The sequence below is a fragment of the Streptomyces sp. SAS_270 genome (assembly GCF_052543295.1).
This window is the reverse complement of sequence record NZ_JBMNDS010000003.1, coordinates 1-57671: the sequence shown is the minus strand read 5'-3', so window position 1 is coordinate 57671 and position 57671 is coordinate 1. Positions and strand designations below refer to the sequence as shown.

At 68.0% G+C, this 57671-nt stretch carries 46 protein-coding genes and 1 pseudogene (1 of these 47 running past the window's edge); 34 read left to right on the top strand and 13 right to left on the bottom strand.

Annotated elements, in window-relative coordinates:
* Window positions 1-514, bottom strand: partial view of a serine/threonine protein kinase gene (locus ACN6LB_RS02930; RefSeq protein WP_445024414.1) — the 5' portion only. Its footprint begins 224 nt before the window's first position; only the first 514 of its 738 coding nucleotides appear in the window; its start codon is at window positions 512-514; the stop codon falls past the left edge of the window.
* Here ACN6LB_RS02930 and ACN6LB_RS02925 point away from each other — a divergent pair.
* Entirely contained in the window at window positions 513-935 is a 423-nt protein-coding gene (locus tag ACN6LB_RS02925; RefSeq protein ID WP_445024413.1) for a hypothetical protein, read from the top strand. The genes ACN6LB_RS02930 and ACN6LB_RS02925 overlap by 2 nt on opposite strands.
* Window positions 936-1417: 482 nt before the next feature.
* Here ACN6LB_RS02925 and ACN6LB_RS02920 read toward each other — a convergent pair whose 3' ends face one another.
* Entirely contained in the window at window positions 1418-1849 is a 432-nt protein-coding gene (locus ACN6LB_RS02920; protein ID WP_445024412.1) for a hypothetical protein, read from the bottom strand.
* Between the two features lie 500 nt (window positions 1850-2349).
* Between ACN6LB_RS02920 and ACN6LB_RS02915 the strand changes: the two genes are divergently transcribed.
* Window positions 2350-4359: a GDSL-type esterase/lipase family protein gene (locus ACN6LB_RS02915; protein WP_445024411.1), complete on the top strand. Its 2010-nt coding sequence runs from the start codon at window positions 2350-2352 to the stop codon at window positions 4357-4359.
* A 508-nt stretch (window positions 4360-4867) separates the two neighbouring features.
* Here the strand turns inward: ACN6LB_RS02915 and ACN6LB_RS02910 are convergent.
* Window positions 4868-6373 (bottom strand): molybdopterin-dependent oxidoreductase, encoded by a 1506-nt coding sequence (locus ACN6LB_RS02910; RefSeq protein WP_445024410.1) that lies wholly within the window; start codon window positions 6371-6373, stop codon window positions 4868-4870.
* 194 nt (window positions 6374-6567) lie between these two features.
* On the bottom strand, window positions 6568-6771 hold the full coding sequence (locus tag ACN6LB_RS02905) for a hypothetical protein (RefSeq protein ID WP_445024409.1): 204 nt from the start codon (window positions 6769-6771) through the stop codon (window positions 6568-6570).
* 217 nt (window positions 6772-6988) lie between these two features.
* Between ACN6LB_RS02905 and ACN6LB_RS02900 the strand changes: the two genes are divergently transcribed.
* Both ACN6LB_RS02900 and ACN6LB_RS02895 read left to right on the top strand, forming a co-directional pair.
* Entirely contained in the window at window positions 6989-8236 is a 1248-nt protein-coding gene (locus ACN6LB_RS02900) for a sensor histidine kinase (protein ID WP_445024408.1), read from the top strand.
* An 18-nt stretch (window positions 8237-8254) separates the two neighbouring features.
* Window positions 8255-8890: a response regulator transcription factor gene (locus ACN6LB_RS02895; protein ID WP_359385279.1), complete on the top strand. Its 636-nt coding sequence runs from the start codon at window positions 8255-8257 to the stop codon at window positions 8888-8890.
* A 373-nt stretch (window positions 8891-9263) separates the two neighbouring features.
* On the opposite strand, the gene ACN6LB_RS02890 is transcribed toward ACN6LB_RS02895, so the two are convergent.
* Together ACN6LB_RS02890 and ACN6LB_RS02885 are read right to left on the bottom strand one after the other, a co-directional pair.
* Window positions 9264-10469 carry a glycoside hydrolase family 5 protein gene (locus ACN6LB_RS02890; RefSeq protein ID WP_445024407.1) on the bottom strand — a complete coding sequence of 402 codons (1206 nt, stop codon included), beginning with the start codon at window positions 10467-10469 and terminating at the stop codon, window positions 9264-9266.
* A gap of 169 nt (window positions 10470-10638) precedes the next feature.
* The gene (locus ACN6LB_RS02885; protein WP_445024405.1) at window positions 10639-11361 is read right to left on the bottom strand and encodes a GH12 family glycosyl hydrolase domain-containing protein; all 723 of its coding nucleotides are present in this window, start codon (window positions 11359-11361) and stop codon (window positions 10639-10641) included.
* 22 nt (window positions 11362-11383) lie between these two features.
* Here ACN6LB_RS02885 and ACN6LB_RS02880 point away from each other — a divergent pair, with 22 nt between their 5' ends.
* A complete protein-coding gene (locus ACN6LB_RS02880) occupies window positions 11384-11617 on the top strand; it encodes a hypothetical protein (RefSeq protein ID WP_445024404.1) in 234 nt (77 codons plus the stop codon).
* A 63-nt stretch (window positions 11618-11680) separates the two neighbouring features.
* Complete coding sequence (locus ACN6LB_RS02875; protein WP_445024403.1) at window positions 11681-12751, top strand: LacI family DNA-binding transcriptional regulator; 1071 nt, start codon at window positions 11681-11683, stop codon at window positions 12749-12751.
* Between the two features lie 150 nt (window positions 12752-12901).
* Here the strand turns inward: ACN6LB_RS02875 and ACN6LB_RS02870 are convergent, their stop codons facing one another.
* A complete protein-coding gene (locus ACN6LB_RS02870; RefSeq protein ID WP_445024402.1) occupies window positions 12902-13837 on the bottom strand; it encodes a LysR family transcriptional regulator in 936 nt (311 codons plus the stop codon).
* 129 nt (window positions 13838-13966) lie between these two features.
* Here ACN6LB_RS02870 and ACN6LB_RS02865 point away from each other — a divergent pair, with 129 nt between their 5' ends.
* The 8 genes from ACN6LB_RS02865 to ACN6LB_RS02830 all read left to right on the top strand — a co-directional run bounded on the left by ACN6LB_RS02865 (window position 13967) and on the right by ACN6LB_RS02830 (window position 21986).
* The gene (locus tag ACN6LB_RS02865) at window positions 13967-14971 is read left to right on the top strand and encodes a fumarylacetoacetate hydrolase family protein (protein WP_445024401.1); all 1005 of its coding nucleotides are present in this window, start codon (window positions 13967-13969) and stop codon (window positions 14969-14971) included.
* Between the two features lie 5 nt (window positions 14972-14976).
* The gene (locus ACN6LB_RS02860) at window positions 14977-15948 is read left to right on the top strand and encodes a cyclase family protein (RefSeq protein WP_445024557.1); all 972 of its coding nucleotides are present in this window, start codon (window positions 14977-14979) and stop codon (window positions 15946-15948) included.
* Between the two features lie 114 nt (window positions 15949-16062).
* Window positions 16063-17202 (top strand): FAD-dependent oxidoreductase, encoded by a 1140-nt coding sequence (locus ACN6LB_RS02855; RefSeq protein WP_445024400.1) that lies wholly within the window; start codon window positions 16063-16065, stop codon window positions 17200-17202.
* The gene (locus tag ACN6LB_RS02850; protein WP_445024399.1) at window positions 17199-18227 is read left to right on the top strand and encodes an amidohydrolase family protein; all 1029 of its coding nucleotides are present in this window, start codon (window positions 17199-17201) and stop codon (window positions 18225-18227) included. Before ACN6LB_RS02855 ends, ACN6LB_RS02850 begins: the two co-directional genes overlap by 4 nt.
* A 33-nt stretch (window positions 18228-18260) precedes the next feature.
* Window positions 18261-19199 (top strand): VOC family protein, encoded by a 939-nt coding sequence (locus tag ACN6LB_RS02845; protein WP_445024398.1) that lies wholly within the window; start codon window positions 18261-18263, stop codon window positions 19197-19199.
* A gap of 92 nt (window positions 19200-19291) precedes the next feature.
* Complete coding sequence (locus ACN6LB_RS02840; protein ID WP_445024397.1) at window positions 19292-20257, top strand: fumarylacetoacetate hydrolase family protein; 966 nt, start codon at window positions 19292-19294, stop codon at window positions 20255-20257.
* 151 nt (window positions 20258-20408) lie between these two features.
* Window positions 20409-20690, top strand: a complete 282-nt coding sequence (locus ACN6LB_RS02835) for a CoA-transferase (RefSeq protein ID WP_445024396.1) — start codon at window positions 20409-20411, stop codon at window positions 20688-20690.
* A 36-nt stretch (window positions 20691-20726) separates the two neighbouring features.
* Window positions 20727-21986 (top strand): FAD-dependent oxidoreductase, encoded by a 1260-nt coding sequence (locus tag ACN6LB_RS02830; protein ID WP_445024395.1) that lies wholly within the window; start codon window positions 20727-20729, stop codon window positions 21984-21986.
* 400 nt (window positions 21987-22386) lie between these two features.
* Here the strand turns inward: ACN6LB_RS02830 and ACN6LB_RS02825 are convergent, their stop codons facing one another.
* A complete protein-coding gene (locus tag ACN6LB_RS02825) occupies window positions 22387-23010 on the bottom strand; it encodes a TetR/AcrR family transcriptional regulator (protein ID WP_445024394.1) in 624 nt (207 codons plus the stop codon).
* A 707-nt stretch (window positions 23011-23717) separates the two neighbouring features.
* Complete coding sequence (locus ACN6LB_RS02820; protein ID WP_445024393.1) at window positions 23718-24542, bottom strand: SDR family oxidoreductase; 825 nt, start codon at window positions 24540-24542, stop codon at window positions 23718-23720.
* A gap of 207 nt (window positions 24543-24749) precedes the next feature.
* On the opposite strand from ACN6LB_RS02820, the pseudogene ACN6LB_RS02815 reads away from it, so the two are divergent.
* Window positions 24750-25002, top strand: a pseudogene (locus ACN6LB_RS02815) (4-hydroxy-2-oxovalerate aldolase); the annotation flags it as partial.
* Window positions 25003-25240: 238 nt separating this feature from the next.
* On the opposite strand, the gene ACN6LB_RS02810 reads toward ACN6LB_RS02815, so the two are convergent.
* Complete coding sequence (locus ACN6LB_RS02810; RefSeq protein ID WP_445024392.1) at window positions 25241-26248, bottom strand: LacI family DNA-binding transcriptional regulator; 1008 nt, start codon at window positions 26246-26248, stop codon at window positions 25241-25243.
* A gap of 361 nt (window positions 26249-26609) precedes the next feature.
* On the opposite strand from ACN6LB_RS02810, the gene ACN6LB_RS02805 reads away from it, so the two are divergent.
* The 3 genes from ACN6LB_RS02805 (at window position 26610) to ACN6LB_RS02795 (ending at window position 33189) form a co-directional block, all read left to right on the top strand.
* Window positions 26610-27605: a LacI family DNA-binding transcriptional regulator gene (locus tag ACN6LB_RS02805; RefSeq protein ID WP_445024391.1), complete on the top strand. Its 996-nt coding sequence runs from the start codon at window positions 26610-26612 to the stop codon at window positions 27603-27605.
* A 267-nt stretch (window positions 27606-27872) separates the two neighbouring features.
* Window positions 27873-30353 carry an RICIN domain-containing protein gene (locus ACN6LB_RS02800; protein WP_445024390.1) on the top strand — a complete coding sequence of 827 codons (2481 nt, stop codon included), beginning with the start codon at window positions 27873-27875 and terminating at the stop codon, window positions 30351-30353.
* Between the two features lie 583 nt (window positions 30354-30936).
* Window positions 30937-33189: a right-handed parallel beta-helix repeat-containing protein gene (locus tag ACN6LB_RS02795; RefSeq protein WP_445024389.1), complete on the top strand. Its 2253-nt coding sequence runs from the start codon at window positions 30937-30939 to the stop codon at window positions 33187-33189.
* Window positions 33190-33347: 158 nt separating this feature from the next.
* On the opposite strand, the gene ACN6LB_RS02790 is transcribed toward ACN6LB_RS02795, so the two are convergent.
* Complete coding sequence (locus ACN6LB_RS02790; protein ID WP_445024388.1) at window positions 33348-33992, bottom strand: SGNH/GDSL hydrolase family protein; 645 nt, start codon at window positions 33990-33992, stop codon at window positions 33348-33350.
* Between the two features lie 129 nt (window positions 33993-34121).
* Between ACN6LB_RS02790 and ACN6LB_RS02785 the strand changes: the two genes are divergently transcribed.
* Window positions 34122-34832 (top strand): cupin domain-containing protein, encoded by a 711-nt coding sequence (locus tag ACN6LB_RS02785; RefSeq protein ID WP_445024387.1) that lies wholly within the window; start codon window positions 34122-34124, stop codon window positions 34830-34832.
* Between the two features lie 136 nt (window positions 34833-34968).
* Here ACN6LB_RS02785 and ACN6LB_RS02780 read toward each other — a convergent pair whose 3' ends face one another.
* Window positions 34969-35958 carry a LacI family DNA-binding transcriptional regulator gene (locus ACN6LB_RS02780; protein ID WP_445024386.1) on the bottom strand — a complete coding sequence of 330 codons (990 nt, stop codon included), beginning with the start codon at window positions 35956-35958 and terminating at the stop codon, window positions 34969-34971.
* 239 nt (window positions 35959-36197) lie between these two features.
* On the opposite strand from ACN6LB_RS02780, the gene ACN6LB_RS02775 reads away from it, so the two are divergent.
* The 10 genes from ACN6LB_RS02775 (at window position 36198) to ACN6LB_RS02730 (ending at window position 47656) form a co-directional block, all read left to right on the top strand.
* Complete coding sequence (locus ACN6LB_RS02775; protein WP_445024556.1) at window positions 36198-37109, top strand: carbohydrate ABC transporter permease; 912 nt, start codon at window positions 36198-36200, stop codon at window positions 37107-37109.
* Entirely contained in the window at window positions 37102-37998 is an 897-nt protein-coding gene (locus ACN6LB_RS02770) for a carbohydrate ABC transporter permease (protein ID WP_445024385.1), read from the top strand. Before ACN6LB_RS02775 ends, ACN6LB_RS02770 begins: the two co-directional genes overlap by 8 nt.
* 102 nt (window positions 37999-38100) lie before the next feature.
* The gene (locus tag ACN6LB_RS02765; protein WP_445024384.1) at window positions 38101-39408 is read left to right on the top strand and encodes an ABC transporter substrate-binding protein; all 1308 of its coding nucleotides are present in this window, start codon (window positions 38101-38103) and stop codon (window positions 39406-39408) included.
* 86 nt (window positions 39409-39494) lie between these two features.
* On the top strand, window positions 39495-40610 hold the full coding sequence (locus tag ACN6LB_RS02760) for a Gfo/Idh/MocA family protein (protein ID WP_445024383.1): 1116 nt from the start codon (window positions 39495-39497) through the stop codon (window positions 40608-40610).
* Complete coding sequence (locus ACN6LB_RS02755; protein WP_445024382.1) at window positions 40607-41578, top strand: PmoA family protein; 972 nt, start codon at window positions 40607-40609, stop codon at window positions 41576-41578. The genes ACN6LB_RS02760 and ACN6LB_RS02755 overlap by 4 nt, the downstream gene beginning before the upstream one ends.
* A gap of 463 nt (window positions 41579-42041) precedes the next feature.
* Window positions 42042-43250 carry a serine/threonine-protein kinase gene (locus ACN6LB_RS02750; protein ID WP_445024381.1) on the top strand — a complete coding sequence of 403 codons (1209 nt, stop codon included), beginning with the start codon at window positions 42042-42044 and terminating at the stop codon, window positions 43248-43250.
* A gap of 106 nt (window positions 43251-43356) precedes the next feature.
* On the top strand, window positions 43357-43596 hold the full coding sequence (locus ACN6LB_RS02745; protein WP_445024380.1) for a hypothetical protein: 240 nt from the start codon (window positions 43357-43359) through the stop codon (window positions 43594-43596).
* A gap of 232 nt (window positions 43597-43828) precedes the next feature.
* Window positions 43829-44797, top strand: a complete 969-nt coding sequence (locus ACN6LB_RS02740; protein WP_445024379.1) for a PaaX family transcriptional regulator — start codon at window positions 43829-43831, stop codon at window positions 44795-44797.
* Between the two features lie 426 nt (window positions 44798-45223).
* On the top strand, window positions 45224-46108 hold the full coding sequence (locus ACN6LB_RS02735) for an alpha/beta hydrolase family protein (protein WP_445024378.1): 885 nt from the start codon (window positions 45224-45226) through the stop codon (window positions 46106-46108).
* A gap of 309 nt (window positions 46109-46417) precedes the next feature.
* Window positions 46418-47656: a glycoside hydrolase family 5 protein gene (locus ACN6LB_RS02730; protein WP_445024377.1), complete on the top strand. Its 1239-nt coding sequence runs from the start codon at window positions 46418-46420 to the stop codon at window positions 47654-47656.
* 361 nt (window positions 47657-48017) lie between these two features.
* Here ACN6LB_RS02730 and ACN6LB_RS02725 read toward each other — a convergent pair whose 3' ends face one another.
* Window positions 48018-49922: a rhamnogalacturonan lyase gene (locus tag ACN6LB_RS02725; protein WP_445024376.1), complete on the bottom strand. Its 1905-nt coding sequence runs from the start codon at window positions 49920-49922 to the stop codon at window positions 48018-48020.
* Between the two features lie 729 nt (window positions 49923-50651).
* On the opposite strand from ACN6LB_RS02725, the gene ACN6LB_RS02720 reads away from it, so the two are divergent.
* The 5 genes from ACN6LB_RS02720 to ACN6LB_RS02700 form a co-directional block, all read left to right on the top strand.
* A complete protein-coding gene (locus ACN6LB_RS02720) occupies window positions 50652-51659 on the top strand; it encodes a glycosyl hydrolase 53 family protein (RefSeq protein WP_445024375.1) in 1008 nt (335 codons plus the stop codon).
* 69 nt (window positions 51660-51728) lie between these two features.
* On the top strand, window positions 51729-52799 hold the full coding sequence (locus ACN6LB_RS02715; RefSeq protein ID WP_445024374.1) for a rhamnogalacturonan acetylesterase: 1071 nt from the start codon (window positions 51729-51731) through the stop codon (window positions 52797-52799).
* 34 nt (window positions 52800-52833) lie between these two features.
* The gene (locus ACN6LB_RS02710; RefSeq protein WP_445024373.1) at window positions 52834-53709 is read left to right on the top strand and encodes an SGNH/GDSL hydrolase family protein; all 876 of its coding nucleotides are present in this window, start codon (window positions 52834-52836) and stop codon (window positions 53707-53709) included.
* Window positions 53710-54366: 657 nt separating this feature from the next.
* Window positions 54367-55716, top strand: a complete 1350-nt coding sequence (locus ACN6LB_RS02705; RefSeq protein ID WP_445024372.1) for a right-handed parallel beta-helix repeat-containing protein — start codon at window positions 54367-54369, stop codon at window positions 55714-55716.
* A gap of 4 nt (window positions 55717-55720) precedes the next feature.
* A partial coding sequence (locus tag ACN6LB_RS02700; RefSeq protein WP_445024371.1) for a family 43 glycosylhydrolase occupies window positions 55721-57671 on the top strand: 1951 nt, incomplete at its 3' end.

Here is a 57671-nt window from a genome sequence, read left to right as displayed (position 1 = left end):
CGTGGAGCGTCGCATCGGCGGAACTGAGCGCCGCCACCTCCGCCGGAACATCCTTGTGCGCGATCTCGCGAGCCACCAGATCGGCGTTGAAGAACTGCCTCTTGGCCGAGTCCAGCTCCACGTGGCCGGCCTCGGTCATCTGCCGAATGAACAAGGCGACGCCAAGGACGGCTGCCTTGTCGTCCTCGACTTCGAGTACCAGCCGAAGCTGCTCCACGGAGGCGCGGGCGGCCTGAGCGTACGTCTCGTAGAAGCCCCGACGCACGTCGTCGCCGCCGGGGCCAAGCAGCTTCTTCCGGAGGGCGGTCTCGTCCCAAAGCTGGATAACGAGGCTGTGTTCCTTCTCCCTCGCCTTCGTCCACGTGTCCCACCACGCTGTCATGGGGCCGTCCAGGCTGAAGGGGATGCACAGAATCCAGCTGGCGATGGTGTGGCCGTTCTTGACGGCCGCCTTCAGCACGTTGCCGAGCGAGTCTTCGACCTGCTGCACGTGCTTCTTGATGGTGACCGGCATGAAGTACGGACTGCCACACTGTGATCGCTCCGCCGAGGTTTCCGGCGAAAGCGTCGATACCCCAGTCGCCCGGGTTGGCAGCGACGGACCGTACGTTTGGGGCCGTCGCTGCGGCAAGCTGAGCGATCATCGTTTCGAAGTCGTCGCGGGCTCCGCCGGGGCTTCCCCCGCGGACTGCGTGCACGTCGAAGCTGATTGGCTGGACACCCGTCGCACGGCTATCGAATCAGGCACAACCCACCCCCCTGCGCCGGTGGCCGCACACAACATGTTCCCCAAGCGTCACACACCGTATCGGTGGAGCGTAACCAACGGCACCTCTTCTGATCAGGAAGTGGAACGCACCGACATCTCAAATACGGTCCACGAGGTCGGCATCGAGACGGCGTCGATCCGGAGGATGTCGACCTCGACGCGCTAGCCGACCTCCACAACCGCCTTCAGCACTTCGCAGCCAAGGACACGAGCATCGCCATGCAGGCTCGGACCGTCCCGGTTCTCGATCTGCTGCTCAAATACATCGAGCGACCGGGCCGCGAACTTCGCCTTGAGGGAGCCGGAGATGTGTCGGGACTGCCGGCGCGAAGGAGCTGACGGAGGCCCAGCTCCTGCCCTTCGAGCAGTACGTGGGCTTCATGGCGTACTACGGGGCCCGGCTCCATGAGCTGTCCCGGATGTATGACGATCAGGAGATGGCGTACCGCCACCTCCTGCAGTACTCGGACGGCTTCCTGGAGGACTTCCCGGTCAGGCGTGAGCCGGCCACCGATGACTTGACGGGATCAGCCTCGGCCAACTTCCGCGCCAGGCAGGATGATCACCATGGGATCGGGAATGTGGACGGGGCTGATCGGCCTCGCAGGAGCTGTGATCGGTGCTGGAGGAGCCATCCTGGGCGGCTGGCTACAGCAACGAAACCAAGCCATCCAGCGCCGCCGCGGCGGCCCGCCGGTCATCCTCCGTCCCGGTGAGGCCGTGCAGGTCGCGCAGGAAGCAGCCGAGGTTGTTCAGCCGCAGCGGACGGTTCGGGGACGCCGGGGGCGTCGCGTCGACCGCCACCCGCAACAGGGAGATTGCCTCGTCCAGGTCCTCCCGCCCGCCGCTCAGTCGCCAGCGGCGCCACAGCGCGCCCCCGGTGTTGGCAGCGATCCGGCCGCGTTCCGGCGCCGGCGCGGGCAGCAGGTCCAGGGCCTCGGCATGGGCGGCGAGACCCGTGTCGAGGTCGTCCGGGTTGGCGTCGCGTTCGTAGCGGTTCATGAGGGCGTTGCCGAGGTTGTCGAGGAACACCGGCCGGTCGGGGGTCGTGCGGCCGGCCGGTGTGACCGCCGTGTTCACTGCCGAGGATGAAGAGGAAACGGCGGGACAAAGGGGTCCCCTTGGGGGTGCGTGGGCGACTGCCAGCGTGAGCAGTCGCGCCAGGCGGTGTATTGGTCTGCCGTGTCCCAGCGGTGCCGGTCGGACCGACGTCACGTGACATAGTTCCCGCCGCGGCGGACGATGCGGATCATCAGCTCTGGAGGAGTGCGGCGGCCAGTTTGAGTACGATCGGTAGCCGCTCCACCAGGCCTTCGCTGCGGCACGGCATCCACTGTGCTTCACGCTGCGCGATACAACGAGTAGACAGTTTTGGGACGACTCCGATACGTACCACTGCTGTTGGTACGTCTGGCAGTAGCAAACAGGACTGACACCCTCCACCGCCGAGAACTCAGCCGAACGCCAGCTGCAGCGGTGAATTGTCTGCCTCACGCGAACCCTTGACGCTAAACCGTTTCATTGCTTCTCTCGAAAGGCTGCTTCTGGGAGCGCTCCCACCCCAGCCGAAAGGGACCCCTGTGCAGACCACCCCCCACGCCACCCCCCATGTCACCTCCTTATGCCACCTCGCCCGTACCCTCGCTGCGCTCATCACGGCCGTTCTCGTCGCCTGCCTGCTGTGCTGGACGGGGAGCTCCCCCGCCCAGGCCGCGCCGGGTGACGGCTCGGTCTCCGACCCCAACATCGCCTACGTCGGGCGCTGGGACACCAGCGCCGACACCGCGGCGGTGCCCTCCTGGACCGGTGCCTACCTGCAGACGGCCTTCACCGGCACCACGGTGAAGGTCAAGGCGAGAGATGCGGTCAACCTGTACGCCAGCATCGACGGCGGCCCCGACGTCTTCCACCCCGGCGTGCGCGGCACGGTGAACCTCACGCCCCGGCCGTTGTCCGCCGGCACGCACACCCTGCGCATTTCGTACCGCTCCGGCGACACTGTCTTCCAGGGCCTGGTGCTGGACCCCGGTGCGCGCACGGTCGCGCCGAACGCCCCGTCGCGGCTCGTCGAGTTCGTCGGCGACTCCATCACCGCCGGTGCGCTCACGGACCGGCTCGCACTGGACTCGTACGCCTGGAAGACCGGCGAGCAACTCGGGGCGCGCCACACCCAGATCGCCCGATCCGGCTACTGCCTCGTCGCCCAGTCCGGATGCACGGGCCTGAGCACGCAGTTCTTCAGGACGGCGAGCACGGGCGGCCAGAACTGGGACTTCTCCCGCTACCGGGCGGACGCCGTCGTCATCAACCTGGGTACCAACGACATCGGCCGCGGAGTGACCGGTGCCTCCTTCCAGTCGGCGTACACCAAGTTCCTCTCCGACCTGCGCGCCACCTACCCGAACTCGCAACTCTTCGCCGTGCAGACGCTCAAGAAGCGCTACGTCAACGAGACCAGGGCGGCCGTCACCGCCCGCACCAACGCCGGTGACAGCAGGGTGCACTACGTCGACACCACGGGCTGGCTGAACGACGGCACCGACTACGAGGACGGCAACGGGCATCCCAACGAGGCCGGCCACACCAAGTTCGCGAACCGCCTCACCCCCGTCATCGCCGCCCGACTCGGCAGCCCCACATCCACCCTGGCGGCCGCTCCCGGCCAACCCGGCGACCCCAACATCAAGTTCGTGGGCCGCTGGGACACCAGGACTTCCACCGCCTACACCCCGTACTGGGCGGGCGCCTACTACAGGGTCGGCTTCACCGGCCGGACCGTCCAGCTCAAGCAGCGCGGGACGATCGACTTCTGGGCGAGGATCGACAACGGCCCTGTGAAGTTCTACGACGACGTCAAGGGAACCGTGAACCTGACCCCCTCCCCGCTGTCCGTCGCCAACCACACCCTCCAGGTCAACTACCAAGTGGTCGCCGGTTCCTACCGGGGTGACGCCGTCTTTCAGGGACTGGTCCTCGACAGTGGCTCCACCACGTTCGCACCGCCGGCGCCCGGCAAGCTGATCGAGTTCGTCGGCGACTCGATCACGGTGGGGACTACGTCGTCGCAGAACGCCCGCACCGCGTACGGCTGGCTGATCGGGGAACGACTCGGCACCGAGCACACCCAGATCGCCCAGGGCGGCGCCTGTCTGGTCGCCGCGGCGGACGGATGCGTCGGCTTGGAGCGGCAGTTCACCAAGCTCAACCCGAACGCGGCCACCCCCGACTGGGACTTCTCCCGCTACCAGGCGAACGCGGTCGTCATCAACCTCGGCACCAACGACGTGGGCCACGGTGTCAGCTCCGCGCAGTTCCAGACGGCGTACACCAGCCTGTTGCGCAAGGTCCGCGCCGCGTACCCACAGGCGTGGATCTTCGCATTGGAGACCTTCCGCGGCCGGTACGTCCCGCAGACCCAGGCGGCGGTCAAGGCAGCCGTCGACGGTGGCGACTCCAGGGTCTCCTTCGTCGACACCACCGGCTGGCTGGGTTCGGGCGACCTGACGGACTCGGTCCACCCCAACGACCAGGGGCACCGCGTCATCGCGGACCGGCTGGCACCGGTCATCGCGGCGCGGATCGGTATGTGAAGGAGGGCCGGGGCCGCCGGACCGCGACGCGCAGGCGGGCGCCTCCGCTGCCCTGCGTGGGCGCCCGGCCCCGGCCCCGGCTCGACGGCGAGATCGCCGCACTTCCCTCCCTTCCTGTTGACCGCGTCGAGCACAAGGCTCGATTCGTCGTCCAACCACATCGCGGGTAGATGCCGATCGTCCTGCTCGACGGGTCACCGCGCTTGCCGGGAATGCTCGGGATCGCCTCGAACGTGAGGCACCAGCCAGCCTCCTGCCAGGTGTGCTCGCCTTGCGCCCGTACTCGGTGCCGACCAGGTCGGGGGCAGACTCGCGAGCCGTTGTGGATCTCCTACTCGTGCTGGTAGTGAGCGGTTGTCCGACCCCGAGATCATCCGCCGACGGGCCACCTCGGTGTTCGGTGAGTACGAGCGGCGCTATCAGCAACCCAGTCGCTCACCGCGGTGACAGCCGCAGCCCTTTGAAGATTCGAGCCTTCAGGCGGGAACCCCCGCCCGGCGGGAAATGCTCAGGCAACCGTGACCTTGATCGTGTGCCGGCCGGTCGCCCCGTCGGGCAACGGCTCGTGCACCTGTCCTGTCTGCACCTGGCCGGTGTTGTCGGTGGCGCGTACTTGCAGCCGATGCTCGCCGGGCGTCGCCTGCCACGGCCAGCTCCACTGCCGCCATGTGTCCACCGACGGCACCGCCGCGAGCTGTGCCCGCTGCCATGGCCCGTCATCCACGCGGACCTCCACCGCGGACACCCCACGATGTTGCGCCCACGCCACCCCGGCCACCATCACCAGACCTTGCTCCAGACGCCTGCCCGCAGCCGGTGTGTCGATCCGCGACTGTGTCTTCACCGGAGCCAGCGCCGCGTAATCCCGCCGTACCCAGTAGGCGCTGAAGTCCGAGAAGCGACTCAGCTCCAGCTCCGTCAGCCACTTCGTCGCCGATACGTATCCGTACAGCCCGGGCACCACCATCCGGACCGGAAATCCGTGCTCGACCGGCAGTGGCTCCCCGTTCATCCCGACCGCCAGCAACGCGTCCCGCCCGTCATGCAACGCCGCCGTCGGTGTGCCGGCCGTGTAGCCGTCCACGGAACGGCTCACCACCTGATCCGCGCTGTCATCCGGCTCGACTTCATCCAGCAGATCCTTGATCGGTACCCCCAACCACCGCGCGTTGCCGACCAACTCGCCGCCGACCTCGTTGGACACGCACGCCAGCGTGATGTAGCGCTCCACCATCGGCCGTGCCAGCAATTGCTCGTAGGTCAGCGTCAGCGGCCGTCTCACCCGGCCATGAATGCTCAGCCGCCAGTCCTTCGGTTCCATCTGCGGCACCGTCAAAGCGGTGTCGATCCGGTAGAAGTCCGCGGTACTGGTCACGAACGGCTCCACTCCAGGCACGCCGACGGAGACCTTGGCGGGCAAGGGTGCTGCCGGGCTCGACGGCGACGGGAGAACCACCGCGGCCCGGGCCGCGGCCACACGCTGTGCCCAGAGCCGGCGTCCGCCCGGTACGGCCACCGCGGCCGCACCGATCGCCCCGACCGCCAGCGCGAGAAACCTCCGTCGGCCCGGTGGCTGTCCCGCGCCGTCCAGCACCGAGTTGCCGGCATCCGACGAGGGCGAACCGGCTCCCCGCACGGGGGTGTGGGTTCCCTGTGCCGCCACGTCCGTATCCGGGCCGGAGTCGTCCCCCAGGTCCTGCGCCGATACCGGGGCACGGCGCGGCAGGGTGCGGCGCAGCAGCACCAGGAGGCCGGCAGCGGCCAGTGCGCCGGCCACTGTCGGCAGGGGGTACGCCCACGTGGCGCTGGGCCGGGTGGCTGACGCGATTACGCCGATCATCCCGAACACAGCGACGCCGGTCAGCCCGTACCAGAGCCGGCGCATGGCCAGTACACCGATGAACGCGGCGAACACCGCCAACACCAGCACGATTCCCGCCTGCAGTGCCAGCTTGTCGTACGTGTAGAACACCGCGACGGCGAACTCCTTGACCGGGGTCGGCGCAGCGTCCACGGCGACGCCACCCACCGCCACGAGGGGCGCTGACGGCCCACCCGTCGCGGCTGCCACCAACTCACCGAGGCCCAGGGCGAGTGCGGTGGCCGCGACGCCGGCAAGCTCGCCGTACCACTGCTTGGGCGGTCTTCCCGGTGCCGGCCGATCTGTCTTCTGCGTCTCCATGTCTATACCGGACATCTGATCGGCGCTTATCGGCTCACCCGGCGCAGCCTGGCGAAGCCGACACCCAGCACGACCAGACCGACGATCGCCACGACCGGCCCGACGACCGCCCACAGCGTCACGCCGCTCATCGCAGAGCCCTTCATGACGTCGAGTCCCTGCAAGGTCCAGCCCACGCCGACAAAGGCAAGCAGTGCGCCGAGGCCGAGGACCAACCAGTTCTTCTTCATGGGGTATCTCCAGGTGTGGAGCCGAAGTGCTCGACATCGAGCGTGACGGTTCTGCGGCCGCAGCGGCGACAACGTGTGGTTGGACCCCGTTGTCAACCGATCGACGTACGCAAGGCTCCACTGGTGCGTGGACGCTCCTCGACACCGAGTCGGGCACTGTGGATCTGGGCGCCCGTAAACTGGCGGCCAGATCTCGGTGGGCGAAAGTGGGCAGGTCGTGGCAGTGCGCAGCACCGTCGACTTCGGACACCGCTACCGCGTCGGATGGCATGTCCTTGTCGGCGCCGTCGCGATACCGCTTGCCGTCGCCATAGCGGCCGACGTCTCCGTGGCGCTCGGACAACGCCTGCTGGCCCTCGGTACGCTCGTTGTCATCGTTGCCTGCTACGCCCTGGTCGCTCCGCGGGCCATGGAAAACCGCGACGAGCGTTGGGGTGCGGCCTATTTCGCCGTCCTGGCGGTCGCGTTCCCGCTCCTGCTCGCCATCGCCCCGATCGCCGGCGCACTGCTGTTCGCGCTCTGCCCACAGCTGTTCATGATGGTCGCGAGGTGGCGGGTACGCCTACCGCTGTTGTTGATCCTCTACGCCGAACTCGCCTGGGCCATGGTGGCGCGGGCCGGATTCAGCCGCTACACGCTGGCGATGGTCGGCGTGACCGTTCTGGTACCCATGACCGTGACGATCCTCCTGGGCGCCTATCTGACCGGCATCCGCGAGCAGAACCGCAAGCGGGCCGCGCTGATCGAGGAACTGACCCGGACGCGGGCCGCACTGGAACGCGCGGGCCACGAGGCAGGCGTCCATGCCGAACGTGAACGCCTGGCTGCCGAGATCCACGACACCCTGGCACAGGGCTTCACCAGCATCCTCATGCTCGCCCAGGTCGCACGGACGACCCTGCTCCGTGATCCGACGGCCGCCGACGGCCAGCTCGACATCCTGGAGAAGACCGCCCGCGAGAACCTCGCGGAGGCACGCTCGCTGATCGCCGCATCGGCCCCGGTCGACCTGACCGGCCGAGGGCTCGCGGATGCGCTGGACCGGCTCGCCGCCCGGCATACTCGCGACACGGGTACGCGCGTCGAGGTCTCGATCGTCGGCGAGCGGTCCGGCACAACTACCGGCACCGACATCGCCCTGCTGCGCACCGCGCAGGAGGCCCTGGCCAACGTCGCCAAGCACGCCGCCGCGACGGCGGTGCGGATCGAGCTGCGCCAGGATCCCGACCTCATGGCGCTGGCGGTGACCGATGACGGCCAGGGCTTCGACCCGAGCACCGTCCGGGGTGGATACGGCCTGCTCGGCATGCGCACCCGCGCCTCCAGCCTCGGCGGAACCTGCACGGTGCGATCGGCTCCCGGCCAGGGCACCACGGTGCGGGTCGAGCTGCCGCCGCCACCGGCCGAGCAGGCGGCGCGTAGCCTGCAGCCTGTACTTGATCTCAGCTCCACACCCGACCACTGAGCGGGCGGAAACGTCTCGATGACTGTCCAGATCCTGATTGTCGACGACCATCCCGTCGTACGCTTCGGCCTCCGCGGCATGCTCGAGGCCTACGACGACCTGCGGGTCGTCGGCGAGGCCGGCTCCGGCGACGAGGCGATCGTCCTCGCCGCCGCGATGCGCCCGGACGTCGTCCTGATGGACCTGCGGATGCCGGGTACCGATGGCGCCACCGCGACGGCGCGCATCCGTCAGGAGCACCCCGGCATTCGCGTGCTCGTGCTCACCACCTACGAAGGTGACGCCGACATCCTGCCGGCGATCGAGGCCGGCGCCACCGGTTACCTGCTCAAGGACACCCCGATCGGTACCCTGACCGACGCGATCCGGGCGGCGGCCCGCGGTGAAACCGTCCTCGCCCCGCCGGTGGCCGCCCGGCTGGTGACTCACCTTCAGGCTCCGGCCGGGGAGCAGCTGACCCCACGCGAGGTTCAGGTACTCGGCCTCGTCGCGCGGGGTCTGTCCAACGGTGAGATCGGTCGGCAGCTGTACATCGGCGAGGCGACGGTGAAGACGCACCTGCTGCGAACCTTCGTCAAACTGGGTGTCAACGACCGCACCGCAGCCGTCACCGTCGCGCTGTCGCGCGGCGTCCTCACCTCGCCACAACGGTGATCTCCGCATGACGGACATCGCGTATGTCGGGCGACTCGCGCCCCTTGGATTCAACAGCGCGCGGTTGCCGGCTTGTCGGGTGGCCGTGAGGCCACGGCCCGGTGCGCGTCTGAAGGGTGTCGTCACTCACCGGCCGGTTCCCGTGGGGGCCGCGGCCGTGGAGGACCGGGATGCCCTGGCGTTCACCCGGTGCATGGGGAGATCGAGTACGACAGGATGGGCAACCAACAGGGCTCCCATGCCGACGAGTTGAGACTTCGAACACCTTCCTCAACGGCAGGGGAGCCTTGTGCGGTGCGGCATCCGATCTCGTCACCCGTTCAATGGCCGCGGTGTCGGCACCTGGTCATCCTGGTTCAGGCCCATGCCGTTGTCACTGCCCAACGCCGCTCATGACGGCGTCGACGATGCCCGGTTGGGTCACGGTGTTGGAACGTCGGTCGAACAGGCCGAACCCGTACTGTCCGTTCACACCGTTGTCCCAGTAGACGCTGACTTCCCCGTACTTCTTGGCTGTGGCCGCGAGGGTGTGCGCAAAGTCGGCACGGTATCCGTTGTTCGCCGAGTCGAACGACGACTTGTCGATCGCTCCGTACTCACCGATGACTACCGGGTATCCCTTCGTGACGAATCCGTCATGCATTTTCTTCAACTGCGCGTCCAGATAGTCCTCCTGCCCCCAGGTGGACGTCTTTGACGGGTTGGTCGCAGTCGGGCCCCACTGCGTGATGGCCCCGCTTTCCGTACCGGCGAAGTCCCACGGATCGTAGTAGTGCACGGAGATCATGATCCTCTGCTGGTTGCTGGGAACGGAGGAGGAGCGATAGCGATCGGTCGGAAGCGCGAAGCCGTAGTTGCCCGCGGTGTAGTCGATGTTTGTGTTCCAGCCGGGGATGAGCAACCATCGTGAACTGTTGTTGCCGCCGGCTTTCCGCACCGTGTCCACGAAGATCTGGTTATAGCTGTTGATGTTCGAGTAGCACGGTTGGGTCGGTTGGCCGAAGTCCCCGGTGAACTCTTCGTTCATGGACTCCAGGATCAGGTGCTGGTCGTAGCTCTGGAACTTCGACGCGATCTGTTGCCAGACCTTCTGGTACTTGGCCTTGATTTCCGTCTGGGAGGACGAGTCACAGATCAGCCAGGAGCCGTTGACCGACTTGTAGCCGTCGCCGTGCATGTTGATCACTACATACATGCCTCGACTGTAGGCGTAGTTGACGACTTCCCGGACTCTGTTCAGCCAAGACGAGTTGATCGTATAATTCGGGCCGGCTCCTATGTCACGCAGATAGGAGACAGGGATCCGGATCGTCTTGAATCCTGCAGCCCACACCTTGTCGATGAGAGCTTGCGTGACCGCCGGCTGACCCCACGCTGTCTCGCTGGGGTATCCGTTGGTGTTTGCTTCGAGCTGGTTCCCCAGATTCCAGCCCGCGCCCATATCGGCAACAATCTGCGATGCGTCCAACTGGGCCAGTGTGTCGGCAGACGCCTGATCCTCCGAGCCGCAAACAGATGCGGCCACTGCCATGATGACGGCAACGAGGACGGCTCTGATCTTCATCGTCTTCACGGCCATTGACGTTTCCTCTCTTCCGGTCCTGGGATGCCAAGACCACGTGGATGCACCTGACGCCGAGCCGTGGCGACCATGGCGGCTCGACACCCTGCTGGAGCGGGTGGCGCGGGGTGGGCTCCCGCACGTTTCCGTTGCGGGGCCGGCTCGGGCACCCGCGTCGGCTCAGTGCTCAGAATCCGACCGCGCCCCAGGAGGTGGCCGTGTAGGTGCCAGGGCCGTACTCCCAGCCGGCCATGACGCTGTTGAGGTACTGGCTGCTGCTGTAATAGCCGTTGCTGACACCCCAGTTGAGGAACGGGGAGAGGCTGCCGGACCACCATCCGGACCTTCCGGTGTCCAGGTAGCTGATGGTGTGTCCGCCACTTGGCCAGCTGTACGTGTAGATGTCCCAGGTGCGCCCGCCGAGGCTGACGTTCGTCCTGGTGGGCACGGCGCTCCCTGAGGCGTCGTAGCGGTCGGACAGCGGCTGCGCGTTCGACCAGTTGAGCCAGATCATCAACTCGTTCTGGGAATTGCGGTTCGTCGGTGCCGCGGTGGGGTCGATGAAGATGTCGTAGGTGGCGTCGTAGTACGCGCCCGGCCGCGGGGACGACGTCTGGGAGAACCACGAGTTGTTGCCGGGGTTGACCGCACTGAGCCGCTTGGGCAGCGTGGTCACCGGTGACCGGGTACCCCAGTCCTCGCCGTTGACCATGACAGTGAAACCGTTGGCGTCCGCGGAGTTCACACCCCAGGAATTGTCGTTGGTGTCCCAGCTGGTGTCACTGCCTCCGTTGGCGGTGAAATGCTTGAAGTAGTACGTGCCCGACGCCGCCGAGGCGACGTTCGGAACGGCGAAGACGAGCGCAAGAGCCGCAAACAGGGCGCCCCACTCCAGGCGATAGATTTTCATCGCACCTTCTGTGATCGGATCGATGATCGAGCGCGCGCCGACCGGAGCCGGGAACGGTGCGCGTGACGCGAAAACCAATCGAAATAAATTCGACGGCCGCGAGATGGTGGGCCATTCCGCACCCTCGGTGCAGGTATGGCGACCATGCTTGTCGAATTTCCAGTCGAAGCGCTTCGACGGAATATTCGACGATCTGGTTCCACTTCTTCCAGACGAGAAGATAAAGTCATGCCGCAGCCATGACAACAGGCGTTAGGATAAAAAATCAATGTCCCACCAGGGGCTTGCGGAGACCGGACGTTAACGTTAACGTTCCTCGATGCGCGACGCTCCTCGACCTGGTGCCGGTTCCGACGCGAACGGCATCACGTCGTCCTCCACGGCCAGTGACCGGCCCGTGGTGCTCGGCGATGTGGCACGGCGAGCGGGTGTCTCGGCGATGACCGTCTCCCGCGTACTGAACGAGCGGCCCGGGGTCGGTGACGACACTCGCGCCCGCGTGTTCGCTGTCGCAGCCGAACTCGGCTACCGACCCAACAGGCTTGCGCAGGCACTGGTGACCGGCAGGTCGCAGGTGCTGTCGGTGGTGAGTTTCGACACCGCCCAGTACGGTCCCGCGGCAACGGTCTTCGGCGTCGAACAGGCGGCTCGCCAGGCCGGCTACGCCGTGCAGATCACCACGTTGCGCTCCGGCGACCCATTGCCCGCCCGAGCCGTCGTGGAGGGGCTCGTCTCCCAAGCGGTCGCCGGCCTCATACTCGCGGCGCCGCACGACTGGACCGCGCAGGCATTGCGGCACCTTCCCGCCGACCGGCCCGCGGTCGCGCTCGACGTCGACATCGAGCAGGAGGGCGTCCCGGTGATCGGACTCGAACAGACGACAGGAGCACGCCAGGCCACGGAGCACCTGCTTGCTCTCGGCCATGACACCGTGTGGCACGTCGCAGGGCCGAGCGACCAGCCATCGGCCCGAGCCCGCGAACGCGCCTGGGGAGAAGCCCTGGTCGGCGCCGACAGAACGCCACCGCACCCGCTAAGGGGCGATTGGAGTGCACGGTCGGGCTACGAACAAGGGCGGCGACTGGCCGACATGCCCGGTGTCACCGCCGTCTTCGCCGCCAACGACCAGATGGCCCTCGGCGTGCTGCGCGCCCTGCGCGAGGCGGGCCGCGACGTGCCGGGCGACGTCAGCCTGGTCGGCTACGACGACATCCCCGAGGCCGAATACGTGTGGCCCCCGTTGACCACGGTGCGGCAGGACTTCGGCGAGGCCGGGCGTCGCGCGCTGGAACTCCTCGTCGCTCAGATCGAGGGCCGGCCGAGAACCGGAACCCTGGTCGCGCTGCTGCCCGAACTGGTCGTGCGGGGCAGCAGCGGCCCTCCTCCCTGACGGCGGAGCGGAACCTGCGGTACAGGATCGAACCGGCGAACCGGCCAGAGCCGCAGCAGTTGTTCACACCGGATCCACGCGGCGGCCGCCCGTCCGGCGTCGGCTGCGGCCTGGGAATGTCATCCGCCTCTGCAGGGCGTGGCCCCACCCTCATTCCAGCGGACGGGACATCACAGACCGACCGGCCTCCATCATCTCGGCGACCCGGGCCGACGTCTCCCGCAGCCACATGTGCGCCGCGTCGTGCATGTGGACCGGATGCCACCACAAGGCCTGCTGGATCGGCACGGCGTCATAGGGCGGTTCCATGATGCGGACGTGTGCGAGTCCGTCCAGCTCGTCGGCGAGACGCCTTTGAAGCAGAGCTACCCGGCGGGTGCCCGCGACCAGGAGTGGCATCAGCTGGAAACTGTCGACGGAGACCGCCACGCGCGGCTCGATGCCGAGCATGGCGATCTGGCGGGCGGCAGGGGCGTCGTAAGCCCGTTGGTACGTCACCCAGGGCATTCGGGCCAGGTCGTCGAGGGTGAGCCGCTCGCCGACCTCCGGGTTGTCGTCCGCAACGAGGAAGACCCAGCTGTCCTGGTAGAGCTCGACCATGGGAAAGCCACGAATGATGCCGTGGGGCAGCAGCAGCCCGTCCACGGTGCTGAGCAGCGACCCGGTGTCGTCGATGATTTCGTTCGGTACCTGTTTGAACCTGAGCCGGATGCCCGGTGCCTCGGCTTGGATGGTGCGGGCGAGCTCGGTGCCGTAGACGGCGACCGCGTAGTCCGAGGCGATCAGCGTGAACTCGTGTTCCCCGCGGGAGGGGTCGAATTCTGCCTGACTGGCGAAGACGCGCTCCAGCAGGTCGCACGCGGTGGTGGTCCGGTCGAGGAGGGCCCGCCCGAGGGCGGTCAGTTCGTACCCTCCGCCCACCCGGGCGAGCAGGTCGTCGTCGAAGTGGCGGCGCAGCCGGGCCAGAGCGGCGCTCATCGCGGGTTGACTGAGCCCGATGCGCTGGCCGGCCCTGGTGACGTTGCGCTCCTGCAGGAGGGCGCGCAGGGCAACGACGAGGTTGAGGTCCAGGCTGGCCAAGTTCACGAAGCATCCCAATTCCGGAGCCGGCCCCATCGGTATTCACCGGCTGGATTCACCTATACAGGAAATCGATTTCCCTGATTGCAATCTACCGGGCCAGATTAGTGGCACCGCAATCGGGAGGAAATCTCCGTGACATCCGCAGCCACGTCGGCACCCTTCACCCCCTTCTCCGGACCGTTCGCCATCGGTACCCTTTCGGCACCGGGCGGGACCAGGTTCCCGAGCCTCGTGACGCCGGACGGCCGAGCGCTCGACCTGCGCACGGCACTGGACGAACCCGCGTTGACCACGCTCACGCTCCTGGAGCGCTGGGACGAGGAGCTGCCACGGCTGCACACCCTCGCCGGGGACCCGACGCGCGACTGGCGGTCGCTGGCGGAGATGACGGTGCACACGCCCGTCGAGCCCCGGCAGATCTTCCAGTCCGGCGCCAACTACCGGCAGCACGTGATCGACCTGGCGGTCGCACACCGCGCCCCCGACGCCCCGGGCACCGTCGAGGAGGCCCGCGCCGAGGTCGCGGCGGTCATGGACAGGCGGGCCGCCGAGGACCTCCCGTACGTCTTCATCGGCCTGCCGACCACGATCAGCGGCCCCTATGACGACGTGGTGCTGCCCGCCTGGGCCGAGAAGCCCGACTGGGAGCTGGAGGTGGCCGCGGTGATCTCCCGTCCCGCCTACCGGGTCACCGTGGACGAGGCGCTGGAGTACGTCGCGGGCTACACCATCGCCAACGACCTGACCGACCGCGCGAGCGTCTTCCGCCGGGACATGCCCCCGATCGGCACCGACTGGCTGCGCAGCAAGAACGCCCCCGGCTTCACCCCGCTCGGCCCGTGGATCGTCCCGGCCGGCTCCATCGCCGACCCGTCCGACCTGCAGGTCACCCTGAAACTCAACGGCGAGACCATGCAGGACGAGTCCACCAAGGACATGATCTTCGGCGTCGCACGGTTGGTCTCGTACATCTCCCAGACCGCCCGACTGCTCCCCGGCGACCTGGTTCTGACCGGCAGCCCGGCCGGCAACGGCATCCGCTGGGGCCGGCTGCTGCGCGACGGCGACGTGATGGACGGGTCGGTCACCGGGCTCGGCGCCCAGCGCACGCGCTGTGTCGCGGAGGAGGCCCGATGAGCCAGATGAGCGGCGATCGTGTCGACCGTACGGATCCCGAGGCGGCGATCGCCGAGGCCGCGAAGGCGTACTCGAACTGGGGCCGCTGGGGCGAGGACGACGTGCTCGGCACGCTCAACTTCCTCGACGAGGCCAAGCGCCGCGAGGGCGCGGCCCTGATCCGCGACGGCGTCAGTTTCTCCTTGTCGCAGGCCTTCGACATGGACGGCCCGCAGAAGGGCTGGCGGCGGCGCACGAACCCGGTGCACACGATGCTCGCCACCGGCACCGACGCCGTTCTGGGCGGCCAGGGCTTTCCGCACGGTTTCGGTGGCGCCGACGACGTGATCGCCATGCCCCTGCAGTGCTCCACCCAATGGGACGGGCTCGGGCACATCTTCGACCACGGCACGGCATGGAACGGCCGCTCGGCCGAGAAGGTCGTCACCTCCGACGGCGACCTCGTCACCGGCATGGAGCACATGGCGCCGCACGTCGCCGGGCGAGGCGTCCTCCTCGACGTGGGCCTGGTCATCGGCCACGACGGCGAACTGCCCGACGGCTTCGCCATCACCGAGGAGCACCTGACCGCAACCGCCGAGGCGCACGGCGTGACCGTCGGTCGTGGCGACCTGGTCCTCGTGCGCACCGGGCGGCTGGCCCGCGCCCGTCACGAAGGCTGGGGCGACTACGCGGGCGGACCGGCGCCGGGACTGAGCTTCAGTACGGCCGGCTGGCTGCACCGCAGCGAGATCGCCGGGATCGCCACCGACACCTGGGGTTTCGAGGTGCGGCCCAACGAGTTCGACCACGCCTTCCAGCCGCTGCACCAGGTCGCCATCCCCCACATCGGTCTGCTCATCGGCGAGATGTGGGACCTCGACGCCCTCGCCACACATTGCGCCGCCGACGGCCGGTACGAGTTCTGGCTCACCGCCGCGCCCCTGCCCATCACCGGGTCCGTCGGCTCACCGGTGAATCCCGTCGCCGTCAAGTAACGCCCTGGGCTGCCGGGCGCACCGCGCCCGGACGGCTACGCCCCCCTCGCCCGCCCGGCCGGCAACACCCCCCTTGCCGTTCGAAGTCGCGCGGCACCACCTCAGGGAGAACCCATGAACGACCCCCGTGCCCGAACCGTCCTCGTCATAGGCGGCGGCGCGTCCGGCAACGCCGTGGCCGTGCTGCTGCGGCGGGCGGGCATCGCCGTGGAACTGATCGAGGCCAAACCCGACTGGAACGTGCTCGGCTCCGGCATCACCCTCCAGGGCAACGCACTACGCGTACTGCGCGAAGTCGGCGTATGGGACGAGGTCCGGGAGAGCGGTTACGCCGTCGACGCCGTCGGCATGGCCGCGCCCGACGGGACCGTGTTCCACGTCCAGCAGGACTTCCGCACCGGTGGGGACGACCTGCCCGCGATCTTCGGCATGCAGCGGCCCCGGCTCCAGGAGATTCTGTGTGAGGCCGTTCGCGAGAGCGGCGCGGCGGTACGCCTCGGCACCACCGCCGAGGAGCTGGTCCAGGACGCGTCCGGCGTCACCGCCCGGTTCAGCGACGGCACCGAGGGCCGCTACGACCTTGTCATCGCCGCCGACGGCGTCGGCTCCCGCACGCGCGCGATGATCGGCATCAGCGACAAGCCCGAACCGACGGGCATGGCCATCTGGCGCGTCCCCGTGCCCCGCCCCGAGAGCGTGGAGCGCATGACCCTGGCCTACGGCGGCCCGTGCTACATCGCCGGCTACTGCCCCACCAGCAAGAACACCATCTACGCCTACCTCGCCGAGGCCAACCGCGACCGCGCCTCCATCGACCCGGCCTCGTACGCGGACGAGATGCGGCGGCTGGCCGCGCCCTACGGGGGTGCGTGGCCGGAGATCGCCGCGAGCATCACCGACCCCGCCGAGGTCAACTACACCTGGTTCGAGCGGCTGCTCGTCGAGGGCTCCTGGCACCGCGGCCGGGTCGTCCTGATCGGTGACGCGGCCCACGTCTGTCCTCCCACCCTCGCCCAGGGCGCGGCCATGTCGTTGGAGGACGCCTCCGTACTGGCCGAGATGCTCACCGCGGAGCAGGACTGGAGTTCCCTGGACGCCCTCCTGACCGGCTTCTACGAACGCCGGATCGGCCGTGTCCGCATGGTGGTCGAGGCATCCGTGCAACTCGGTCAGTGGCAGCTGGACGGCGCCCGTGACGCCGACGCACCCGGCCTGATGGGCCGCACGATGGCAGTCCTGCAGGAGACGCCGTGAACGCCGTGAACCCCGTGAGTCCTCGGAACAGCGCACCCACGATCGACGTCCACGCGCACGTCCTGCTCCCTCAGGTCGAGGACGCCGTCGCCGGGCACCCCGGATTGGCCGCGGCCCGCGATCTCGACGCCCGCCGCAACGGCCCCGAGGCCATCGCCGTCAGCGGCCCGATGTTCCGCGACCGCTTCCCGAGGCTGACCGACGTCAAGGCCCGGCTCGCCGCGATGGACGCCTCCGGGATCGACGTCCAGCTGGTCTCGCCGTCGCCGTCGCACTACCACTACTGGGCCGACAAGGACCTGGCCCGCACGGTGTGGGGACTGGCCAACGAAGGCACCGCAGCGCACGTCGCCCAGGCCCCGCAGCGGCTGCACGGCCTCGGCCTCGTCCCGCTCCAGCACCCGGACCTCGCCGTCGAAGCCCTCGAACACGCCCTCGGCCTGGGCCTGCGCGGTGTCGAGATATCGAGCCACGCGCCGGGACGCGAACTGTCGGACCCCACGTACGAACCGTTCTGGACACGGGCCGAGGAATCCGGCGCGATCCTCTTCCTGCACCCCTTCGGCTGCACGCTCGACGAGCGCCTCAACCGGTGGTATTTGTCCAACACCGTCGGCCAGCCGACCGAGAACGCCGTCGCGCTGTCCCATCTGATCTTCTCCGGAGTCCTGGACCGGCACCCGGGGTTGCGCATCGTCGCCGCCCACGGCGGCGGCTATCTGCCCACCCACATCGGCCGCTCCGACCACGCCTGGCTCGCCCGCACCGACACCCGCGGCTGCGCGCACCCACCCAGCAGCTACCTCAGGCAGCTGTACTTCGACTCCCTCGTCCACGACCCGGACGTGCTGCGCGAACTGATCCGGGTGGCCGGCCCCGACCGGGTGCTGCTCGGCTCCGACTTCCCCTTCGACATGGGCACCGACGACCCGCTCGGCGCATTGCGCGACGTCACGGACCTGCCCGCCCCCCACTTCCACGCCGTACGCGGCGGCAACGCTGCAGCGCTGCTCCGCCTTGTCTGAACCATCTGAACCGCACAGAGGAGAACCCCCACCATGAGCACACGTCTGCTCACCCACCTGCGCCACGTCGACCTCGCCGTGCCGGACTACGACAAGCAACTCGACTTCTACGCCGGCGTCTGGGGCCTGACCAAGGTCGCCGAGGACTCCGGCATCTCCTTCCTCGCCGCCGAGGGCTCCCCCGAGCAGTACATCGTCCGGCTCCGCAAGGCCGAGGAGAAGCGCCTCGACCTCATCTCCTACGGCGCGGCGAACCCCGCCGACGTGGACACGCTCGCCGAACAACTCCTCGCGGGTGGAGTGCAGTTGATCTCCCAGCCGGGCAAGGTCGACACCCCCGGAGGCGGCTACGGCTTCCGCTTCTTCGACGTCGACGGCCGCACCATCGAGATCTCGGCCGACGTCGAGGCGCGCCGGCACCGTCGTATCGAGGAGAAGGAGTCCATCCCGGTCCGTCTCTCGCACGTCGTCCTGAACTCCCCCGACATCAACGCCACCCGCACCTGGTACGAGCAGCACCTCGACTTCCGGCTGTCCGACACGATGACCTTGCCGCACATGGGTGAGGTCATGCACTTCATGCGGATCAGCAACCAGCACCACTCCATGGCCATCGCCAGCGGTCCGCACGCCTCCCTGCAGCACCTCTCCTTCGAGATGCGCGGCATCGACGAGTACATGCGCGGCTCCGGCCGCGTGATGCGCTCCGGCGCCCGCAAGATCTGGGGCCCCGGGCGGCACATGGCGGGCGACAACACCTTCACGTACTTCCTCGACCCGCACGGCAACACCGTTGAGTACACCACCGAGCTGGAAAAGCTGGACGAGGACACCTGGCACCCGCACATCTACGACCTGACGAAGCCCGAGAACGCCGACCAGTGGGGCACGTCCAACCCGATGAACGAGATGGTCGCCAAGGAAATGCTCAACGACGTCGACCGCGGCGTCTTCGTCGCTCCGCCGGTCTGACCCCTTGACCCCGGGGGCTCGGCGTACTCCCCCGCCTGCCATGCCGCCGGGCCCCCGGCCTGTGTCAACCCTCCCAGCTCCCTAGGAATGCCATGCGTTTCGCCACGTACGAACAGCACGGCCGCAGCCGTCTCGCCACCATCGAGGATGACGGCGTCCTCTCCCCCTGCCCCGGCACGGGGACGCTTCTCGACCTGATCCAGGCCGGTCCCGAGGCACTGCGCCAGGCGGGCAACGCAAGTCTGGACGTGCCGCGCGGGCCGCACGTCTCCCAGGTGCGATTGCTGCCGCCGCTCCAACCGCCGTCCGTACGCGACTTCGTCACGTTCGAGGAGCACGTCGAAGGTGTACGGCGAAGCATCGACGGAGTTTCGGGCGCCCCGGACGCCTGGTACGACGCGCCCACCTTCTACTTCACCAACCCCTACGCGGTCATCGGCGCTCACGACGACATCCCCGTGCCGCCAGGAAGCCGGGCGCTGGACTTCGAACTCGAAGTCGCCGCGGTCATCGGACGCGAGGGCCGCGACCTCACCCCCGAGCAGGCCCGCGACCACATCATCGGCTACACCATCTACAACGACTGGTCCGCCCGCGACCTCCAGTCCCGCGAGATGCAGGTCAGCCTCGGCCCATGCAAGGGCAAGGACACCGCCACCACCCTCGGCCCCTCCCTCGTCACCGCGGACGAACTGGAGCCCTACCGCGACAGCGACGGATTCCTGCGCCTGGCGCTGACCGCCGAGATCAACGGCGAGGTCGTCGGCAAGGACCTGCTGTCCAACATGAGCTGGACCTTCGAGGAAATGACCGCCTACGCCTCCCGCGGCACCTGGGTACGCCCCGGCGACGTACTCGGCTCCGGCACCTGCGGCAACGGCGGCTGCCTCGCCGAACTCTGGGGCGTACGCGGCCGCCAGGACCCGCCGCCGCTGAAGCCCGGCGACACCGTCGCCCTCACGGTCGAGGGCATCGGCACCGTCTCCAACACGGTGGTACCCGGGGCCGAACCGGTGGCCGTCCCTCGCGCCCGTACGCGCCCGCGAACGCGACCGTGAACCGCGCGGCGGAGAGCAGGCCGGCGACAAGGTCGTCGTCAGCGGGGCCGCGCGGGCAGGGCACGGTCGAGGCGCCGGCCCGGGCGGGTGCGACTGTGACCGCCACCGATGCGACACAGGCACCCGGCCAAGTGGGTCATCCCCGAGGAAGATGATCAAGGGCATGGGCGGTGCCATGGACCTCTTCCACGGCGCCCGCCGCGTCATCGTCCTCATGCATCACACCGCCAAGGACGGCAGCCCCAAGATCCTCGACGAGTGCAACCTGCCCCTCACGGGCCAGGCCTGCGTCCACCGCGTCGTCACCGACCTGGGCGTCATCGACGTCACCGACAACGGCCTGGTCCTTGTCGAAACCGCCCCCGGCGTCGCCCACCACGACGTCACCGCCGCCACCGCCGCCACCGCCGCGAAACTGCACACCGCCGCTTGAGGCAGGTCAACGACGCCCAAGGCTGAGGAACCCACCATGAAGAAACTTCCCGCCAAACGCGGCCGCGTCGCCGTGATCGGTGCCGGACCCGGTGGCATGGCCGCCGCACTCTCCGTCCACCAGGCCGGCCACGAGGTCGTGCTGTTCGAGCGCTACCCGCACGCCAGACCCGCCGGCAACATCCTCAACCTGTGGCCGCCCCCCATCAAGGCACTCGGGCTGCTCGGAGTGAACACCGAGGACCTGGGTGCGCCCTGTACGTCCGAGTTCCGCAACGCCCGCGGCCGCCGCCGGGTCCGCGCGGCCCTTCCGGAGCAGGTTGTCCGCGACTACGGCGGCGGCTTCATCGGCCTGCTGCGCCCCGAGCTGTACGAGCGGCTGCTCGACGCGCTGCCCAAGGGAGTCCTGCGGGTCAACCACACGGTGGAGCGCGTCGAGCAGGACGAGAGCGGCGTTCGACTGCACCTCGCGGACGGACGAATCCACGAGGCGGACCTCGTGATCGGCGCGGACGGCATCGATTCCCTGGTCCGCCGCACTCTGTGGGGCGACAGCCCCAAGCGCGAGCACAACCTGCACATCTTCGGCGGCTACACCTTCGACGACAGCGTCGAGACCGAGCCCGGGATGTGCGTCCTCTCCCACACCCGCACCGTGCAGGGCAGCTGGACGGCCATCCGCGACAAGGGACGTGACGGCCACCAGTGGTGGCTACTCGAAGCGTTCGACGCGAGCCGGGAATTCACCGGGGACCTGCACTCGACCGCGACCAGCCTCGGCCAGGCCTTCGCCCGTCCGCTCCCCCAACTGATCGCCGCGACCGACCCCGCGCACGTTCAGCGCTGGGTGATCCGCGACCGCAAGCCGCTGAAGCAGTGGTCCAAGGGCCGCGCCACCCTCGTCGGCGACGCCGCTCATCCCACCTCCCCGTACGCCGGGTACGGCGCCGGTATGGCCACCGAGGACGGCTATTTCATCGGCCGCCGCCTGGCAGGGGTGGACCTGAGCGACTACGCCGCCGTCCGCCAGGCACTCGACGCCTTCGAGGCCACCCGCAAGCCGCACACCGCCCGGCAGTCCCAGCACGCCTACGTCCTCGGGCAGGTCTTCCATCACGCGCCGCGCGCTCTGCAACCGATCCGGGACGCGATCCTGGACCGCACCCCACTGATGCAGAAGGTGGTCGGTGACTCCACCCCCATATCGATCCTCACTCAGCTCGGTGAGATCGACCGGGCCGAGGCCCACTTCACCGCGCTCCTCGGCCTCGGCGAGACGCACGACACCGCTTCCTGACCACGTGGCTGGGGCCGCGCCCGCGCCTGGCGGGGCTGGCACTGTCCCAGAACAGCAGGCCGCCCGACGCACGCCCCGGCACAGAACGCCAAGCGTTCATCGGGCAGTCGAGAACAACCTCCCCTACGCTCCGCGACCGTCGGTCAACGCATCGCCGGGATCCGGTCGGAGGTGGCCGAGCACTGGGGTTCGCCACCGACAACTCGGCTACCGGCCGGGTCACGGGTACGCCGAGCACCACGGCGATCGAGAACAACGTGTCCACCATGGGATTTGCCCGCGCCCTGCTCCAGATTCGAGAGCGCCTGCTTCGCCAGCCTCGCCTGCCCGGCCAACTCCGCCAGGGACAAACCCCGTTGCCTACCCCCGTGGCTCCAGGAGGCAAGGGACCTTGGTGAAACTATTCCGTCAGCGTGCCCATCGCACGGTCGAGCAGTACGGCCAAGGGCACGGCGCCCCCACAGGCCACCCAGCCCGTCGCGGCCGCATCCAGACAGGCGAGCGCGGCCCCGGAAAGCGCGTTCGGCCCGACCTCCTCCGGCTGGTCGGCGCTGACGCCCAGCCGCCTGGCGATCTCCGACTCCAGCATCGCCTGCCAGCTCAGCTGCTTCTCGAAGTGCCGGGCGCGCAATGACGGAGTCTCCTGGAGCATGCGCAGATAGCTGAGTGTCTGCTCGGGCGCCTGCTCGTTCGCCTGCGTGAGGACGTCGAACGCCCTGCGCAGCGCCTCCCAGGGACCCTCGGTGTCAGGGCGGGCGGCGAGCGCCTCCGCGATCTGACCGCCGGTCTCCTCCAAGCCCTGCAGGACCATGTCTTCTTTGGTGCCGAAGTACCGGAACAGGCTGGCACGCGACAGCCCGACCTCACCGGCGATCTGGTCGACGGTCGTCCCGTCGAATCCCTGCTCGATGAAGAGCCGGAGCGCGACCTCGACGACTTCCTTCCGGACCGTCGCGCGCATACGCTCCCGCAGGCCGGGTGGTTTGGTTGCGGACTGGGCGGAGGTGCGGGCGGAGTCGGTCATGAGTAAAGAATACAACAGCGGATCAATCTGATACTGAGCATCAGAAACATGGGCTCCCGGCGGCCACACTGTCCACGCCGGCCGCTCAAGTCCCTCCCACGGAGCGCGTCAGCGAATGCGAGGTGAGGGTCCACTTGACCCGGAGGACCTGCCCGGCCGCACCCAGTGCGTCCTCAGGGACGGCAGCGCATACGACGAAACGCTGGGCCGCACGCAGGGAACGTGACGGTGAGCGCAGGCCCGCTGGGCGCTCCCGGCCGGGCGGACCGGCCGGCGCCGAGGTCGGCTGCGACTCCGGCACCTGCCCCGAAAAGTTGAACCCTCCCCGTACGCACGCACCCCCGTCATGCTTTCTGCGGTCCCACAAGGGCGCCGCTGCCCTCCGGGCCGGCATCACTCTCTGTCCCCCTGTCGAACGGATGACTCTGTACGCGGATGGGGTCGGGCCCGACTGGGGTTCCGGTCGGTGGTCCGGCGACTGGACGGCCACCGGTGACAGAAGGGGAGGATGACCGCCCCGCACCCGCCCGGCCCTTCCCGTCACCTCGCCGGGAAGGGCCTACAGTGCGCCGCGGGCCGCCCGGGACACTTCGGGAGCCGCGAGTGGCTCCCGACCACCGAGCCCGCCTTCATGTCTGCGGGCTGCCGCCCGAACCATCCACCTCGTCACGGATCGGCCCGCGGCGTCTCGCTGCCGCGCGGCGGCTTCAGGCCGCGGCACCCTCGGCCTCGGCGGAGACCGCCGCCCACTCCTCCCAGGTCTTCAGCCGCTCGGCGTAGACCTGGGGGACGAGGTGGAGGGGTGCGGTGCCGAAAAAGACACGCAGCGGAGGATTGTCGGCGTCGACGATCTTCAGCAGGGCGGGGCCGGTTGCGGCGGGGTCGCCGGACTTGACGTCGCCCCAGGCGGCGGCGACGGCGGCGCGCAGGTCGTCGTAGGCGGGCAACTGTTCGGCAAACGTGGCGGAGGAGCCGGCCCAGTCGGTTTCGAAGCCGCCGGGCTCGACGAGGGTGACGTTGATGCCGAATCCCGCGACCTCCTGGGCGAGGGCCTCGGTCAGGCCCTCCAGGGCCCACTTGGAGGCGTTGTAGCCGCCCAGGCTGGGGAAGGAGACGACGCCGCCGACCGTGGAGATCTGCACGATGTGGCCGCTGGCCTGGGCCCGCAGGAGGGGCAGGGCGGCCTGGGTGACCCACAGGGCGCCGTAGAAGTTGGTCTCCATCTGACCGCGGACGTGCTGTTCCGTCAGCTCCTCGACCGCGCCGAACAGGCCGTGTCCGGCGTTGTTGACGATCACGTCCAGGCGGCCGAAGTGCTCGTGCGCCTGCTTGACAGCCTTGAATGCGGCGGCCTTGTCGGTGACGTCCAGCTTCAGCGGCAGGACGGCCTCACCGTGGGCGGCCACCAGATCCGCCAGGGAGTCGGTGTCGCGGGCGGTGGCCGCGACCTTGTCACCACGCTCCAGGGCCGCCTGGACGAACTGACGACCGAAGCCACGCGAGGAACCGGTGACGAACCAGATCTTGCTCATAAGGACACTCCCGTTCGAAACGAACTTGCAATACGAGACTCTAGACTTCATCGATACTCAGTATCAAGTAGTTCCTCTGTAGATTCTTGAGCATGAGTAACTGCGCTTCGACACAGCTCCCAACCCAGCCATCGAGCCTGCGTGGCACATGCGAGCGATGTCTCAGGCGGAGGCGACCGAAGTAGCGATCCGGCTCTCGACCACCCGCTGCTGCCCTGCGTCGGCACCCTGCACGACCTGCAACGCGCTCACTCGCCGGGCATCCGCTCCGTGCGCGTGGCCACCCACTGGCCCGAGGCCGGCATCTCCGCCCAGCACATCGCCGCGGCCCGCGGGCTGGGCATGGATGTGGCGGGCTTCCTGATGATGTCCCACTGGCCGAACCGCCGAACTGGCCCGCCAGGCCAAGCTGATGGAGTCCTACGGCGCCCACTGCGTCCGCACCACTGGCCCCGTTGGCGGCTCGCTCCCGGCTATCACCGTGAGCCCGCTCCGGGCCTGGTCATGGTCCGCCGCCCGGCTCGGCTCGGCGTCTTGCCCTGATCTGAGCGGAGCTTCTCCCGAGGACGGCACCGCACTCATCGGCTACGGCGCGCTCGGCAGGCCGGAAGACCGTCGCCCGCCACGAGGGCGTCGGCCGGGCCGCGGAGCAGCTCAGGGCGGACAGTCGACGCTCACCACGCGATCAGCCGGGACGGTCATCGAGGGGGTGTGCTTGCCCGCAGAACGACGTTCGTGGCGACCGGTACGATCCGCGGGGCGTCATCGTCGGAGAGCGCGAGCTCCATCGCACGGAGCCCGACCTGCTGCAGAGGAACGTTCACGGACGTCAGCTCCGGGACGACGTCCACCGCCGGGCCGATGTCGTCGAAGCCGGCGACGGCGATGTCCCGGCCGGGGACAAGCCCGGCGTCGCGGAATGCGGTCATCACACCGATCGCCATGACGTCGCTGACCGCGAAGACGAGTTCCGTGCCGTCCAGTCCCTGCTGGAGGAGCTCCCGGGCCGCAGCACGCCCCCCTCGGCGACTGAACTCGGCTTCGACCACCAGCCGCTCGTCGACGTCGATGCCGAACTCGCGCAGGCCCTCCACGAAACCACTGCACCGGTCACGGGACGTCCTGAGGCCGGTCCCCGCCCGGACCACCGCGAGCCGCCGGTAGCCGAGCCCTACCAGCGCGCGGGCAAGCTGCCGCGCTCCACCGTAGTTGTCGATGCTGACGGTGTGGAACGGCAGGTCGTGCTGGCTGATCAGGACTACGCTGCCGCCCGCTTCCCGGTAGGCGTGGAGCTCCTCGACGAGTGCGTCACGGGCATCGGCGCCGTCGACGCGGCTGCCGGTCATGATGATGACGCGGGGGCGCATGCCGCGCAGCGTCCCGACGATCTGGAGTTCCCGTTCCGGGGAGCGGTCCGCAACCGCCATGGTCACGATGAGCCCGGCGGCCTCGGCTGCCTGCGTCACACCTGCCGCGATGGAGGAGAAGTACGGGTCGTCGACACCGCTGACGACCAGCGCGGCGATGTTCGTCGAACCCCGCGCGATCGCCTGGGCGGACAGGTGCGGTGCGTAGTCCAGTTCCGCGGCCGCGGTGAGCACACGGTCGACGTTCTCCTGCCGGACGTTGCGGACGCTGCCGTTGAGCACCCGCGACGCCGTCGCCTGTGAGACGCCCGCTGTCCGCGCCACATCATGCAGGGTCACCTGGCGCCCCTCGGATACGGCCTCCCCGCGACGCCGTACAGGCGCTGCCGCTCCATCTTCCATGCCGCACATTGTGCACCGAGCCGCCGAGCGCCTGGAAGTCGCGGGATCACTACCGACGGTCACTCCGTAGGCCGGTGCGCTTACTGCGCCGCACATGCCTTGCGGAATCCAACCGGGCCGACGCGACCACCTTCCAGCCGGGCGACCGTATCCCGAGTCGGTCACCGGCACGTCCGTTCACACCTCCGCGGCCTGGCCGGGGATATCCTCGGGTAGCGTCGACGGCGGCTCGTTTTCGTGGTGCGGGAGGGACGGCGCGATGCCTCATTCAGCCAGGCCGACCGTCACCCTGCGTGACGTGGCGGCGGCCGCCGGTGTGTCGGTTTCGACCGCGTCGCGAGTGCTGGGCGGCAGTTCCCGGACGGTCGCGGAGGAATACAGGCAGCGGGTCGTCTCCGCCGCGGCCACGTTGCGCTACACCGCGGACGCCGCAGCCCGGGCGATGCGGCGCGCGAACGACTCGATCGCGGTCGTCGGCGACGATCTAACGACCCCGTCGATGGGAATGGTCGCCGCGGCGATGGAACGGCGAGCGCGCGACGCAGGTGCGTTCGTGACCGTCTCGTCGACCCACGGCACAGCCGAGCGGCAGCTCGAAACCGTCCGGTTGCAGCGTGCTCTGCGGCCGCGTGCGCTCATTCTGACCTCGAGCCGCCTCGACACGAAGGCCCTCGGCGGGCGCCTGCTCGACGAGCTGCTCGGCTACGAACGCGAGGGCGGCCGGGTAGTGATCGTCGGTGACACCGACATGCCGTTCGACTCCATCAGCTTCGACAATCACGGCCCTGCGCAGGAATTGGCCGGCTACGTGGCCGGGGCGGGGCACCGGCACGTGACGATCCTCGCCGGCGTACGCGGCAAGGGGAACGTCTCGGCCCGTACCGCGGGCTTCATGGCCGGTCTCCGCGGCGGCGGCGTCGAGGAGCGGCACATCCGGATCTCGCACTGCCCGGTGAACCGCCAAGGAGGGTTCGACGCGGCGCGGCGGCTGGTCGCCGAGGGGCTGGAGCCGCCCCACGCGGTCCTCGCAGCCAACGACACCATCGCCATCGGCGCGATGTCCGCCTTCCGTACTGCGGGGGTGGCGGTGCCGGACGAAGTCTCGGTGACCGGTTTCGACGACATCGAGCTCGCGATCGACGTGACACCGCGGTTGACGACCGTGTCATTGCCGCTGGCGCAGGCAGGTGCCGAGGCGGTCCGCCTCGCGCTCGCGGACCGTACGGAAGCAGAGCATCTGATGATGCGCGGGCAGGTCGTGGTGCGCGACAGCACGGCGATCCGCGTCGTCTGAACCGGCCCTGAGCCGATCACTCCCGCCGACGTGCACAGCGCCTTCGGGCGACCAGAACCTGCCACATCAAAGCCGCACTTTTTACCCCCCGACCGATGCTTGACGCCTTCGATCACGGACAGGCACACTGCGCGGAATACGATTTCCCACTGAGGAAAGACTCCTCCACCGGGCGGGCCCCGCCTCTGCGATCCACGCGCCGGCCCCCGCACCGAGTCTCCGTACAACCCACACCCACACCCGCACTCCCTCCCAGGAGGACCTCCCGTGCACAACGCCACAGGGCTGCCTGACAGACACATCAGACGGTTGGCGGCCTTCGCCGCCCTGCTCATGGGACTGGCCCTGCTGACCGGCCGAGCGCTGTCGCCCGCGTACGCCGCCACCAACACGGCGATCACCGTCGACGGCACCAGCGCAGGACGCACCTTCGACGGCGTCGGCGCGATCAGCGGAGGCGGCGGCAACACCCGCCTCCTGGTCGATTACCCGGCCACCCAGCGCAACCAGATCCTGGACTACCTGTTCAAGCCTGGCTACGGCGCATCCCTGCAGATCCTCAAGGTCGAGATCGGCGGCGACACCAACTCCACCGACGGCTCCGAGGCCAGCTTCGAGCACGCGAAGGGCGACATCGACTGCGACGCCGGCTACGAGTGGTGGGTGATGGAGCAGGCCAAGGCCCGCAACCCCGGCATCAAGCTCTTCGCCCTGGCCTGGGGCGCACCCGGCTGGATAGGGAACGGCAACTTCTACTCGACGGACGGGATCAACTACCTGATCGACTGGATGGGCTGCGCCAAGCAGCACGGCCTGAGCATCGACTACCTCGGCGGCCAGAACGAGAAGACGTACAGCGCCTCCTTCTACGAGAACCTGAAGTCGGCCCTGGCCGCGAACGGCTACACCTCGACCAAGCTGGTCGGCAGCGATGAGACCAACTGGAACATCGCCACCGCCATGAAGACCGACAGCGCCCTGAACAACGCCGTGGACATCGTCGGCGCGCACTATCCCTGCACGTACGCGTCCGCGATGACCACCTGCTCCTCCTCCCCCGACGCCCAGTCGCTGGGCAAGCAGCTCTGGGCCAGCGAGAACGGCTCGGAGAACGCCGAGACCGGGGCGGCCCCGGTCGCCCGTGCCATCAACCGCGGCTACCTCGACGCCAAGATGAGCGCGTACATCAACTGGCCCATGCTGGCCGCCGACTACCAGAACCTCTACTTCCACGACCAGGGCCTGGTCACCGCGAACCAGCCGTGGTCCGGCGCCTACAGCGTCTCCCGCACCGCCTGGTCCATCGCCCAGACCACGCAGTTCACCTCACCCGGCTGGAAGTACCTCGACAGCGCCTCCGGCTACCTCGGCGGCGACCGCGCCAACGGCAGCTACGTCAGCTACACCGCGCCCGACAAGAGCGCCTGGAGCACCGTCTTCGAGACCATGGACGCCACCGCGTCCCAGACGGTCACCCTCGACATCGCCGGCGGCCTGCCCGGCGGCAGCCTGCACGTGTGGTCCACCGACCTGTCACAGCCCGGGGGCGCCACCCCGCACATGGTGCAGAACAGTGACCTGACCGCCGACAACGGCACGTACACCCTCACCCTGGACCCCGGTCACGTCTACACCGTGACCACCACCACCGGCCAGGCTGCCGGAACGGCCACCTCGCCCGCGCGCAACCGGCTCGTCATGCCCTACTCGGACTCCTTCGCCGGCTACAGCACCGGGCAGGAGGCGAAGTACTTCGCCTCCATGAACGGCGCGTTCCAGGCCGCCCCCTGCACCGGGGGCCGCACCGGCCAGTGCCTGCGACAGACCGCACCCCAGAAGTCGATCGTCTGGTGGTACCCGGCCACGAACGCCCTCCAGCCCTACACCCTCATGGGCGACATCGGCTGGAGCAACTACACGGTCAGCTCCGACGTACTGCTGGAGAAGAGCGGCAGCTCCGCAGAGCTGCTCGGCCGGGTCGGCACCCAGACGAAGTTCAGCGCCGGGGGGATGAACGCCTACCACCTGCGCCTGTCCGACACCGGATCCTGGTCGCTGCTCAAGACCGACACCGCCGGCAACAAAGCATGGAACTGGACCACCCTTGCCGGCGGTACCGTCACCGCTCCCGGCACGGGCACCTGGCACAACCTGTCGCTGTCCTTCCAGGCCAGCACGATCATCGCCAAGATCGACGGAAACACCGTCGGCACGGTCACCGACGCGAGCTACGGTGCGGGCCTGGCCGGCCTGGGCGCGACCGGCTACTACCCCGTCGAGTACTCCAACTTCTCCGTCACCCACGAGCCGGTCAGCGACCTGTCCGGCACCTACAAGATCATCAGCGCCGGCACCGGCAAGGTGCTCACCGCCTACAACGGTGGGATCAGCGACGGCACGCCCGTCGTTCAGAAGACCGACGCGAACAGCGGCAGCCAGCAGTGGAAACTGGCCTACGCCAGCGGCGGCTACCTCACCATCACGGGTGTCACCAGCGGCAAGTCCCTCGACATCAACGCGGCTTCCACCTGGCCCGGCACCCAGTTGCAGCTCAAGACCCCCAGCGGGAGCGTCAGCCAGCAGTGGCTGATCGCCCCTGGCGACAGCGGCGGCTACACCATCGAGTCCCGGTCGAACGGGTACAAGGTGGACGTGTACAAGGGTGGGACCACCGACAACACCCCCATCGACCAGTGGTACACCAACGGCGGGAGCAACCAGCGCTGGAAGCTGGTCAAGGTGGCATGACCGACTGAGCAACCGAGCCCTTGGGTGGGGCAGGCCCGACCCCCGGCCTGGCCCACCCGTGCGCCGGGGGCCATGAGATCCGTCTGCGCTGCTGGGCCCCCGCCGGGCAACGGGTTGAGCAGCCAGTGACAAGCGCCTTGCCGAAGCAGCCGGGCTGCCGCACGGCTCGCTGCCACATGGCGCCGTCGGCTTTCCGGCAGCGCCTCCGCAACGCTGACGTTCATCTGCTTGAAACCTTGACGCACTCGAGCACCGCTGGGCACACTGCGCGGAATACGTTTTCCCGACGCGCCCCGAGGGGCAGGCATGACGTTCTCGAAGGCCCGCTGCACATCCGGGAGGGCACTGTCACACCGGAAGCACGACTCTTGGAACCGCCACCGAGCTCAGCCCCCGATGGGGCGTGTCCGGCCGGACCAGTGCCCGTGTCGTCGCGCAGCCGTTGGTGCGTCCACCGTACGGTCCCGAGGCGCCGGCGCCCCGAGTCGTTACGCGACGTCTCGGCTGGAGGCGTCACGACAGGAGCCGGTACCTCACCACCACGGACGACAAGAAGAGGACAATGACCGTAAACCGAAGACTTGTGTCACGAGCGACAGCCGCCGCACTGTGTGCGCTGGCCGTCGTGCTCGCGTCGATCGTGCTCATCCCCGCGCAGCGGGCCTTCGCCGCGGGCACCACGTACTTCGTGAGCACGAGCGGCAGCGACAGCAACGCCGGAACCAGCAGCAGCGCGCCCTGGCGCTCGCTGAGCAAGGTGAACACAACGACGTTCCAGCCCGGCGACACCATTCGCCTCGAGGCCGGTGACAGCTGGACCGGGCAACTCTGGCCGAAGGGGTCCGGCGCTGACGGCTCTCCGATCACCATCGACAGCTACGGAACGGGCGCCAAGCCGAAGATCGCCGGCCAGGGCGCAGTCGGCGACGCGGTGCGGCTGAACAACCAGCAGTACTGGGAGATCCGCAACCTCGACGTGTCGAACGCGGTACCCACGGGGACGACCGACGGTTCGAAACTCGGCGACTTCCGCGGCATCGGCGTGCACGGTGACAACGGCCAGACCCTGCACCACTTCGTGATCGACTCGGTGGACGTGCACGACGTCACCGGCGAGGTCAAGTGGGTCGGCGGCAGCACCGCCGACAACAAGCCGGGCATCACCTTCCAGCAGGGCTGGGACCGCTCGAAGGACACCGGCGGCATCGCCTTCCTCACCGGCGTCCAGGACATCACCGCGCCCGGTGCCCCCACGGTCCTCGACGGCATCACCGTGGAGAACTCCACCATCAAGAACACCTCGTTCAGCGGGATCGTCACGAAGCAGTACGCCGGTGACGCGCCAGGTGCCGTCTTCACCGGCTGGGGCAAACGCGCCACGGCCAGTGACCCCAAGTACACCCCGTACACCAACGTCACGTTCCGCGGGAACTACATCACGCAGGCGAACACCCCCTACGGCTGCAACGGCATCTACCTCACCGGAACCCGGGGCGGACTCGTCGAAGGCAACGTGATCGACCGGGTCGGCGTCTCCGGCGTCGAGACCAACATGGCCGACAGCGTCACTGTCCAGCACAACGAGATCATGGGCACCCACCTCTCGTCGGGCGGTGCCGACCAGAACGCCCTGGATCCCGACATCGGCACCACCAACCAGGTGTTCCAGTACAACTACCTCCACGACAACGGCGACGGCATCCTGCTCTGCGCGTGCAACTCCAGCGTCCAGTTCGGCAGCGTGGTGCTCCGCTACAACGTCATCACCGGCAGCACGCGATGGAACCTCCACTTGTCGCAGACGGGCGGGACGGTGGCGAACATCTACAACAACACCTTCGCCAACACCAGTTCGACGAACATGGTGACCGGCGGCGTCTCCGGCAAGGCGACGCTGACCAACAACCTGTTCGTCTCCGGGCAGTCCGCGCCCACGTTCGTACAAAAGTCGACCATCATCTATAACAACAACGGTTACTCGGACAACCTGACGACCGTGCCCACGTCCGACGCGCACGCCGTCGTCGGCGCTCCGCAGTTCGTGAATGCCTCCTTCACGGGACCCTACGGCGACGAGAATGGCCCGAGACTCGGCACGGCGGCGAACTTCGCGCTCCAGTCGGGATCGGTGTTCGTCGACGCCGGAGCCACGGTCACCGGCAACGGAGGCCTCGACAACGCCGGGTCTCCTGTGCCGATCGGGAACGGTCCGGAGATCGGTGCCCTCGAACGCGGCGCGCCCGACATCGCGTTCACGGACACCTTCGACGGCCTGGCCACGGGCACGCTCGCCAACGGGACCAACGGATGGCGAGTCATCTCGACCAACAACGACGTCTCCGTGGTGGAGACGCCGTCCGCCACCGACAAGAGCGTCCGGCTCACCCGCACCATCGAAGGCGGCGGCACCGACGGGACCAACCTCGCCCGGCTCTTCAGCACCCCGCTGCAGGGCGTGGTGACCATCGACACGCAGGTGATGCGCAACGACACGCAGGCCGGCTGGTTCGGACTGCCCTACGTGTACAACGCCAGCGGCGCCCCAGCCGTCAGCGTCGCCTTCGCCCGCGGCCAGATCCACGCGTACGAGGGAACCACGGACACCGTGATCGGTACTTACACCAATGGCAAGTGGTACCGGGTCACGCTCACCGTGGACACCGTGAACCAGCGGTTCGACCTGGACATCGACGGCCACCGCATGGTGACCGATGCCGCGTTCCGCACCTCGATGCCGGGGATCGCGAAGGTCGCGTGGTATTCGAACGGGGGTGAGCGCGGGGTGGTCCACGTGGACGACGCCCGGATCTCACGCGGCACCGGGTTCGGCCAGTGACAGCCAGGTCCAGCTGGTGGCGCGAGCATTGCGGCTAATCTACGGATACGGTAAGCGCTTCCAGTGCCGACAGGATGTTCACCTCAAGCTGACGTCGAGAAAATGAGCAATCGGATCTGCCTTCCTATATCGGCCAGGCAGATCCGATTGCTGACTGATCAACGTGATGAAATCCGTTGCAGCGTGGCGCTCAGCACCGGCACATAGAAAGTGGTGATACCCGCCTCATTGGGATGTGTTCCCGATCCCTCGGTGCCAGGGAAACCGTTGACCAGGTCGTCGAACGTGTATTTCGCACGCTGGGTGTCATCACGCGTGTCGAACGTGGTCTCTCCGAAGACGTCGGCAACGGCGACATCCCACTTGCGGCAGGCCTCCAGGGTCGCCTCGCGCAGCGCCACCTGAGTGTCCCAGTCCCGCGAACCGAGCTTGTGGGCGGCGACGTACACGATGCGGGCGGTCGGCCACTTCCGCTCCATGGCGTGCAGCGTCTTCTCCAACTCTTCGGCGTAGGTGCCGACCGTGTACGCGCGGTCCCGGAAAATGGACTGCGCGTCGTTGGTGCCTCCGTCGAAGACGACGAAGTCCGGCGCGATGTCGGTCACTTGCTCGACCTGCGTGAGTATCTGCCCTCCGGAAGCATGCGGGTCGGCGCCTATGGTCGCGCCGTTCCGGGCGAACTTGGCGAGGGCCATACCCTCGCGCTCCGCAACTACGTCCACGAAACTGTGCGGATACACATGTCCGTACACAATGCTGTCGCCGAAGGCATAGACGCTCTTACCTACCAAGCCATTGTTCACATCGTCCTCCTTGCGGCTTCGCTATTGGGGTCTGATTTTAGGCAGAACATTGACCGCTTGGGCGACCGGCACGTAAATTAAGAGAGATAGAAAGCGCTTACTTAATGGAACTGGAGTGTTGACACACACATGAACACAACCAACACCGGATTGCCCGGGGGCGTCGCCATCTCGCATCTGTCGGTGTACGACTGGCCTGCCGCCGACGGGGCGTGCGGCGGCACGCCTCACATGCACCTGGCGTGTTCAGAGGCTTACGTCGTCACCGGCGGACGCGGGGCCGTGCAGACGCTGACGTCTTCCGGGTACGAGGTCACTCCGCTCCAGGCCGGCACGGTCGCCTGGTTCACGCCGGGCACCATCCACCGGCTGGTCAACGAGGGCGATCTGCGGATCACCGTTCTGATGCAGAACAGCGGACTGCCGGAGGCGGGGGACGCGGTCCTCACGCTGCCCCCGGAGTACCTGACCAATCCGGAGACGTACGCCCGCGCCACCGCCATCCCGGCCGACGCGCCCGCGGAGGAGCAGGAGCGCGTCGCCCGGGCCCGGCGGGACCTCGCTCTGGAGGGCTACCGAGCACTTCGGGAGGCCGACGGGCCACAGGCCCTGGCCGCGTTCCACCGTGCCGCCGCCGCGCTCGTACGGCCCCGCATCGCCGAGTGGCGCGAGCGGTGGCGACACGGTGCCGAGGCCTCCGCCGCGGCCACCGGGGTGCAGCTCGACTGGCTGGAGCGGGGGGATTCCCCTCACCTCGCAGATGCCGCCGTGAGGTCTGAACAGCCCGCTGCCCGTGGGAAGTTCGGGATGTGCGGCCGGCTTGACGTCTACGCGAACTGAGGGCGATGCGCACCTGAGGACGCGCGGCGTGCGCGGCCGGTTCGGCCCGCACCCACGGCCGGGCCGGATGGGCGGTGCAGGCGCAGGGGACGGACCCGGTCCGCCTGCTCCGCGCCCACCCCGGCAGCGGCGCTGATCACCGCCTGCGGCTGAGACGCCCTGCCGCAGGCGGCTCGGCCGTCGACTCCCGCCAGACGATCCGGAACAAGGAGCCCTCAGCCGTCTCGGGCGCGCTGTCCCTCAGACCCGCGATCAGCTTGGCCATGGCCGTACTGCCCAGTTGTTCGAGCTCCACGTCGACGGTGGTCAGTGACGGGGTCATGAACTGCCCGACCCCGGCGTTGTCCCAACCGGTCACGCTGAGGTCTCCGGGCACGTCCCAGCCGCGCTCCCGGGCGCCCCGGACGACGCCGGCTGCGACGAGGTCGTTGGCCGCGATCACCGCGGTCGGCCGAGCATGGCTCGGGAGCGACCGTATCGCCTCGATGCCGGACTCTCCCGACCAGTCTCCGTCGAAGACCCCGACGGACTCGACCCCGAGGCGTTCGACGGTCTCCAGATAGCTCTGCTTGCGCGCCCTCGCGGAGGCGAACTGCGCGTCGCCCGCCACATGGAGGAACCGGGAGTGACCGAGCGCCGCCAAGTGCTCGATCATCCGCACCAGGGGCGTGGCGTCGGCCAGCTGCCCGATGCCGCGCATCTCGTCGTCGAAGTCGGCCGAGATCACCACGGCCGTCCTCTGGTGCAGTTTGCTCTCCACGGCGGGAAGCACGGGGGCGAGGGAGAGGATGCCCTCGTACTGTCCCGAATCGGCGAGCTCCAGCAGGCGGTCGCTCCTCGCGCGTACGCCGCCCCCGGCACTCACGACATCCACGAAAAACCCTGCGTCCTGCGCCGTCGCGCCGGCACCCGCCAGCATGCGTGAGGGGTTGAAGGCCATGGCAGGCATGAGGATGGCCAGTCGGCCGGTCTTCCGCGTGCGCATCGACCGCGCCACCAGGTTGGGACGGTAGTCCAGTTCCCGTATGGCCTTCTCCACGCGTTCCAGGGTCGCCGGCTTCAGCCCCCCGTTGAACCGCAGGTACCGCGACACCGTCTGAGGTGACACATCGGCGAGCCGCGCCACATCGGTGATCGTAGGCCGTCGTCGCGCCGTGTCAGCGCCATCCATCCGCTTCCCCCACCCTTCCGCCAACGTTCGGTGAAGTCAGAGACTACACACTCTTGACGTAAAAAGTGATCGTTCACTATTGTCCTCGCAACCCACAAAGTGAACGATCACTTTTCGGGTGACGCGTGGCCCGGGACGGGCCCGCACCACTGTGTACCGATGCCGCCGCTCAAGGGAGCAGTGCCGTGAGCTCCATCAACGAACTACGCCGGCTGCGCGGGTCCCAAAAGGGCGCGCGCCAGCAGAACAAGGCGGCGTTCTTCTTCCTACTGCCATGGTTCGTCGGGCTCTTCGGGATCACTCTCGGCCCGATGCTGGCCTCGCTCTACCTCAGCTTCACCAAGTACAACCTGTTGCAGCCGCCGCAGTTCAACGGAGTCGAGAACTGGACGCGCATGCTCGATGACGAGCGTCTGCACAAGTCGCTCGAAGTGACGTTCAGCTACGTCCTCGTCTCCGTCCCGCTGCAGCTGGCGATGGCCCTCGGGCTCGCCCTGGTGCTGGACAAGGGAGTGCGTGGCCTCGCCTTCTACCGCTCCGTCTTCTACCTGCCGTCACTGATCGGCGGCAGCGTGGCGATCGCCGTGCTGTGGCGCGCGATGTTCGGGACCAACGGCCTGGTCAACGAGGCCCTGGCCCTCGTCGATGTCCAGGGGCAGGGCTGGATCTCGGAGCCGGGAACGGCGCTGTCGACCCTCGTCGTCCTGAACGTCTGGACCTTCGGCTCACCCATGGTGATCTTCCTCGCCGGGCTGCGGCAGATTCCGACGTCCCTCTACGAGGCGGCCTCCGTCGACGGCGCGAAGCGCTGGCGCCAGTTCCGCAGCATCACCATTCCGCTGCTGACACCCATCATCTTCTTCAACCTGGTGCTGCAGATCATCCACGCCTTCCAGACCTTCACCCAGGCCTTCGTGGTCTCCGGCGGTACCGGAGGGCCCGCCGACTCCACCCTCTTCTTCTCGCTGTACCTGTACCAGCGCGGGTTCGGCCACTTCGACATGGGGTATGCGTCCGCGCTCGCGTGGGTCCTGCTCCTCATCGTCGCGGCCTTCACCGCCGTCAACTTCTGGGCCTCAAAGTACTGGGTGTTCTACGATGACTGACCGCACCGAAACCGTACCCCGCTCGCTGCCCGCCCCCCGCCCTCACGCGATACGCCGGGTCAGACGCGCCGTGCGCGCCCCTCTCAAGCACTGCCTGTTGGCCCTCTGCGCCCTCACGATGCTGTACCCCGTCCTGTGGATGGTGGTCAGCTCGCTGCGTCCCAACAGTCAGATCTTCCGCAGTGCGGGACTCGCCCTGACGCACCCGCGCTTCGAGAACTACAGCAACGGCTGGAACGCCTTCTCCCAACCGTTCAGTCACTACATGATCAATTCGGCGATCGTCGTCACCGGCGCGATCCTCGGGAACCTCCTCGCCTGCTCCCTGGCCGCGTACGCGTTCGCCAGACTGGAATTCCGGGCGAAGCGCGTGCTGTTCGCCATCATGCTCGTCACCATCATGCTGCCGATCCACGTGATCATCGTGCCGCAGTACGTCTTGTTCTCGGAGCTCGGCTGGGTCAACACGTTCCTGCCCCTGATCGTGCCGAAGTTCCTGGCCACCGACGCCTTCTTCATCTTCCTCATGGTGCAGTTCATCCGTGGCATCCCGCGCGAGATCGACGAGGCGGCGCGGATCGACGGCGCCGGGCACGCGCGGATCTTCTTCCACGTCATCCTGCCGCTGATGGTCCCGGCCCTGGCGACCACCGCGATCTTCACCTTCATCTGGACCTGGAACGACTTCTACACCCAGCTCATTTACCTGACAGACCCGGACATGTACACCACGCCTCTCGCGCTGCGCACCTTCGTGGACCAGCAGAGCGCGACGGACTGGGGCTCGGTGTTCGCCATGAGTGTCGTGTCGCTCGTTCCCGTCTTCCTCGTCTTCCTCGCCGGGCAGCGCTTCCTGCTGCGAGGCATCGCGACCACCGGCGGCAAGTAACCGCGGGGGCTACTGCCGGACACGCGGAGGCGACCGAGTCATGGCCGTTCGGGAGCACCGCAGCCACCGATCCGACCCACTTATCAGCCACAGGAGAACCACATGAACCCCAGCCCCTTCAGACGCGTCGCGATCGGGGCGGTCGCCTCACTCTCGCTCGTGCTGACCGCTTGCAGCGGCAGCAGCAGCACCGGATCCGCTCCAAAGCTCGGCGACAAGCCGGTCACCATCCGCGCCACCTGGTGGGGTGCGGACGCCCGCGCCCAGCTCACCGACGAGGTCATCAAGGCGTTCGAGAAGAAGTACCCCAACATCACGGTCAAGGGCCAGTACAAGGACTGGAACGGCTACTGGGACGCGCTCGCCACGACGACCGCGGCCAAGGACTCCCCCGACGTCGTCCAGATGGACGAGCTGTATCTCGCCTCGTACGCCGACCGCGGAGCGCTGTACGACCTCGGCAAGGCCAAGAAGATCCTCAGCACCTCGCAGTTCGACGACCAGGCCCTGGCCACCGGACAGATCGACGGAACGCAGTACGCGCTTCCCGTCGGCGTCGGCGTCATGTCCATCCTCGTGAACACCGACCTGTTCAAGAAGTACGGCGTGAAGGTTCCCGACGACAAGACCTGGACATGGGACGACTACGCCAAGATCGCCAAGGAGCTGACGGACAAGAGCGGCGGCAAGATCCACGGTACGGCCGGCGCGCCCGGCTTCTCCGCCGGCGACGTCAAGTACTGGGCTCGTCAGCACGGTGAGAACCTCTTCGACAAGGACGGCAACGTCTCACTGAAGCCCGAGACGCTCGCCGGCATGTGGAAGTACGGCCTGAACCTGCTCTCATCCGGGGCCAGCGTCAATACGCCGACGATGGTCGAGGACCTGACCGCCGGTGTGACCGCGGGCAGCTTCGCCACCGGCAAGGCGGCCATGATGGGGGCGTATAACACCCAGATCACCGCAATCCAGCAGGCCGCGGGCGCCCATGTGCAACTGCTGCAGATGCCTCGTGTCGGAAGCACCAAGGCGAACTTCTTCAAGCCCTCCATGTACTGGGCGGTCTCGAGCCAGAGCGCGCACCCGGCCGAGGCGGCCGCGTTCATCAACTTCATGCTCAACGACCCCAAAGCCGCCGACATCCTCAAGACGGAGCGCGGAATCCCCGCCAACAAGGAGATGCTGAAGCACCTCCAGCCGACTCTGGCCGGGACCGACAAGGCGGCAGCCGACTACATGAACGCCGTGACCCCGGGTGAGTCGCCGGTCGTGACCCCCAACGGCGGAAGCGGAATCGAGCCGGAGCTGCAGCGCTACAGCCAGGAGGTCTACTTCAAGAAGACCTCGCCCGAAGCCGCCGCGAAGGCCTTCATCAAGGAGCTCCAGGGCGAGATCGACGCGGCCAAGTGACCTCCTTCCGGGGGCCGTCGCCGCTGCCCACGGCCCCCGGTAGCCCCACTAGAAGTGGGTCAGGAACCAAGAGAGAGAAAACACCCATGCCCAGCCCCCGGCCGCCGTACCGCGTGGCCATCATCGGCACCGGCGGTATCGCCCACGCCCATGCCGAAGCCCTCGCCGAACTCTCCGAACGTTCCCGGCTGGTCGCCGTCGCCGACCTCGACCCCAGCCGCGCCGCCGAGTTCGCCGACCGATTCTCCGTGCCGCACGTCTTCAACGACCCGCAGGCTCTGCTGGAGAGCGAAGACCTCGATCTCGTACACATCTGTACGCCCCCGCAGACCCACGTACCGCTGGCATCCATGGTGATGCAGGCCGGCGTCACCGCCTTGGTGGAGAAGCCGACGGCACTGAGCCTGCGCGAGATGGACCAACTGGCCACGGTGCAGGAGCAGACCGGCTCCAAGGTCCTGACCGTCTTCCAGCACCGCTACGGCGCGGCGGCGGTACGCCTGCGCCGGCTGACCCGCTCCGGCGCACTGGGCCGGCCACTGGTCGCCACCTGCGAGACCCTCTGGTACCGGCCCGACGCGTACTTCGAGGTGCCATGGCGGGGACGCTGGGACGTCGAGGGCGGCGGCCCCACGATGGGACACGGCATCCACCAGTTCGACCTCATGCTGTCGGTCCTCGGCCCCTGGTCCCAGATCGCCGCACTCGCCGAGCGCCAGGCCCGGCCCACCGACACCGAGGACGTCTCGATCGCCGCCGTCCGGTTCGGCAACGGGGCCCTCGCCACGGTGGTCAACTCCCTGCTGTCCCCCCGGGAGACCTCACGCCTGCGCTTCGACTTCGAATACGCCACGGTCGAACTCGAACACCTCTACGGCTACCGAGAGGAACACTGGCGCTTCACCCCGGCCCCCGGCCACGAGGGGCTTTCGGACCTCTGGACCGACGGTGACGAGCCGGACATCACGAGCGGCCACAGACTCCAGATCGAGGCCGTGTTCGACGCCTGGGAGACCGGACAGGAACCCGGCGTCTGTCTGCAGGACGCGCGCCGCACGCTGGAGTTCGCGGCGGCGACGTACGCCTCCGCCTTCCGCGGTGTCCGCGTCGCAGCGGGCGAACTGACCGACGACGACCCGTTCGCGGTCAGCATGGACGGCGGCGCCGTGCCCTGGGAACCCATCAAGGAAGCCCTCGTATGAACGCTCTGCAGATCAGCCACGACGTCGGTGCCTCGGTCACCGTCCGCGACGGCGACACCGAACTCTTCCACTACGTGTACCAGCCGGACACCGTCCAACTGGAGTCGCCCAAGCCCTACATCCACCCCCTGCGCACCCGGGCCGGCAAGGTGGTCAGCCTGTTCCGTCCCCACGACCACGTGTGGCACAAGGGCATCGCGTGGTCCCTGCCCCACGTGGGCGAGGAGAACTTCTGGGGCGGTCCCACCTACATCCACGGACGCTTCTACGTCCAGCTGCAGAACAACGGAACCCAGGCCCACCGCCGGGTCGTCGACCTGGACAGGGCCGACGGGACGGCGACGTTCGCCCACGACCTGGACTGGACCACCCAGTTCGGCGCGCTGTTCTTCACCGAGCGCAGGACGCTGCGAGCGAGCCTGATCTCCCCGGATGCCTGGGCGTTGACGTTCGAGACGCGGATGACCAACGTCTCCGGAACGGACGTCGCCATAGGGTCCCCGACCACCAAAGGACGGGAGAACGCCGGCTACGGCGGCCTGTTCTGGCGCGGCCCCCGGTCGTTCACCGGCGGGCAGTTCGTGACCGAGGAAGGCCTGGGTGGCGACGAGGTCCGCGGGCGGCGCATGGAGTGGATGGGCTTCGCGGGCCGCCACGACGAGACGGACGCGCAGTCGCTCGTGCTCATGGTCGACGACGCGGCCAACCCGAGTCACCCGCCGCAATGGTTCGCCAGGACCGAGGAGTTCGCCTGCCTCAACCCGGCACCGTTCTTCAGCGAGGAGCTGACCGTCGAGGACGGCGCGACCGTGCGGTTCCGCTACGGCGTCGGGATCGCCGATGCCGACGCGAACGCGGCTCCCGCACTCGCCGACGAGGTACGCCGGGTGCTCACACGGTCCGACATGCCGTCCGCACGTGCCGCAGAATCCACAGCCTCCTCTTCAGGACGCCTCGCGACGGAGTGATCCGACCCCACTCGCTGTGCCACCCCGGCGTGCACTCCCCGCTCACCAGGGAGTGCACGCCTTCCTCACCATCCCGGCTGCTGCGATTCGCCGTCGACGCTTCCCCCAGGGCCCTCACCGGCCGTAGCTCTTCCAGACGTGACGTATCGCGTCCGCCTCTGCGCCTGGGCACCGGTTTCCCGGGTGGACTCGCCCCCGCCCGCGCCCGCCGTGACTTCCGGCACATTCGCTGGAAGACCGTCCGCCCGGCCCGAGCCCTCCCCGGCCCGGATATTGCCTCCTGACCGTCCACTTGGCCTTTCGGCTGGTGAGGGGGGCTCGGGCTGCCAGGAGTTTCGCTGAGAATAGTCTGTTGCGGGTGTAAAAGGTGATGCTTGGCGCGGACGCCACTGATGCGGTGCTTGATTGTGCTGGTCCGGGGGCTGAACCTGATCGGCAGTGCACATGGGAGAGGGCGCGGGGCGTGGAATTGCTGGACGAGTCTGATCCGGGGGCTGTCGGGGGTTATCCCCTGCTGGCGCGGCTCGGTGAGGGTGGCATGGGGCGGGTGTATCTGTCCCGGACGGTGTCGGGGCGTCCGCTGGCGCTGAAGACGGTGCGCGCCGAGTTCGGACGGGAGCCGGGGTTCGAGGAGCGGTTCACGCGGGAAATCCGTAACAGCGACCAGGTGCGCTCCCCTTGGACGCCTGCGGTGGTGGACTACAGCCAGGTGGGGCAGCGCCCGCAGTGGCTCGCCACCGAGTACGTGGCCGCTCCGTCCCTGGCGGAGTGGGTGCGACAGTACGGCCCGCTGCCCGAGCAGAGCGTACTGGCACTGGCGGCCGAGCTTTTCGGGGCGCTGGGAGCGGTACACGGGGCCGGGCTGGCCCACCGGGATGTCAAGCCGTCCAATGTGCTGCTGGGCCGCCGCTGTCCGTTGCTCATCGACTTCGGGATCGCTCGCGCGAGGGAGGACACGCGTCACACGAGGACCGGCGGTGTGATCGGTACCCCCGGCTATCTGGCGCCGGAGCAGGCGAGCGCCGGGGAATCGGGTGCCCCCTGTGATGTGTTCTCGCTGGCTGCGGTGCTGGTGTACGCGGCAACGGGCCGGGGCCCGTTTTCCCGCCCGAACGAGGAGTTCTCGCCTGCGGTGCTGCTCTACCGCATCGTGCATCAGGAACCGAATCTCGACGGCGTGCCTGCGGCCCTGATCCCGTTCTTGCGGCCCTGTCTGGCCAAGGACCCCGAGCAGCGGCCCACGCCCGCCGATGTGAGCGTTCTGCTGGAACGCCTGGGCGGCCGGTGCGGTGCCTGGCCGCAACTGCTGCCCGAGGCGCTGGAAAAAGATCTCGCCGTGCGCGAGGAGGAGGCGGACGCGTTGGTCTCCACGACAATGCGATCGCCATCTGTGCAGGCTGTGTTTCGTGAGCCCGGACACGGCCCGGCTCCGGGCGACGCGGGGACCGCCGTCCTGCCGCCTTCCGACGCCGTGCGACGGTGGATGTCGAGCCGTACCGGCCAGGGTGGTCGCAGGGACCACGGCTGCGGCCCTGATGGCCACGGCAGGCACGTTCGTCGTGCAGCATTTCTCAGGCGACGACGCGTCCGGCGGAGCGTCTTCGCCGTCATCCGCGGCCACATCGCTTCCCGCGGCCTGGGCAGGTACATGGGTCGGCACCGGGCCGGGTAATCCCACCCCTGACGATTTCAATCAGCGCCGGTCCAACAGGTTCACCGTCACTTTGACTCTCCACCCGGCACAACTGGGTGAGCCGGCGGGCAAGCAGGTCAGCAACGTGACCGAAGTGAACACCAAAATTGAGCTGGGATGCACCGAGACCCTGCAGTTGCGGGAGGTGCGCAAGGCCTCAATGGTTTTCAAGGCTGTCACCAGCCAACCCACCGACCCGTCGGCCGAAGTGGCCTGCCCCGACGGCAATGTCTACGTCGTCACGATGACCGACCAAGACACCCTGAGCCTGAGCGACGAAGGTGACCAGTCCGCCGGGGCGCCGTCCACCCTCACCCGGCGGTGACGGATGCGCCCACCGACCATGGGACGCCAAGCCCTTCCCATCCATCGCCGGCCTCGCTGAGCCCGGCGCAGCTCGCGGCTGGGGTACCGGGCCCGCTGGGCACTGTCCGGGCACCTTCACCTCACCGGTGCGCGGAGGCCCCTCCGGGGTGGGCCGATCCGGCGGAGCTCCACCCGACGATCTCCCAGCCGTTAAAGTGGTGCCGATCCTGTCCACCGCGTCGGAGCCGACCTTGCCGAACCTGTCCCACCTCGAAGAGATCTTCTCCGACGAGGGTGACGGCGCCGCCGGCCCCATGCGGTCGCCCGGCTGGCAGAGCACCGTCTTGCCACAGGGCCTCGCGGTGACCTTGATCGCCGACTACACGTTTCCCGTCCGGTCCTGGTTGCCATCGGCGGCGATCGTGGCGCTGCTCGGCGAGTTCCATGTGACCCCGGGCGCGGCCCGTACGACGATCAGCAGGCTGATGCGCCGCGGGGTGCTGGAGGGCAGCCGGCAAGGGCGGTACAGCTCCTACCGACTGACGTCTCAGGCCGCCGTCGACCTGTGGAGCGGCGCCAGCTCGATCGCCACATTCACCACCCAACCCGACTCATGGGACGGCCGGTGGACACTGATCGCCTTCTCCGTTCCGGAACAGGAGAGCACGCGGCGGCGGGCGTTGCGCACCGCGCTGCGTTGGCGCGGGTTCGCGCCGCTGTACGACGCGCTCTGGGTGTCGCCGCACCCCCTCACCCCCAAGGGGCGGATCGAGGTGGCCGACCTGGCGCGAGGAGCGGTGACCGTGTTCCGCGCGCGGCAGGAGGAACTGGACACGGTGGTCGACCGCAACCCGGTCGAGGCGTGGGACCTCACCGGCATCGCCGAGCAATACCACGCGTTCATCAGTCGTTGGAGCGGCTTGCTTCCGCACATCAGCGCCGACGGCGTCACCGGTGCCGACGCGGTGCGCGCCCGGACCGAGGTCATGCACGCCTACCGGCACTTCCCCATCCTGGACCCGTTGCTCCCCATCGGGCTGCTGCCATCCGACTGGCCCCGGTCACGGGCGCGGGAAGTCTGCGTCGCGGTGTACGACGGGCTGCTCCAGCCCGCCCAGGACCATGTCCGCGCCGTGGTGACCCGATTCGCGGAGGGACCGCACCTCGACGTCCGGGCCCATACGATCGCCGGCATGAGTGCGGGTATCGGTCACGGCTGACGAGGGACCGTCGCGAGCGTGACGGGGCGACGTACACAGACGCCATACCGCGCCGCCCGCCCCTCGATCTGTCGAATGCGCGTCGAAGCCAACAGAGTTGGGCGCCAATGATTGACAGAGCGGCACCCGATCGGGACTCTGACTGTTGCAACCCGATGTGGGAACGCTCCCAGAGGTGCGGCACAGGTGGTCACCGGTTCGCCGTCCACGTGTCTCTGCCCGACAGGCAACGCCACATCGGTCACCGCCACGGTCGCTGCCACAGGCAGGACCGGAACGTCCTCCACCGTTCCTGAATCGCCCACCTGACCACCCCCACGGCTACGACCCCACCAGCTCGGTCAGTACGACATCCCCGGCGTCGCCGATGCCTCCTCCCGGCACCTGACCGAGCAGCGTTCCGAACCCCCCACACCAGGAGTCTTCATGACCTTGCAACGGCGTAGTTTCCTGACCCTGAGCGCAGCCGGAGCCGCGGGCGCAGGCCTGTCCCTGCTCGGCACAGGGCAAGCAGGTGCCGTCGCAAGGGCCGGAGCTCCGACCCGGCGGTTCGCGGTCGGCGTACGGCCGTATGCCTGGAGCCGCGGCAGCCGCCGGTGGACCACCTACGTCTACTACCCCGCCACCGGCGCTCCCGGCGGCTCCCCGGTCACCAACGCGCCCGTCGCCCAAGGCGTCTTCCCGGTCTGCGAGTTCATGCACGGCTTCAGCAGCAGCCCGCAGAACTCCCTGGCGATCATCCGCCCCCTGGCCGAGGCCGGCTTCATCGTCCCCGCCCCCCACTTCGCCAACCTGAGCGGGCAGGACGTCTACAACGGCAACCAGTCCAAGGACGTCTCCGAGGTCATCACGCGGACCCTCGCCCTCAACACGGCCGACGACCCGCTGGCCGGCCACATCAACACAGCGGTCGGAGTCGGCGTCTCCGGCCACTCGATGGGCGGCATGACCACCCACGGCCTGCTGACGGCCTGGCCGGACGCCCGCATCACCGCCGCGATCCCCATGTCCTGCGTGGACATGGGCAACCCCAGCCCGTCGGTCCGCGCCAAGGTCCTGTTCACGCACGGCGACCGAGACGGAACGTGCCCGATCTCCTCCGCCCGTCAGGCGTACCGGGAACTGCCCGCCGCCAAGGCGTTCCTCACGTTCCGCGGCGCCGGCCACAGCAACTACTTCGGCGACTCCCGCACCGTCAACACCTTCGTGGACTGGATGCGGTGGAGTCTGTACGGCGACACCGTGGCCCGCGACCGCCTTCGCTCCGACGCCACCTCCGGCACGACCACTTGGGAATTCGCCCTGAGCTGAGGTGCAACCACGCACGGCCGCCCCGGACGCGCATGCCGTGAAGCGGCCCACCTGGGCCGTCCAGAACGCCTGACCGTCCGCGGACGCACCAGCGGGACGCCCGGGCTGCGTCACAGCACGAGTGCTTCGCTGCTCCGACCACTTTTCCGGAAGCCTGCGAGTCAGCCGCAGCGCCCGCCAGTTGCGCACGTCGACCCGGGCCCCAGAAAACACACCCCCGAACAGCCGGGCGGCTCCGGCCGCTCGCGCTCGGGCAGAAAGGTCCACTTGGGGGTTCGACACCCTCAAGACCGTAAGAGAGGAATGCAAATGGCTTCACTAGCAGGGAAGATCAGAGTCATTCTCCTTGCCGTCCTGTTGGCGGTTGCCGCAACTGTGTACGGCACGGTCCATCAGGCGTCGGCCGATACCGTGGCACAGTCGAGCGCTTCGCAGATCGTGGCCGACATGGGCGCGGGATGGAATCTGGGGAACCAGCTCGAAGCCACCGCCAACGGATACCCCAGCGAAACGGCATGGGGCCAGCCGACCGTGACGCAGGCCCTCATCGACAAGGTGAGAGCGGCAGGGTTCAAGACGATCCGGATCCCGGTCTCCTACCTGGGCTCCATAGGACCCGGCCCGAATTACACGATCAACGCCGCCTGGCTGAACAGGGTCCAGGAGGTCGTCGACTACGCCTACAACAGGGGCCTGCATGTGCTGATCAACATGCACGGCGACGGCTACAAGAACGTCAGCGGCTCCTGGTTGATCTGCGATTCGTCCTCCCAGACGACGATCAAGGCCAAGTACGAGAAAGCCTGGCAGCAGATCGCGAACAGGTTCAAGAACTACGACCAGCGCCTGATCCTTGAGTCCATGAACGAGGAGTTCGACGGGCAGTACGGCCGTCCGACTCAACCGTGCTACTCGAACATCAACAGTTACAATCAGATCTTCGTGGACACCGTACGGAAAACGGGCGGAAACAACAGTTCGAGGTGGCTGCTCGTGGCCGGCTGGAACACGAACATCGACTACACCGCGGGGAATTACGGCTTCAAGTTGCCGTCCGACCAGTACCGCTCCCCCTCCATTCCCGCCAGTGAACGGCGGATCATGATCTCCGTCCACCACTACGCTCCGTGGGACTTCGCCGGAGAGGAAAGCGGCAGCATCACGCAGTGGGGACGCGCAGCGACCAATCCGTCGAGGAAGTCGACCTGGGGACAGGAAGACTACCTGGACGCCCAGCTCAAGACGATGCACGACGTGTTTGTCACGAAGGGATATCCGGTGGTCGTCGGCGAATACGGCGCGATCGACAAGTCGTCGTTCGATTCATCGAACAACAGGTATCGCGCGGACTTCGCACGGGCCGTTGCGGCCACCGCCAAGAAATACGGCGCGGCCAGCGTCTACTGGGACAACGGTGCAACCGGCCGGTACGGGTTCGGGCTGTTCGACCGGCGCTCCCTCACGGTGACCCAGCAAGGCATCATCAACGGCATCATGAGCGGCGTCAACCGCAGCGTTGCCGGCTCCGCCCTTCCGGCCGGCAGGTAGCAGGACCCGAGTCTCGGCGACGGGTGCATACCTCCGCCTCCTCGTGGGCGCGCAGTTGGGCCGGGCGGCGATGCCAACCGGTGTGCGACCTGATCAACTGCGCGCCTGTCAGCCGGAGAAGCCGCGCTGCCCCACACCTGGGAGCACGGTCGGCTAACGGAGGACAGCGATGTCTTCCCATGTAAGAGTGCGATCGATTCGCCGAACCGGGCTCCTGGTCGGAGGAAGTCAAGAACACCATCAGCGTGCCGCGTGCACCACTGCCATGATCCGTTACCCGTGACAGGTTCCACTCGTTCGACGAACACCCCATCCCTGATGCTTGAACTCGCTCAAGCATCAGGGAAGTCGGCTGTCCAGCTCAGTGGCTGTTCGGCAGCGTGACGGTGGGGCGGGGTGGCGTGGGCATGTTGCCGCCGATGAAGAAGCTGGGGTGCGGGGGCTGGTTGTAGGCGGTGTTCTGCCAGGCCAGGGCAGTGCGGTACTGGGTGTCGTGGAGGAGGGTCGTGATCCGCGTATTGGTCTGGTGCGGCGTGGAGTAGATCCGCAGGGCCGTGTTGTTGGACGTCGGCCAGATGACCTCCTCGCGCCAGTCGCCGAGGATGTCGCCGGACAAGGACGGCGTCGACTTGGTGCCGTTGTTGGAGTGGACCCCGGAGCCGGTGAGCAGCCGGGTGTCGCCGGAGGTGCCGTACTTGTCGATGTGGGTGCCGTCGAGGAGTTCGCGCGTGGTGTCGCCGTCCCACCACGCCAGGAAGTTCGTGGACCCGGGCTTACGACTGGCGACCACAGCGCCCTTGGGGTTGCGGACGCCGCTCACGAGCGACGACCACGACTCGGCGCCCGCGCTGCCGGACCAGATGTCACCGGACACACCTCGGCCGTTGTCACCGCTGGCGGGTGTCGACCAGAGGATCTGACCGGTCCTCACGTCCGCCATCCAGGAGGACGGCTTGGAGCTGTCCTCGTCGACCTTGTACTCCTCCAGACCTGGCCGGGACGGGTCGAGGTCGCCCACGTGCATCGCGTCCCCGTGGCCGTTCCGCGTCGCCCACAGGCCGTTGCCGTTGTCGTCGACGGCCATCGCCCCGTAGACGATCTCGTCCTTGCCGTCTCCGTCGACGTCCGCGACCGACAGTTGGTGGTTGCCCTGGCCGGCATAGCCGCTGTTGGCGTTGGAGTCGAAGGTCCACCGGCGGGTGAACTGTCCGTTCCGCCAGTCCCAGGCCGCGATCACCGTGCGGGTGTAGTAGCCGCGAGCCATGATCACCGAGGGGCGGGAACCGTCCAGGTAGGCCGTGCCCGCCAGGAACCGGTCCACGCGGTTGCCGTAGGAGTCCCCCCAGGACGACACCGTGCCTCGTGCCGGGACGTAGTCGACGGACTGCATCGCCCTGCCCGTCTGCCCGTTGAACATCGTCAGGAACTCGGGGCCGGACAGCACATAGCCCGGGGAGTTGCGGTGATCGGCCGAGGAACTGCCTATGACCGCGCCGGTTCCATCCTTCGTGCCGTCGGCGGTCCTCATGGCGACCTCGGCCTTGCCGTCGCCGTCGTAGTCGTACACCTGGAACTGTGTGTAGTGCGCGCCGGAGCGGATGTTGCGGCCCATGTCGATACGCCACAGGCGGGTGCCGTCGAGCTTGATGCCGTCGACGATCGTGTTGCCGGTGTAGCCGGACTGGGAGTTGTCCTTGGCGTTCGTCGGCTGCCACTTCAGGACGATGTCCATGGCGCCGTCGCCGTCGAGGTCGCCAACGGAGGCGTCGTTTGCCTCGTAGGTGTACGGCGAGTTGCCCGGTGAAGTGCCCCCGGGCGGCGGGGAGATCGGCACGTCCTTGTACCCGGTGCGGAACTGGAGCGCGTGCTCGGACGGCGCCTGCTCCATGCCGTTCACCACCGCGCGCACCGTGTAGTCGGCCGAGTCCTGGGCGCCGGCGTCCAGGTAGTTCGTCGAGGTGGTCAGGGGCGAGGAGTTGAGCCTGGTGGCGCCACGGTAGACGTTGAAGGCCACGTCGTCGGGGTCAGTGGCCAGCCACCGCCACGACACCAGGTTTCCGCCGCCGGTGTGGACGCTGGTCAGGCCCCGATCCAGGCGTTCCACCTGGCGCGCGGTCGCGGCGTGCGCGGTCTGCGGCAGTCCGGTGAGTACGGAGAGGGCCAGTGCGGTGGCGGCCGTCAGGCCGCGGAACAGCCGCTTGCCCGACTGGCGTTGGAATCGCCCTGGGGGCGATGCGGTGCGCGGATGCCGGTGCGGGTCGGTCACGATGACCTCCGGTGTGTGGGGGGTGATGTGAAGATCGGGGAGACGACGGTCTGACCACAGCGTGGGAACGCTCCCATTCGCTGCGAGGGTAGGAATCCGCTGATAGCCCGTCAAGCATTCTGTTGGCTTTCCCTGTTCGGGCTTGTTCGAGTGCGAGTCGACGAGATGCCCGTGCGCGGCCTCGCCCCCGTCGCCGCATTCCTTCTGAAAGGGCACTTGAACTGGGACGACTCCAACCGGTTCAGACAGCCCGCAGCCGAGGCGCGGCGAGCACCCGCCCACAGGATCGCACTGCTTCTTCCAGCGGATCGGTGAGCAATGGTTGACAGCTTCGTGCCCGATCGAGAAGCTGCGTGATGCACCTCCGGTTCCTTGTGATGCGATTGCGTACGTTCGTCGCCATACCTCTGTGATCGCTCACAGCTCCGACTGGAGGAGCGTCCCTGGCATGCCAAGGCCGCCCTCTCCGACACGTGCCACTCGCAACAGTCCTGCCTCAGTTGCCGCCACACCGAGGGAGGCAGCATCGGCTGGATCGCACGCGCTCCACCAACTCCTTGCGCCTGAGGGCCAGTTGCCCCCACCACCTGCCTCGCTCCCGGAAGTCTCTTTCTCTCTGATCAGCTCTCCGCCGGCCGCGACGTCTCACCCATGGCCGGCAGAAGGAAAGGACCCACCATGTCCCCGCAACCCCCCACACCAGCTGCTGGGCGCATCAGCCGGCGAACCTTGATCAGAGCCACCACCGCGACCGCCGGGGCACTCGCCACGGCCACCGCGTTCGCCGAACTCGAGACGCCTGCCGAGGCCGCCGCGAGCTTCGTCAAGGGCGTCGACATCAGCTGGGCACCTCAGATGGAGGCGCGCGGCTACTCCTGGAAGAACGCGAGCGGGCAGACCCAGGACCTGCTGACGATCCTCAAGGGCTACGGCATCACCGCCGTACGCCTGCGCACCTTCGTCAACCCGTCCAACGACCCGGCCAACGGGCACTGCGGCATCAACGAGGTCGCCGCCTTCGCCAAGCGGGTCAAGGCCGCCGGCATGTCGATCATGCTCGACTACATGTTCGGCGACACCTGGAACTCCGTCGGCGTGCAGAACCCGCCCGCGGCCTGGCGGAACATGAGCTACAGCCAGATGCGCACCGCGATGGGCACGTACGTGAACCAGACCATGACGGTCATGAGGAGCAACGACGTGCTCCCCACCTGGGTCCAGATCGGCAACGAGATCAACAGCGGGATCTGCCGCCCGGTCGGCAGCGTCTCCAACGGGGCGCAGATGACCGGGCTGCTCAACGCCGCATACGACCAGGTCAAGGCGGTGTCACCGAACTCGACCGTATGCATCCACCTGGCCCAGCCGCAGAAGTACGACTCGATGACGACGTTCTTCAGCCGCTTCGCGGCGAGCGGCGGCAAGTGGGACATGTCGGTGTTCTCGTCCTACGGCAGTGCCGACCTCGCCCCGGGGATCGTGGCGAACATGAAGAGGATCTCCGCCGCATACGGCAAACCGTTCCTGCAGAGCGAGTTCGGTGGCCGCGTGGACCGGGTCTCCGCCACCCAGGCCTCGCTGGTCGCCTACATCAAGGCCCTCAAGGCCAACGGCGGGCAGGGCATCTTCTACTGGGAGCCGGAGGGCATGTCCCCGTTCACCGGTTACAACATGGGCGCCTGGGACTCCTCCAGTAAACGGCCCACAGCGATCATGAACGGCTTCACCCAGGCCTGAGCCACGGGCCGTGGACCGCAACCCGGGCAACTCTCCTGTCGAGTATGGGGATTGGTGATTGTAATGGGCATGACATCAGGTCTGGAAGGGCACGGGGCCAGGCTGGGAATGGTGGGCCTGCTGACTCTTGCGACGCTGGTCGGCACCAGTGCGGCACATGCCGATGCCGCCACGCGAGCGCTGCCGGCCGGTTGTTCCGGCACTGCGCCGATCAAGTGTCACTACGCGGTCTCACCCGGCAACTACGACGTGACGGTCTCCATCGGTGGTGCCCCGGCCGCCGAGACCGACATGGGGGTGGAGGCCCGGCGCCTGATGCTTCCGGCGACGAAGACGGCGGCCGGTGCCACCGCCACGTACTCCTTCACGGTCAACGTGCGACAGCCGGAAGGGCAGCCGACCGGCCAGGGCGGCACCGGAAACCCCGGCCTGGACATCCGGTTCGCGGGGTCCAGCCCGCAGGTGTCGGCCGTATCCGTGAAACCGGCGCCCCAGCCGCTGGTCGCCTACCTGGCCGGTGACTCGACCGTGTGCGACCAGCCCGTGGCCCCGTACACGGGATGGGGCCAGATGATCACGCCGGCGGTGGGCCCCGGAGCGTCCGTCGCCAACTACGCGGACTCGGGGGAGAGTTCAGGCAGCTTCCTGCGAAACTCGGCGCTCTTCCCGGCGCTGTTGTCGAAGGTCAAGGCGAACGACGCGGTGTTCATCCAGTTCGGGCACAACGACAAGCAGACCACCGCGTCGGCCTTCCGGAGCAACCTCACCTCCATGATCACGCAGGTCCGTGCGAAGGGCGGCGTCCCGGTCCTGGTGACCCCGCCGGTCCGGCGGCTGTTCGACGGCAGCCGGCTCACGTCAACAGCTCTGCACGTCAACGGCGTCGGCGTGAACCTGCCCGCCGAGATGCGCTCGGTCGGGACGGCCCAGAGGGTTCCGGTGATCGATCTGACCGCCAAGAGCAAGGCGCTCGTCGAATCCCTCGGCCCCTCCGCCTCCGCGCAGCTCTTCCTGCGCTCCTCCGTCGACGGTGTCACGGACAACACCCACTTCTCGCAGTACGGCGCGAGCCGGATGGGCGGGCTGGTGCTCCAGAGCATCCGCGAGCAGAGCCTGCCCCTGGCCGCGTACCTGCGCTGACCGACGCCCGGTGCCAGTCCCAAGGAGGGACCCGTTGAGGAACTTACGGATTCTCATCACGACCGCGCTCATGATCGCCCTGTCGAGCGTCGGTGTCAGCGCCGCATCCGCGGCCAACCGCGTCGCCACGAACTGCACCAGCGCCTCCCAAGCCCAGGCCCAGGCCCAGGCTCAGGCCCCGGCCCCGGCCCCGGTCACCGTGTGGCTGGCCGGCGACTCCACCATGGCCAACCCGAGCGCCGGCCGTTGTCCGGTCGGCTGGGGCAGCCAGTTCGACGCTCTGTTCAACAGTGACGTGACCGTCAAGAACCAGGCCGTGGGAGGCCGGAGCATCCAGACCTGGCTGTACGAGGGGAACGTGAGCAGCACCAAGGGCTCGGACGGTGAGTGCCGCCTCACGTCCACCTCGTACTCGTCCCGCTGGCAGGCGATGCTGAACTCGAGCACCGGAATGAAGGCAGGTGACTACCTGTTCGTCCAGTTCGGCATCAACGACTCCTCCTCGGCCTGCCCCCGGCACGTCGGCCCGGCCAAATACCAGCAGCTGATGACCATGATGGCGAAGGCCGCCCTGGCCCGGGGCGCGCACCCGGTGCTGCTCACCCCGGTGGCCGCCATCACCTGCTCCGGCGGCACAGCGACCAAGAACCGCGGCTTCGTGGCCGAGACCTTCGCCGCCGGATCCGCCACCAGGGTCCCCGTCGTCGACCTGCAGACGCTCAGTGTCTCCCTCTACAACAGCCTGCGCTTCTGCCCGAACAACGGCGACTACGGAGGCAGCGGTCCCCTGGGCACCTTCTTCTGCAACGACCACACCCACTTCGACACCTACGGCGCCCAGCGGATCGCAGGGCTCGTCGCCGGCGATGTGCGCCGCCAGAACCTCCCGCTCGCCGCGTATCTCAGGTAGCACGCGGCGGTGGGCGCGAACCGGGGGCCGGTCGGCTCGCGGGTGGCCTCAATGGCGGCGGTGCCGCGGACCGAGGTCGCAATCGTCCCTGTCCGACGGTGGCGGCGGACTCCGACGGTGGCGTGCGGACCCCGACGGTGGCGTGCGGACGCGGCTTGGCTCCGACCGGGCGGCGGCGTGCGACGGAGGCCGGGCCGGGGCTCGGGTACGACCGGCGGGGCAGTCTCCGCATCAGCCTGCGGAAGTCGCAAGAGCGCGCGGTGATCTGTCCCAGCGTCCGCCACGTCTGGAGCATCCGGCCGGGCCGGCTGGGCACCAAGTTCATGCCCCGGGGCCGCCGACACGTTTCCGGGGCCGCCGGCTGGTCGTCCGCTCGCCACGTGTCCTCGGTCTTCCGCGCGGCCGACTCCGGGGAAGCGAGGCCCCACCACGCCGAGCCGATCCCAACCGGCCGTCCCTGCCGATCCGCTGGGCCGGGGTCTTCCTGACCGGCTCGCACCGCTGCATCGCCAACCTGGCCGCCGACGCCATGAGGTTCTGAAGAGACACGCGCCTGGTCCCGCCCTTCGAAAAGCAGCTTTCGCCTGCGCTGAGTACGTCTGGCAGGCACGAGCCCTACTGCCGCACGGGAAGACACCTGACTCGGGAGATGACGCTGTGAGAACCGCGAAGTTCGGCACCCCTGCCCTCCTGCTCTCGGTGGTCGCGGCGAGTTCCGTCGCCATGACCCCCGGCTCGGCGTCCGCGAGCACCGCGGCGGCCGCAAACACCTACTACGTCGCCCCGAACGGAAACGACGGAGCAGCCGGTACGCAGGCCGCTCCGTGGGCAACGATCGCCCGTGCACAGGCCGTCGCCAATGCGGGCGACACGGTCTACTTCCGAGGCGGCACCTACGCCTACACCCGCGCGAACAGCGCCTGTTCGAGCCAGACAGCCAAGGTCGACGCGATCACCCTCAACAAGAGCGGCAGCTCGGGCAACCCGATCCGCTACTGGGCCCAGCCGGGCGAGAAACCGGTCTTCGACTTCTCGCGGATGACGGACAACTGCCGCATCAAGGGCTTCGACGTCACCGGCAGCTGGATCCACCTCAAAGGACTGGAAGTCAAGGGCGTCCCCCAGAACAACAACAGCAACGCCGAATCCTGGGGGATCTGGGTCTCCGGCAGCAACGACGTCTTCGAGCAGATCAACACCCACCACCACATGGGTACCGGCCTGTTCATCAGCGGCGGGGGCGGCAACCTCGTCCTCAACTCCGACGCGCACGACAACTACGACCTGCGGAGCAACGACGGGCCCGGCGAGAACGCCGACGGGTTCGGTTCGCACTACACGCCGGCCGGCCGGCCCACGAACGTGTTCCGGGGTTGCCGATCGTGGTGGAACGGCGATGACGGGTTCGACCTGATCTCCACCCACTCTCCCGTGATCATCGATAACTCGTGGGCCTGGCGCAACGGGTACGTGCCGGGGACGACGACGTCCGCCGGCAACGGGGCGGGCTTCAAGTCCGGCGGCTACGGGGGCGACTACGAGGCCAACGCGCCGAAACACACCGTCCGCTCCTCGGTGGCGTTCCTCAACAAGGCAGCCGGCTTCTACGCCAACCACCACCCGGTGGCCAACGACTACTTCAACAACACCGGCTACGGAAACCACCCCAACTTCAACATGCTGGGAATCGACTCGCGCGGTGCCGCCGTCGGCCGGGGCACCCTGCGCAACAACATCGCCTACACGGGAACGGCGACGTCGAACATGAGCGGCACGAACGCCGCGTACAACTCCTGGAACCTCGGCGTCCCCCTGTCGGACTCCCAGTTCCGCAGTGTGTCGACGTCTGGCTGGGACGCGCCCCGCCAGACCGACGGGACGTTGCCCGTGCTGCCCCACCTCCGTCTCGCGGCGAACAGTGCCCTGATCGACAAGGGCACGGACGTGGGACTGCCCTTCAGCGGAAGTGCGCCGGATCTCGGCGCCTTTGAGAACGATGGAAGGTGACCCCGTGAAGCAGAGATCGCATGTCGTCTCGAGGTACTGGAAGTTGGCCGCCGCCGCGCTGTTGTCCGTGGCGTTGGCGGCGCCGCTCTCGGCGAGCACCGCCGCGGCGGAGACACCTGCAACGCAGACACAGGCAATGAAGCTCCAAGACCAGAGGGCCGCCGCTGGACCGGTGGTGGATCGCGGCCTCGAATACCTGGTGTCCGACTACCAGACGCGCACTCCGACCAAGTACACGGCTGACTCCTGGAAGCCCTTCGCCAAGGCGTTGACCGCCGCGGCCGAGGTCGCCGGCGACACGTCGGCCACCACATCGGACGTAGCCGACGCGAAGACAGCCCTGATGAGCGCCGCCGCCGATCTGAAGGCCGCCGACGAGGGCACGTTCCAGACCATCACGAACAACACCTTCTGGAACGACACCAGCGGCAACCCCATCTACTCGCAGGGCGGCGGGGTCTTCAAATTCGGCGACACCTACTACTGGTACGGCGTGCACTACAGCGGCGCCGAGCTCTACCGGGCCAATCCGACGAAGAAGTACGACGGCAACGTCAGCTTCGTCTCGGTCCCCGTGTACTCCTCCAAGGACCTGGTGAACTGGAAGTTCGAGAACAACGTCGCGACGCGCTCGACCAAGATCAACAACGGGGCCACCCTCGGTCAGGCAGGGTGGGTCGGGCGGCTCGGGGTCTCGTACAACGAGAACACCGGCAAGTACGTGCTCGCCACCCAGGCCTACGTCGGAGGCGGGCACGGTGTCCTGCTGCTGCAGGGTGACTCACCCACCGACACCTTCGACTACGGCTACTTCCAGACCCAGATCACCAACTCGCCGACGACCGGCACCGGGGACCAGACCGTCTTCACCGACGAGGACGGCAAGGACTACCTGATCTTCTCCAACCGCGAAGGACGGTCGCGCGGCTTCGTGGCCAAGTTCCGGGAGTCCGACTCGCTGCGGATCGAGCCAGCCGTGCAGATCCGCAGCGGCGCCGGTCGCGAGGGCAACGCGATGTTCAAGCTCGACGGCAGGTACTACCACGCGGCGTCGGACCTGCACGGCTGGAACACCTCTGTCAACTACGTCAATGAGTCGACCAGCAGCAATGTCCAGGGCTCCTACAGCAGCGAGTACGTCCTTGCCGGCACCGAGATGGACTACAGCCACGTGACCCAGACCGGGTTCTTCGTGACGGTCAAGGGCACCAAGCAGAACACGGTGCTCTACGCCGGCGACCGCTGGGCCGACTTCGCCTGGAACGGCATCGGGTACAACCAGTGGGTGCCGATCACCAAGACCGGCGCACGGCCGCAGTTCCACTCGGTGAGCCAGTGGCAGTTCAACGCCACGACCGGGGAGTGGCGCGTCGGGCCGGCGAACAACTACATCCTCAACCCCGACATCCAGGCCGACCGCGTCATCGTCTCCGGCGTACGGGGATGGCGGAACCTCGGCGGTTCGGTGACCAACGTCAACGGTGGTGTGAACGGGTCTCGCTTCGCCCTCCAGGTGAGCAACAGCGGCGGCGTCGAGCAGCGGGTCGAGTCGGTGCCCGCAGGCACCTACACCCTGTCCCTGCACGCTCGGGGCAGCGCCGGACAGGTCGTGATCACCGGCGCCAACCGCAGCCAACGCACCCTCGTTATCCCGTCGTCGAGCGGCTGGGCCAAGCGCGAGCTCACCGGCATCGAGCTGCCCGGCGGGGCCGCCACCGTCACCGTGCGGGCGTCGGGTTCGGGCGGCGTCACCGTCGACCAGCTCTCACTCGTCAAGACCTCTGCCGGCACACCAGCGCCTCCGGGGCGTTACGAGGCGGAGTCCGCTCCGGCGCAGTGCCGGGGCACGATCGACTCGAATCAAGCCGGCTATTCCGGCAGCGGGTTCTGCAACGGCGACCCCACCGTGGGGGCCTTCGCGGTCTTGGTCGTCCACGTCGTCCACGCACCGGTGG

Bases quoted from the DNA above. Each gene is read 5' to 3' on its own strand.
- ACN6LB_RS02925 (WP_445024413.1), top strand. From the start codon at position 513: ATGAAGTACGGACTGCCACACTGTGATCGCTCCGCCGAGGTTTCCGGC.
- ACN6LB_RS02905 (WP_445024409.1), bottom strand. From the start codon at position 6,771: ATGAAGAAGAACTGGTTGGTCCTCGGCCTCGGCGCACTGCTTGCCTTT.
- ACN6LB_RS02895 (WP_359385279.1), top strand. From the start codon at position 8,255: ATGACTGTCCAGATCCTGATTGTCGACGACCATCCCGTCGTACGCTTC.
- ACN6LB_RS02890 (WP_445024407.1), bottom strand. From the start codon at position 10,469: ATGGCCGTGAAGACGATGAAGATCAGAGCCGTCCTCGTTGCCGTCATC.
- ACN6LB_RS02885 (WP_445024405.1), bottom strand. From the start codon at position 11,361: ATGAAAATCTATCGCCTGGAGTGGGGCGCCCTGTTTGCGGCTCTTGCG.
- ACN6LB_RS02880 (WP_445024404.1), top strand. From the start codon at position 11,384: ATGATCGAGCGCGCGCCGACCGGAGCCGGGAACGGTGCGCGTGACGCG.
- ACN6LB_RS02875 (WP_445024403.1), top strand. From the start codon at position 11,681: ATGCGCGACGCTCCTCGACCTGGTGCCGGTTCCGACGCGAACGGCATC.
- ACN6LB_RS02860 (WP_445024557.1), top strand. From the start codon at position 14,977: ATGAGCGGCGATCGTGTCGACCGTACGGATCCCGAGGCGGCGATCGCC.
- ACN6LB_RS02855 (WP_445024400.1), top strand. From the start codon at position 16,063: ATGAACGACCCCCGTGCCCGAACCGTCCTCGTCATAGGCGGCGGCGCG.
- ACN6LB_RS02845 (WP_445024398.1), top strand. From the start codon at position 18,261: ATGAGCACACGTCTGCTCACCCACCTGCGCCACGTCGACCTCGCCGTG.
- ACN6LB_RS02840 (WP_445024397.1), top strand. From the start codon at position 19,292: ATGCGTTTCGCCACGTACGAACAGCACGGCCGCAGCCGTCTCGCCACC.
- ACN6LB_RS02835 (WP_445024396.1), top strand. From the start codon at position 20,409: ATGATCAAGGGCATGGGCGGTGCCATGGACCTCTTCCACGGCGCCCGC.
- ACN6LB_RS02830 (WP_445024395.1), top strand. From the start codon at position 20,727: ATGAAGAAACTTCCCGCCAAACGCGGCCGCGTCGCCGTGATCGGTGCC.
- ACN6LB_RS02825 (WP_445024394.1), bottom strand. From the start codon at position 23,010: ATGACCGACTCCGCCCGCACCTCCGCCCAGTCCGCAACCAAACCACCC.
- ACN6LB_RS02820 (WP_445024393.1), bottom strand. From the start codon at position 24,542: ATGAGCAAGATCTGGTTCGTCACCGGTTCCTCGCGTGGCTTCGGTCGT.
- ACN6LB_RS02785 (WP_445024387.1), top strand. From the start codon at position 34,122: ATGAACACAACCAACACCGGATTGCCCGGGGGCGTCGCCATCTCGCAT.
- ACN6LB_RS02770 (WP_445024385.1), top strand. From the start codon at position 37,102: ATGACTGACCGCACCGAAACCGTACCCCGCTCGCTGCCCGCCCCCCGC.
- ACN6LB_RS02765 (WP_445024384.1), top strand. From the start codon at position 38,101: ATGAACCCCAGCCCCTTCAGACGCGTCGCGATCGGGGCGGTCGCCTCA.
- ACN6LB_RS02760 (WP_445024383.1), top strand. From the start codon at position 39,495: ATGCCCAGCCCCCGGCCGCCGTACCGCGTGGCCATCATCGGCACCGGC.
- ACN6LB_RS02755 (WP_445024382.1), top strand. From the start codon at position 40,607: ATGAACGCTCTGCAGATCAGCCACGACGTCGGTGCCTCGGTCACCGTC.
- ACN6LB_RS02735 (WP_445024378.1), top strand. From the start codon at position 45,224: ATGACCTTGCAACGGCGTAGTTTCCTGACCCTGAGCGCAGCCGGAGCC.
- ACN6LB_RS02730 (WP_445024377.1), top strand. From the start codon at position 46,418: ATGGCTTCACTAGCAGGGAAGATCAGAGTCATTCTCCTTGCCGTCCTG.
- ACN6LB_RS02715 (WP_445024374.1), top strand. From the start codon at position 51,729: ATGACATCAGGTCTGGAAGGGCACGGGGCCAGGCTGGGAATGGTGGGC.